Raw genomic sequence first — 51,807 nt, forward strand, 5'->3', positions numbered from 1 at the left:
TAAATCTTCAATTACTTCATTTGAAAGATGGTCTTTACGAAATCTACTAATTGTAGCATGATCAGGTGCTTTATAGCCTTGAAGTAACCACCTGAAATTTATATCTCTTTTGCATGCTTTTTCTATTTTTCTGCTTGAATAAATATTTTGAGAATAAGCATATGATATTATTTTGAACATGATTTTAGGTTCCACTGCCGGTTTTCTTCCAACGGAAGAGTACGCCTTATACAACTTTCTGTAATCTAATCCCTCCAATACATGGCTTAGCAAGCGGACAGAATCATCTTCTGGTATTAAGTTTTCTAAATTTAATGGTAATATAAGTTGAAAATTATCATTAAACTCATTATAATTTTTAATGTATGATTTAGTTAGTCGCATAATTTAATTATACAATCAATGTGAGTTCTTCGGAATTCACATTTTTTTATATCAAAAAAATGAGCCGCTACAAAACTAACTTTGTTAGTTTTGCAACAGCCTCTTTTAAGAGTGAACTTTATCAATAAAGGCTTCTCCTTCACCAAGTACTACAAGTTTGTAAGTAGGTTTGAGAGGTACCATATTGTATTTTTGTGATTTAGTAGTTAATCGTATATATTGTAATCCAATTTTATTCTCATCAAAAATGAGTATATAAAGATCATTTTTATCAGAAACATTTTGAACAGTATAAAGATTATCTGATGAAAGATTAAAATCACTTATGTTATAAATACCTTCCTTAAAGACATTGGATGAATTAGCAGACGTTACTTGAAGTATATTAAATGATAAACATATTAAAATTAATAATGACATAGTGAATTTTTTCATTATATAACCACCTTTCTGTTGTATTTTACGTAATAACCATAATAATATTCATTATGTTACTTAGAAAATAATGATTTGTTGACAGAAAATTTTTCTTACCTTAATAAACCACGGAATTATCCTCCCTATGTAATTGCATATAATTTCATTTTATTTTATTCACATAAATATGTAAATGAACATAATATATAGTATCTTAATATAACTAAGGAGGAAATTTCAATGGGATGTAATAATAACAAATGTAAGGAACGTTATTATAAAGAAAATACAGATGATAAAGAGTATAAAGAAAATTGCTATAAAGTAAAAAATCATAATCATGAATTTCTATCAAGTACAGATTATGCAAAGGATGATGAGTGTGTAGAACACAATCATCGTATTGCTGGTGTGACTGGTCCTCCAATTAGATATGGTAAATCTCATGTTCACAAAGTAGAGGAGTATACAGATACTTTTGGTGATCATTTTCATAAAATTTGTGATACTACAGGTCCAGCTCTTTATCTTCCAGATGGAAAACACATTCATTTACTAAAAGGTACAACAGGTCCTGCAGAAGAGAATAATCATACTCATGATTATTATTTCGCTACTCTAATTGAAGATCCTACTAATGTACCTGAAGATAAAAAATGTTAAATTTAAAGGTTTTGTTTAGTTTACCATGTGACTAGTTAAATAAAATTTTAAAATTAAAATAAATTTATCACACTCTGTATTAGAATAGAGTGTGATTTATATATATTACGATGATGTTTATGAATATATTGGAGAAAAAATAGAAATCAAAAATAGTGATAAGAGTGATGAAAACAAACTATATTGGATAGAAATTAATTATAATATTAAGAAACTTTTGATTTGTGATAGAAACATTTTAAAAGGAGTATCTTGGGATGAGTTAAATAATCAAAATTTAGTATTTGGTAAAGTGGTTATCATAGACGGACAAAAGTATATTCTAAGACTTCTAAAAGTTGGAGATAAAAAGAAGGATGAAGTAGATAATGAGTGGAATAGATATATAGTAAATGAAAATCAAATTCTAGGAATTCCTTTATCAACTGAAATTTTTATTTTTGTAAGATACATTAATTACAGATTTAATAGTTAAAATAATATTATTTATAAGAGAGGTGGGATAAGATATGACATTGCATCATTATAAAAAAAAGAGATATGAAGAAGGTTTTGACGACCTTTATACTAATTCAATATTCAAGACTCAGCTTCCGAAAAATGAATTACCTGAAAAAGTTTCAAATCCTCAAGTTATTCGACAATTGGTGTGTGACGAGCTCTTTATGGATGGAAATGCACGTCAAAACCTAGCAACATTTTGTACTACATACATTGAAGACGAAGTACGTGATCTCATGGATTTGGCAATAGATAAAAATATGATAGACAAGGATGAGTACCCGCAAACTGCTGAAATTGAGCAACGATGTGTGAATATATTGGCGAATCTTTGGCATTCACCTGAGAAAAAAGACACAATTGGATGTTCAACAACTGGATCTAGCGAGGCAGCAATGCTTGGAGGCTTAGCACTTAAATGGCAGTGGCGTAAGCGTCGTGAAGCTCAAGGAAAATCTACAAATAATCCTAACTTTGTATGTGGACCTGTACAGATATGCTGGCATAAATTTGCACGTTACTTTGATGTTGAAATTAGAGAAATTCCGCTAATGTGTGATGAGTTAGGTATGAATCCAGATCAACTAAAAGATTATTGCGATGAGAACACAATTGGAGTAGTGGCAACTTTGGGTAGCACATTTACTGGTATATATGAACCTGTGCAGGATATAGCTAAAGCTCTAGATGTGATTCAAAATGAAACTGGATTCGATATACCGATTCACGTAGATGGAGCTAGTGGAGCATTCATTGCTCCATTTATACAGAAAAACCTCAAGTGGGATTTTTGTATTCCCAGGGTTAAATCTATTAATGCATCAGGTCATAAATTTGGTATGGCTCCACTTGGTGTTGGTTGGATCATCTGGAGGACCGTGGCAGACTTGCCTAAGGAATTAATATTTAATGTTGATTATTTAGGAGGACAAATGCCAACCTTTGCCCTAAATTTTTCACGGCCAGCTGGTCAAGTTATTGCTCAGTATTACAATTTTTTGAGATTGGGTCATGAGGGATACACAGCAATTCAGAATGAATTAGTGATAGGTAACTCTTTGAAGTAATCTCCGAGTTTTCCCCCACTCCATACGGAACGTGAGACTTTCACCTCATTCCGCAGTCCAACAAATTTATATTACTTAACTATATAGCTAAATTTTCTACTTGCTTTCTTAAAGAATTAACCTTTTTGAAACCTTTATCGTCTAAATTTAAGATTTTCATGTACTTTTCAATGGTTTCTTGTTTGGCACTATGAATTAGTTTATGTGCTTCTTCACATATCCAAACTAGGTTTTTATAGTCATCAGTTCCACCTAAAACTTTTGGTTTTTTATGGTGACATTCCATATTTCCTATTTCTAATTGACTTCCAGTAACATAGCATTTGCCTTGTTGCCCTGCTATCAACGAGATTCTATTATCATTATATTCAATAGATTGTGAGTCATTGTTACTCCTTAACAAATATTCCATTAGGTGTTTGAATCCTCCTAATTTCTTGTGTATGAGTTGTCTACCTTCTACTGTATAATTATTGATGTTTTGACTAAAGCACATTGGTGGTTTAGTTTTACATCCGTAAATAGGAAAAAGAGTTACATTCTGAATGGTTCTGATTTTACCATTGTAGTCACCGTATAATTTATTATAAGTTTCAGATTTTTTAGGTTTATCTGTAACATAATTCTTTAATCTTATATCCAAAGTTTTTGTTACTAAGAAATTGATTTCGCCAAAGTCCAAACTTACATTGGTGGCACTATTATAATAATTGTGACTACCCAGTATAATAGAGTTGAGTTTTGATACCTCTTTACTATTACAGTTCTTTTGTATTATTCTTATTTGGTCTTTTATTTTGTTAATTGTGTTTTTCTTGGCTTTATCACTCATATTACTTTGACAGACGTATTTATTTGATTTGGGTTTTACTTTGAAGGCAAAACCTAGAAATTCAGTTCTATTCTTCCTTACATTGGTTATTTTAGATTTTTCAGGACTTATATCTAAATCCAATCTTTCTTTTAACCATTGTTTAGTTGCTTTATATATCCTTTGGGCGGTGTCGTAATCTCTACAGAAAATCTTGAAGTCATCTGCGTATCGTACTAGCATTATTTCTTTCAGTTCAGATTTTCTTATGGCTCTATATTTATTTGAATGGTCAATGTATGTTTTTCTATCAAATAGATAATTGTGTTTAGTTTCAAATGTTTCCCATTGTGAGCTAATCCACCAATCCAATTCGTTGAGTACAACATTAGATAACAAAGGACTTATTATACCACCTTGTGGCGTTCCTTTTGTTGGTATTCCTTCTCCTTGTATTTCTGATTTAAGTATTTTGCCAATTATGCTTATTAAGTTTTTATCTTGAATACCCATACTCCAGAGTTGTTTCTTTAACTTTGCATGATTTACATTGTCAAAGAACCCTTTAATATCAATATCCACTACATAATGCAAGCTATTTCTATTCATTAAGAATATACTTCTTGCTATAGCATGGTCTGTTGACCTGTTAGGTCTGAAACCATAATTATGATTATGGAATTTGGCTTCACATATTGGCTCTAATACTTGTTTTATACATTGCTGTATAATCCTATCATCCATACATGGTATCCCTAAAGGTCTAGTTTTACCATTTGATTTGGGTATTTCAACTCTACGAACACTTTTAGGATGATAATTAGCTAATTTATTTTGAAAGTAGCTAACGAATTTATCTTTATCCCATTCTTTATAGTGAGTAATATCAAGATTATCTGTTCCCACAGTTGTTGAACCCTTATTCTTCTTGATATTTCTATAAGCTAGAAGTATATTCTCCTCCTTTGATATATATTGCATTAAGTTTCTGAATTTATAATCATTACATGACTGTTCATGTAACTTATCAAAAGTATTCTGCATTGAGTAATATTCGTTATTTCTTAGCATTTGTCGTTTCTTTAAGTCTAAGCTTTCCTTCAAGTCTGTTAATCCCCCTTTATGGAGTTTGGCATCTCTTAGTCATACTCGAACCTTGAATATTATTTAGTATTTAATATTTCATATAAATTTGCCTTGTGGCTATTGCTCCATTTCCATTACAGAAACTTCTATGCTCATGCCACTACACTCCTTTGGATTAAGATAAGTTATATGTTATACATTTTCCTTACCAATGCTTCACCGATAGTAAAGTCTCCACATTCCAAACTTTCCTTGTTCCATTATTATTATCTTTACATATATCCGTAGGTCGTTAGTTTGAGCCTATAAGCTTGATAGTGCCTGTAACACTATATGGATTTTCATAGGCATAAAGTTTACTAATCCACACTTATTACACTTTATGTGTTATGTGCATTTCTACACATTGTATTTTTAGACCCGTACATTCCTAACTTTGTCAGTCTTTTATAAGACATACTAACCATAGATATTTTATAGACCTTAGCCCTATATCACTCGGTTACCTCTAACTCGGTTTTCCTCAACATGATTACTCATTTGTTAGGGTGATTTCTAAGGCGTTTTAACGAGCTTCTTACCTAAAACTATTTACTTAATTAAAGGCAAGTCGTATCCTTTGGGAAGGCATTTCAAGGCGTTACCCTATCATTCTACCTATCATAATAATAGTTCTAATTTCTGAATTTAATCAGCTAATTAGGCTAGTTTTGTAATAAACCTTCGCTTATCTTTGTCTAGCAACAAGTCACACTGTGCCAATACTGCCCAGTATTTAGGAGAACAGATTAGAAAAATAGATTTATTGGAAATATTATATGATGGTCACGGTGGTATCCCCGCAGTTTGTTATACCCTAAAGGATGAAAATGCAACTGGATTTTCACTTTACGATCTTTCTGATCGTTTGAGAATGCATGGCTGGCAAATTGCCTCCTACCCACTCCCAAGCAATCGTCAGAATATAACCGTACAACGTATTTTAATTCGTCACGGTGTTAGTCGTGATATGGTATTTTTACTCCTTCGTGATTTACGTAAGGAATTGGAGCATTTAAAGAATAACCCAGTATTAAATTCTTTAAGCAAAGTTAGTTTCCATCATTAATTAAGATGCATATTCGGACTGTTATTTTCTTTGAAATGATTTATAATATTCTTAATTTGATAAGGAGCTGTATTAGAATTAGTTGGCTTAAATTAAATTTTTAAAATTTTAATTTCATAACATAGACTTTTGAGACAGCTCCTCTATTTATCTAATTTAACTACACTAATATACAATTCATCACGTTAACAATAACGAGAATATAATATAGATTAAAATGAATAAACTTATATATATTTAAATTTCTACAGTTCTTCTAGGAATTTTAAATCCAATGGTGTCTTCAATTTGTTCTAAATCTCTCATATTTTTAGGATCTATGAACATGCATGTATAACCACTTTCTCCAGCTCTACCAGTTCTACCTATACGATGAATATAGCTTTCAACGGTTTCTGGTATATCATAGTTATAAATATGAGTTATTCCATTTATATCTAAGCCTCTTGCTGCAACATCTGTTGCAATTAAATATTGAATGTCAGCATTTCTAAAAGACTTCATTATTCGCTCTCTTTTATTTTGTGGAATATCGCTGTGTAATTTTACACAATTATAGTTGCGGGTATGTAAAATTACTTCAAGTTCATCAACTCTTCTTTTAGTTCTACAAAATATAATAGCCATAAATGGATTATCTTCATCCAATACTTTGCATAAAGCCTCTCTTTTATTTCTATCAGTAGTTTCAACTACATCTTGCTTTATGGCACTTAAAGTAACTTCTTCTTTTTTTATAGAAACAATACTTGGATCATTCATATATCTATATGCTAATTTTTTTACAGATGAATCCATAGTTGCAGAAAAACAAAGCATTTGGCGGTTTTTAGGCATTAGCTTCATAATTGCTTCAACTTCATTTTTAAAGCCCATTAACAGCATTTGATCTGCTTCATCTAAAATAAAAGTCTTTAATTTACTTAAATCAATTGTTTTTCTTTCTAGATGATCTAAAAGCCTACCTGGAGTTGCAATTATTAAATGAATATTATTATTTAACTTTTTTAACTGGGATGCAATGTCTTTTCCACCATAAGTGGCTAAGATATTTACGCTTTTAGCTTCTTTAAGCTTATTAGCTTCGTTAGTTATTTGAATAGCAAGTTCTCTTGTTGGAGTTAATATGAGATCTTGAATTTCATTTGATTCTGAATTTATATTCTCAAAAAGAGGAAGCAAAAAAGCAAGAGTTTTACCAGTTCCAGTAGCTGCTTCTGCAATTATATCTTTTCCTTCTTTTATAAGAGATATACTTTGTTCCTGAATCGGGGTAGGAGTATCAATTCCTGTACTTTTTAATATATTTATTAAATCATCACTAAGACCTAATTGTTTAAAATTCATATTCTTCATACCTTTCATATGCCTAAGATTTATAGATAACCAAGTACTAAGCAGATTTTTAGCTTTGGTATATATTAATCTAGTATTTTAATTTTAACTAAGCACTATTCTATATAATATAGGTACTTATTTATAAAAGTCAATTAATAAAAATATTTATTTTAAAAAATAGCGTTACAAAACAATAAAATATGTTAAATTTAAATAGAAAAGCAATATATATGTTAGTATTTGATTTTTTAAACATAACTTAATATAATTAGAGTAAAGAGAAAGGCTAAAGTATGGTGGTTTTATGAAAATTTCAACAAAAGGTAGATATGGATTAAGAGCATTAATAGATATCTGTTTATATTCGTCAGCTGAAATGGTGACAGTAAAAAGTATTTCAGAAAGACAAGGAATATCAGAAAGATATTTAGAGCAAATATTTTCTTTACTTAGAAAAGGTGGAATAATAAATGCTAAAAAAGGAGCTCAAGGGGGATATTTTTTGGCTAAAAGCGCTAGAGAATTCACAATTGGGGATATTTTAAGTGTTTTAGAAGGAGATTTGCTTTTAATTGATGTAGAAAAAGATGAAAATGCAATAGAAAATTTTATAAGTGAAAACTTATGGAATGTTATAAATAATAAGATAAGTTCATTTTTTAATTCTATAACTTTAGAAGATTTACTTAATGATTATAAAAATAACAATAAAGAAGATATGTATTATATATAATATATTTAGGTGTATGCCATAAAGTGAGACTTTTTATGTGGAATTATATATTTTTCTATACTATGTATATGTAAAGTTATGAAGAGGCCTACTGTTATTGTAGACTTATGTTGTTTATGTTATTTTAATACTTTTTAATATATTTTGAGATGTTTAGTAATATGTAGATCTAGTAAGCATTCTAAAGAAAAAATATTATAATGCTTGAAATTTGATGTATTATCGGAGTGGAAATATTTATAAAATATGCATATAATAAATATAAAGTTAAAGCCTGTGATAAGAATAGTAGATAATAATGCTTAGTGTAAAGAGAGTTCGAAGTTGGTGAGATTCGAATACTGTAGATATTATTGAATGGGTCTTTGAGGTGACATTTTGAAATTTTTAAGAGTAGAAATGTACGGGAAGTCAGCCGTTAAAATGACAGGATATAAATTGTGAGAAGTATAAACATAACTTTATTTGTATTTTAATGCAAGAAGCATGTTGTAAAGTTTCTTTAAGTTGATAATCTCATTATTGGTATCTGATAAAGTATATACATTAGGTGGTATAACGGAATTGTAGCATTTCGTCCTGGTTAGGATGAGATGTTTTTTGTTTATATTTTTTGATTAAGAAAATGTGTATTTGGGCAAATTATTTTTAGAATATATAAAAAGTTTTTCTAAGAAAAAATTTATAATTTAAAATTGCCAAAATAAATATTAATCAAAATATAAAATTATAATTGCAATGTATCACATATCTTGTATTTAAATTTGGGTGGCATAACGAGTCACTTCGTCCCAAAATTTTGGGATGAAGTGGCTCTTTTTTATATAAAAAGGATGCTGATTCCTAATGTCATCAGCTAAGTTCGAGTAACCAAATCATAGATTTGGACTCTCACTTATCACTTAAGGGGGAAGTTTTATGATTAACATATCAAAAGAGAGTTTTAATGAAAAGAAAAAATCAGAAAATGTATTTTCTTTAATAAGCGAATTTAGGGGAGATGAAATTACTCCTATAAAAATTTTTAACGGTTTTAAAGGAAGTAGAAGGTTTATCTTTGAAAGTGGAACTAAGGAAGATTATTTTGGAAGATATTCATTTATGGGAGAAAATCCATATAAAGAAATTTCCGGTAATGGCCAAGCAGAGATAGATGGACTTAAAAAAGAAAGTAGAATAAATTTTGATAAAAGCACTAACTCCTTTTCATTTAAAGGTGGAGCAATTGGATATATGGGATATGACTCTATACAGCTATATGAGAAAAAGCTTAATTTTAAAAATGAAGATGAATTAAAAGTTCCAGTAATAAGATTTAATTTTTATAATCGATATATTTGCTATGATCACTTTATGCATAAGGTTTATGTTATAGATAATATTTTTAAAGATGATACTAGAGAATATGATGAAATAATTTCTTCACAAAATGAATATATAAATAGTTTACTTTATAAGCCAACAATAACAGAACCTTCAGAACCTAAAAAGAATATAACTTTTAAGTTCCATACTTCTGAAAAAGACTATGTTGAAAAAGTAAGGAAGGCAAAGGAACATATTTTAGCCGGAGATATTTTCCAAGTTGTATTATCTCAAAGAATGACTTGTGAAACAGAAAAAACTCCTTTAGAAATCTATAGAAAACTTAGAGAAGAAAATCCATCTCCTTATATGTTTTTAATAGATTATGATAATTATCAAGTTGTAGGTTCGTCACCAGAAAGTCTTGTATCAGTCATGGAGGGTAAGGCTATTACAAATCCAATAGCTGGTACAAGAAAAAGAGGAGAAACACCTGAAATAGATAGTGCTCTTGAAAAAGAACTTATGGAAGATAAAAAAGAACTTGCAGAACATGTTATGCTTGTTGACCTTGGAAGAAATGATATAGGAAAAGTAAGTAAAATAGGGACAGTTAATGTAAGTGAATTTATGAAAGTAGAAAGATTTTCTCATGTAATGCATATAACAACTAAGGTTATTGGTGAAATAAGAGACGAGTTAGATGGATTTGATGCTTTGGCAGCTTGTCTTCCAGCTGGAACAGTATCTGGTGCACCTAAAATAAGAGCTATGGAAATTATAGAAGATCTTGAAGACTTTAAAAGAGGAATTTATTCTGGGGCAGTTGGATTTTTTTCATATGGCGGTAATATGGAGATGGCAATTGCTATAAGAACTCTTATATTACAGGGTAAAACTGCTTATCTTCAAGCAGGAGCTGGAATTGTTTATGATTCAGTACCAGAAAAAGAATTTGAAGAAGTTCAAAATAAATTAATGGCTTTAAAGGAGGCTTTAAGATGATAGCTTTAATAGATAATTATGATTCATTTACATTTAATTTATATCAATATCTAAGTGAATTTACAGAAATAAAAGTTTTTAGAAATGATGAAATAACTATAGAAGAATTAAAAGAATTAAATCCAACAGGAATAGTAATTTCGCCTGGTCCTGGGGTTCCAGAAGATGCAGGGATATCAATAGAAGTAATAAAAAAACTAGGGGATAAAATTCCAATACTAGGAATATGTCTTGGACATCAAAGTATTGCTGCAGCTTACGGGGGAAAGGTAATTAGAGCACCTGAAATTTTTCATGGTAAAACTTCAAGGATTCAAGTAAAAGGAAAAGATATTTTCGAAGGAATCCCAAGAAAGCTAGATGTAATGAGATATCACTCACTAATAGTTGAAAATAGTTCGCTTCCAAATTGTCTTGAAGTTATAGCTTCAACTGTTGAAAATAATGATATTATGGCATTTAAGCATAAAGAATATAATGTATTTGGACTTCAATTTCATCCTGAATCAATATACACACCAAATGGGAAGCGCATGATTGGAAATTTTGTAATTAGTATTTGTAATGACAGTTTAGAAAAGTAGTATTGTATGTACAATTAAGGAGATTTATTTTAATGGTAATTATAATGAAGATAACTGCTAGTGATGCAGAAATTAAAAAAGTAAAATTAATTATTGAAGGAAAAGGATTAAAAACTAATATATCTAAAGGCAAAGATTATTGTATTATTGGTGCTATTGGAGATACTTTTATAATAGATAAAGATAAATTGCAGTCTTTAAATGGAGTGGAACGAATTATGAAAGTACAAGAACCATTTAAGAAAGTAAATAGAATGTTTAATCCTGAAGATACAGTAATAAATATAAACAATTCAGTTGTTGGTGGAAATAGACTTGGAATAATTGCAGGTCCATGTTCAGTTGAAAGTGAAGAGCAGATTGTAGAAATTGCCAAAAGAGTGAAAAAAGCAGGCGCTAATTTTTTAAGAGGTGGAGCTTTTAAACCTAGAACTTCACCATATAGTTTTCAAGGTTTAGAACTTGAAGGATTAAAACTTTTAAAAATTGCAAAAAAGGAAACTGGACTTCCAATAGTAACAGAACTCATGTCAACAGATTATTTAGATGAATTCATAGAAAATGTTGATGTTATTCAAATTGGTGCTAGAAATATGCAAAATTTTGATTTATTAAAACAAATTGGTAAAAGTGATAAAACAATATTATTAAAAAGGGGTATAGCTGCCACAATTGAAGAATGGCTTATGTCAGCTGAATATATAATGGCAGGTGGTAATAGAAATATAATTTTATGTGAAAGAGGAATAAGAACATTTGAAACAATAACAAGAAATACATTGGACTTGCAAGCTATTTCTGTAATTAAGAAGTTATCACATCTACCAATAATAATTGATCCAAGTCATGCAGGAGGATTTGCTTATTTAGTAGAACCTATGGCAAAGGCTGCAATAAGTGCAGGTGCACATGGACTTATGATAGAAGTTCATAATGATCCAGAAAATGCATTAAGTGATGGTCCACAGTCACTTACACCAGATCAATTTGATTCATTAATGGATAAAGTAAAAAGAATTGCAGAATTTGAAGATAAACAAATATAAGATAATACATAACTTATGTAAGTTATGAAAGTAAAAAAAAGATAAATAAAATAAACCAATAAGCAAATAATAAAGTTTTAAGGGGGATTAAAAAATGACAATAGATAGTGCAATTAAAAAATTAGCCTTAAAGGAAGTATTAACTGAAGAAGATGTAAGGGCTGTAATAAATCAAATCATGAGGGGCGAAGCAACATCAGCTCAAATTGGGGGATTTTTAATAGGTCTTAGAGTAAATGGGGAAACTCCAAGTCAAATTCTAGGTGCAGTTAAAGCACTTCGTGACAATCTAATTCCTGTTAAAATAGAAGATACAGCACATTTAATAGACACGTGTGGAACTGGCGGAGATGAAGCGAAGACTTTTAATATTTCTACAGCTGTAGCAATAATTGCAGCAAGTGGAGGTGCAAAGGTTGCAAAGCATGGTAATCGTGCAGTATCAAGTAAAAGCGGAAGTGCTGATGTGCTTACAGAGCTTGGTATAAAGATTGACTTTGATGAAATCCAAAGTAAAAAGATAATTGAAGAAAATGGAATGGCATTTTTATTTGCACCAAAGTATAATGGAGCAATGAAAAATGTAGCTAAGGAAAGAAAGGAACTTGGAACAAGAACTATATTTAATTTAATAGGACCTCTTTCAAATCCAGCACCACTTACTGGACAGCTTATGGGAGTATATGATGGGGCTTTAATCGAAACTGCTGCAGAAGTATTATTAAACCTTGGATTAGAAAGAGCAATGGTTGTCTATGGTGATGACGGCTTAGATGAAATAACAACAACAACTACTACAAATGTATGTGAAGTTAAAGATGGAAAAATTATAACTTATAAATTAGATCCAGAAAAGCTTGGATTTAAGAAAGCAACATTAGAGGATATAAAAGGTGGAGATGCTAAGGAAAACTCAAAAATTATCTTAAGTGTCTTAAAAGGGGAAAAGGGAGCATCAAGAGATATAGTAGTTTTAAACAGTGGAGCTGCACTTTATGTTGCAAAACTTGCTGATTCTTTAGAAGAAGGAATAAAAAAAGCTATTGAGCTTGTTGATTCAGGCGGTGCTTTCAAAAAGTATGAAGAACTTGTAAATTTAAAATAAGCTACAAATTAACTAGGGGGCGATATATTTTGATTTTAGATGATATTATAGCAAAGAAAAAAATTAGAGTAGACAAAAGAAAAGAAGAAATTCCTATAAAGGAATTAGAAAAACAAGCATTAGCAAAAGTTAAAGTCGAAAGAGAATCAAATTATAAGAATCCTTTTAAAAGTGCATTAAAAAAGGAAGGCTTATCTGTAATTGGAGAATTTAAGAAGGCTTCTCCTTCAAAAGGAGTAATTGTAGAAAATTTTGATATAAAAGAAATATTAAATTATTACACTTATCTTGGAGTAGATGCATTTTCAATTTTAACTGAAGAAGATTTCTTTTTAGGATGTGATGAATATCTTAAAGAAATAAGAAGGATTTCACATACTCCAATTCTTAGAAAAGACTTTATAATAGATTTTTATCAAATTTATGAGGCTAAGGTTTTAGGGGCTGATGCAATATTACTTATTGTAAGTGTTTTAGGAAACAGTTTAGAAAAATTTTATAAAGAAGCAAAAAGATTTGATTTAGAACCTTTAGTTGAAGTTCATAATAAAAAAGAGCTTGATTTAGCACTGAAATATGATTGTAAGATTATAGGAATAAATAATAGAAATTTAAAAACTTTCGATGTAGGGTTAAATACTACTAAAGAACTTATTAACATCATACCAAAAGATAAGATAGTAGTAGCTGAAAGTGGTATCATGAGCATTGAAGATTTAAAAATGATGCAAGGGTTTGGGGTTGATGGAGTTTTAATTGGAGAATTATTCATGAGAAACATAGATGATCCAGAGTTTAAAACTAAGTATAAAGAATTTAGGAACCATAACTAATATTTGCATATGTGAGGAATTAATATGATTCAAGTAAAAATATGTGGAATAACTAATAAACAAGAAATTGAATATTTAAATATTTTAAAGCCAGAATATGTAGGATTTGTTTTTACAAAGAGCAAAAGACAAGTAACTGGAGAAAAGGCAAATGAATTATGTAGCAGTCTAGATAAAAGAATCAAAACTGTTGGAGTGTTTAAAGATAATTCAATAAATGAAATTATAGATATTATTAAAGTGATACCTTTAGATATTATCCAACTCCATGGAAAAGAAGATGAAGAATTTATAAATTTATTAAAGAAAAGCATAAATAAATCCATAGAAATATGGAAAGCAATATCTATAAGGGATATTGAAAATATAAAAAAACATATAAGAAGCAATAAACAATTAGCATATAATGAAAACAGTAGGGATAATTTGATCGATAATTTTCTTATAGATGGAGACAATCCAGGTAGTGGTGAAACATTTTCTTTAGAGAATATAAGTGAGTACTTTAGTGAAGAACATAGGCTAGAATATGTAGATGATTGTATTTTAAAAAAATATAACTTCTTTTTAGCAGGAGGAATAACAGATGAAAATGTTATAGAAAGAATATCTAAAGCAAATCCTATTGGAGTTGATGTTTCATCAGGCGTTGAAATCATAGATGAAAATGGAGATAGAACAAAGTCTTTTGAGAAAATGAAGAGTTTAATAGACAAAGTTAGGACAGTTAACAATTAACTGTTAATTGTTAACTTAATAAGAAAGGTTGGAGAAAAGAATGAATGGTAAATTTAATGACTTTGGGGGACAATATGTTCCAGAAACTGTAATGAATGCTTTAATAGAGCTTGAAGCAGCATATGAAAAGGTAATAGATGATAAGGAATTTATAGAGGAGTATATGTATTATTTAAAATACTATACAGGAAGACCAAGTCCACTTTATTATGCTGAAAACATGACTAAAGATTTAGGTGGAGCAAAAATTTATTTAAAAAGAGAAGATTTAAATCATACAGGAGCTCATAAGATTAATAATGCATTAGGTCAAGTGCTTTTAGCTAAAAGAATGGGAAAAACTAAGGTTATAGCTGAAACTGGGGCAGGACAACATGGAGTTGCTACAGCTACAGTTGCAGCAAAGTTTGGAATGGAATGCAAGGTATTCATGGGTGAAGAAGATATAAGAAGACAGGCGATGAATGTTAAGAAAATGGAGCTTTTAGGTACAGAAGTAGTGCCTGTTACTAATGGTGCAGGAACTTTAAATGATGCAGTTACTGAAGCAATTAGATATTGGGGAGCAAATGTAGAAGATACATTTTACATTATAGGATCAGCACTTGGACCTCATCCATACCCAACTATGGTTAGAAATTTCCAAAGAGTTATAGGTGATGAAGCAAGAAAGCAAATTTTAGAACTTGAAGGAAGATTACCAGACTATATTTTAGCTCCAGTAGGTGGTGGAAGTAATGCAATAGGAATATTCTATCCATTTATTAACGATAAAGAAGTTACTTTAATGGGAGTTGAAGGTGCAGGGAAGGGGCTTGAAACTGGAGAGCATGCAGCTACTATGGCGAAAAAAGAAAAGGGAATTCTTCATGGAATGTTAAGTTATGTTCTTCAAGATAATGATGGTGGGATACTTGAAGCCTATTCAATATCAGCAGGTCTTGATTATCCAGGTGTTGGACCTGAACATGCATATTTATGTGAAACTAATCAAGCTACTTATGTAAGTGTAACAGATGAGGAAGCAGTAAAAGATGGATTTATGTATTTAACAAAAATTGAAGGTATAATACCAGCACTTGAATCATCACATGCTATAGCATATGCTAAGAAATTAGCACCAACACTAAGTAATGATAAAATTATAATTGTAAATCTTTCAGGGAGAGGAGATAAAGATATGGATGCAGTGCTTGCATATCTAGGTGAATAATAATGAATAGAATAGATGTATCATTTAACAAAGTAAAAGAAAATAAGGGGAAAGCTCTTATACCGTTTGTAACATGTGGAGCAGATTTTACTATTGAAGAAACTGCTGGTTTAGTGGTTGCATTAGATAAAGAAGGAGCAACTGTAGTTGAAATTGGAGTACCATTTAGTGATCCACTTGCAGATGGCCCTGTAATACAAAATGCATATACTAAAGCTCTTAACAATGGAACAAAACTTAAAGATGTATTTAGATGTGTGAAGTTAATAAGAGAATCTTCTGAAGTACCAATTGTACTTATGGTTTATTTTAACGTTGTATATTTCAAAGGAATAGAAGAATTTTTAAAAGAAGCAGCAAAAAATGGAGTTGATGGTATTATAGTTCCAGATGTTCCACTTGAAGAAAGAGGAGAACTTAATAAGATTTGTGAAGAAAATGGAATTTACTTAATTCCACTTGTAGCTAGAACATCAAAAGATAGAATAGCAGCTATAACAAAAAACGCAAAAGGTTTTGTATATTGTGTTTCTACAAATGGAACCACAGGAGAAAGAACATCTTTAGATAGTGGAACTCATGAATACTTAGAAGAAGTTAAAAAGATTGTAGATATTCCAATGTGTATTGGTTTTGGAATTTCTTCAAAGGAAGTAGTAAAAGAAGTTAAAGATTATTGTGATGGGGTAATAGTAGGAAGTGCAATAGTTAAGAGAATGGCAGAAGGAAAACAATCAGTAATTGATTTTGTAAAAGACTTAAAAGCGGGATTTAATTAATAATCTAAGAATTTTAATTATTAATTACTGAAGACTAAAAAATATTAAATGTATTGATATTCAAGATGATTGTCCATATTTCCAATTAATACTTTTTAAATTAAGGATATGCAAACATATTGCTATTAGGTTGTGTATATATGGACAAGTATCTAATTATTGAGAGCATTAAAAAGTAGCAATAAGTATTAATGCTAGAAAATTTTAGATTTCAATGATATAATTTTTGTTGAAATGAGGTGTTTAAAACTTATGGCAAAGAAAACTAGCAGAAATACAGATATACTACAAGAAACTAGAAACACAACTTCTCCTAAAATATATTCTTTATTAGTTAAGTTAGTAAATGACAATAGAGAAGATTTAGCAGAAGATGTTTTAAAAATAGATTATTTATTGGCTTATACCAATACCTGTATCAAAGATAAGGATTTTAGGCAGGCAAAAGATACAATGGAAATGGTAAAGAGCAGAATATATAAATTAATAGATAATGGCGTTAATGTTGAATATTTAATGTATCTTTATGATGGAATTAAATCTAAGATTAAATAAAAAAACAAAGGCAAATCAAAAACATAAAATTTACACGATTTTTATATATTTATAGATGTATAGCAACAATAGTGTTATAATAAACTAATCTTCATTAATTTATTAATGGCTAAATAAATATGTAAAGTGAGAAACATGAATGAGATTTGAAGGCTTAGAAAAAACAATAAATAAATTAGATAATGATATTGAGGCTTTAAGAAGAGTTAAACAATACTTATCAAATAAAGATGAAATCAACGAAGTTAGTGACTTATTAAATAAGGAAAGACAAGTATATGCAGATGAGTTATATTTAGGTGATGCAGTGGTTTATACAGAATGCATAGAATTTATAACGGGATTAGTAAATAAGGAATTGGGCAAGGAAGAGCAATTAGAATTATTAGAAAAAATAAAAGAAATACATGGAAGAAAATCACCAAATGTATCTAAGAAAAGTCATGGGCTTAATGCATGGCTTAAATTTCTTGATGTTCAATGTGAGTGGATTGAACATTCAAATAGTGATTGGTCAATCTTGATTATAAAAGGATACACACCAAGAATTAATAAGTCAAATAACTAAATACATATTAGGCATATGAAAGATAAGTTTTTGTGTTATACAAAGACTTATTTTTTCTATGGAAAATTATAAACAAGAAATGCATTTCAATTTAATAATACCTACCCCCACGTTTTATAAGCATCTATCAAAGTTTTCAGTAACATTAACAAATGGTATGACCCCTTATTTCGGGGGCATACGCATAAGTATAGTTTTTAACTTGAGTATTTAGATTAAGGTAATTACTCTTTTACCAATACTTTTAATATTTCACCAATATAAATTGTATGATAATCTTTGTCAGGATATATGGTTTCATCAAACTCTAGATTATCAAAGTTTTCTAATTTAATGTCAGTATGGCACATTTTTTTGCATACAACAACCATTTTTGCTTCATCAAAATAAGTATTTTCTTCATCAAAAATAGGAGTTAAGTTTGCCTTTTCCACTTTGTTTACATCTCTTCCAGAAACACTTCCACAAATACTTAAAGATTTTTTATAATCTTCTTTAAAAAATGACAATGTAAATGTGTCGTTTGAATCTATAAATTGTTTTGTATAGCGACCTGGTCTAATGTAGATTGTAGCTGAATTTTTGCCCCAGAATACACCTAAGCCACCCCAGCTTGCAGTCATGGTATTAAATTTACCTTCAGTACCTGCAGTAACTAATAGCCATTCATCACCAATAAGTGTGAAAGGATTCATGTTTAACTTTTTAATTTCAATCTCTTTAAATGACATGTATATACCTCCTTCTAATAGTTTATATTTATTTTAAGCCTATTATAATAAAAACGCAATTATATAGTTTCCTATGGAATTATGAATATACATCAAACTACAGAATGACATCATTTTTTCATTAACATAAAATTACTCGGTGAAATATAGGAAGATTTTTAGTTGAATTCCTTGTAAAATATGTTAGTATTATAATAATTGTTGGAGGTATTACAATGAAACAAGTTTACGCACCTGGTCGCGCATTTTATATAGTGAATAATATTATGTATTTTGATTTTTTTGTATATATAAGATGTTTTTATGTCTAAAAATAAAACATGATACAGACAAGATATAATTAATTTTAATAGTTTTACATATTCATGATTAAGGAAGTGAATAAACTTCAAATATTAAACATAGTATAATGTAGAGTAACTAAAGGAGGAATAAGAGATGAATTATTTACTTACTAGACTACATGATACTTTTAGGGATAAAAAAGCCTATTTTTTCATTGTGCTCATAATGTTTTGTTTGGGAATATCCTTTGGACTTTATACTGTTAAATACATGAGGGTATCAGATAAGAATGATTTAACGAACTACTTTTTTAGTTTCACTAATTCTATAGAAAATGAACCCATTAATTATGGAAATTTATTATTTGAGGTTATTAAGAAGAATATATTGATAATTGTACCTATATTTATATTAGGTTTAACTTTTTTTGGAGCTCCCATAATATTACTTTTAGACTTATTAAAAGGGTTTACATTAGGGTATACTTTTTCTTTTATGGTAACTACTTTTGAAGGCAAGGGGATTGGACTAGCCTTAGTATCTATTATTCCTCAAAATTTAATATATATTCCATGTTTTATAGCGTTAAGTGTGATTAGTTTATCTATGTCTACAGAAAAATTCAAAGGAAAGTTTTTTAAACGTGGAATAAATAAAGATACTTTCTTTGATGGTGTATTAAATAAGTTAATTATAATTATAATATTATTTGTAATGGGAATCTTGGTTGAAACTTATGTATCACCGTCTCTAATAAAATTTGTGACTAAAAAATTCTATTTGTAGTATAAAACATATGATAATTGAAAAAGAAGGAAAGTTGACAATTTTGTCAAATATTAATTATAATTAATGGTATAGGAGATAATAATGATAAATAGTATAAGTAATTATAAGAATTATTTGTTAGAGAGCGGTAAAAGTGAAAATACTATATACGCATACGTAACCGATGTCAGTATATATCTTAAATTTTTAAATAAAAAAGAAATAGATTTGTATAAAAGCGATAAATTAACAATTATGTCGTATATACAAAATCTTATAACTCAAGGGAAATCTGAAAGATCTATAAATAGAATAGTCATAAGTCTTAGAAATTTCTACTCATACTTAAAAAATGAAACTTTAATTAAGGAAGTGCCCAAAATTGAATACAAGAGCTCTAAAAATAATAGAAAATTACCACAAATTTTAACCATTGAAGAAGTAGATAAAATAATTAGAATAATTGAAAAAGATTGCTCAAAGGGAGTCCGTGATAATGCGTTATTAGAGTTAATGTATGCTACTGGAATGAAGGTTTCAGAACTCATTTCACTAAATGTAGAGGATGTTAATCTTGATTTGAGTTTTGTAAGGTGCACAGATAATAGGCATTTTGAAAGAATAATACCTATAGGAAGAAGTGCTTGCAGGGCTATAGCAGAGTATTTAAGCATAAGGTATAAAATTGCACAATGTGGAGTATCTAATCTTTTTGTAAACTTAAATGGTAATAAACTTACAAGGCAAGGAATTTGGAGAATTGTTAAAGAATATGCTAGACAAGCAGGTATTGATAAGGACGTTAATTTAAATACCTTTAGACATTCGTTTGCAGTTCATTTACTTCAAAATGGAGCAAATGTTAGAGCTGTTCAAAAATTACTAGGAAATCAAGTTCTAACATATATGGACACATATTACGAAATAATAAACAATGATAAAATTAATTATATATATATGCATACACATCCAAGGGCTTAGGCAATGGCATTTCTTAAATCGTTTTTATGTATGCTTTAAGTGAAAATAGGTTTAGATGAGTTTATATTATTCGAAAATAATTGTAGTAAGTAATATATTAGGCACATGAAAGAAAATAACAGACAAGTATATTGGCCTGTTATTTCTTTATGTGCCTTATTTAATGAAAGGATAAAAGCAGTAATGTGTGCTATCTTTTTTGTATATAAATAATCATATATTCAATTTACACAGTGGTTATATATTGTAAAATAATGATTTAAAAATAGAATAGGCTATTTGAAGAAAATTTAAGATTAACTATATCTTTTAAATAAAAATTTATATTATTTTTTTCAATTTTAAATTCTATAAGATTAGCTAGAGGGTTAGTGTTATTTTTCAAATAAATAGTAAATTCAAACGGATTTTCTATAATATTATCAATTTCATAAGGGAAAGTATTAGGATTTTCACTATCTGCACATATTTCTATATTATGTGCTCTTATACAAATATATTGAATATTTTCAGGAACTTCATCATCAACAATATATTCATGGCCCCAATTTTCAGCATAAATAGTATATTTACCAGTTTTTTTAGCCTTTGATATGTTTTTGCAACCTGTTAAAGTTGCTTCAGCAAGAGTTTTAGGAAAATTAAATAAATCTTTCTTTTCTCGTTTTTTTAAAGATATGCCATTTTCATAAACAATTATATCATCACAAACTCTATAAGCTTCAGCTATATCATGAGTAACAAAAATAACATTTCCACTATAATCTTTTACTATAGACATTAATTCTTTCTCTAAATTATTTCTTAAATGTTGATCTAATGCAGAGAAGGGCTCATCTAAAAGTAAAATATCTGGAGACGTTATAAGTGCTCTAGCTAAAGCTACTCTTTGCTGCTCACCACCAGACAATTGCCAAGGATAATGTTTTTCAAGACCTCCAAGACCCAATCTTTCTACATAATCTTTGCTTAAGGATTTTTTTTGTTCTTTTTTCATTTCAGAAATACCTATTTCAATATTATCAATTATATTCATATTAGGAAATAAAGCATAATTTTGAAAAAGATAACCTATCTTTCTTTTTTGAGGACTTAAACTAATTGCTTTATCTGAATCAAAGAAAATTTTATCATTTACAATTATTTTTCCTTTAGAAGGAGTAACTAAACCAGATATGCATTTTAGACTCATACTTTTACCAGAGCCAGATGCTCCTAAAAAGCCTAGAACACCACTTTTATGTTCAAAATTAACCTTTAAATCAAGAGACGGAAGATGTTTTTCTATATTTACATATAACGACATTATTTAGCCCTCCTTCCCATAAGTTTAAGCTGAATTTCTGACCAATAGTTTAATATTAAAATTAATACTAATGATAAAGTTACAATTATAATAACCCAAAGCATAGCTTTTTGCATATCGCCGCCTTCAGCAGCAAAGAAGATAGCAAGGGGCATGGTTTGGGTTCTTTCAGGAATATTTCCAGCTACCATTAATGTTGCACCAAACTCACCTATAGCTCTTGCAAAAGAGAGAACTAATCCACCAATAATACCTGGCATTGCTAAAGGAATAGCAATTTTATAAAAGATTTTAAATTCACTAAGACCAAGAGTTCTAGCAGCAGAAAGGATATTAATGTCTATTTGCTCAAAAGCAGAACGTGTAGTTTTATACATCATTGGGAAAGAAACCACTATAGCTGCAAGCACCGTAGCAGTCCAACTGAAAATTATAGACGTATTAAAGAATTCTAAAAGTTTACCTACAGGACCATTTTTCCCACAAATTAGTAATAAAAAGAAACCTACAACAGTTGGTGGAAGAATTAAAGGTAAAATAAATAATCCATCTATTATTCCTTTAGATTTTCCTTTGAAATTTGACATCCAATAAGATATTAAAATACCGAAAAAGAATGTTATTATTGTTGCAACAGTGGCAGTTTTTATGGAAATCCATAAAGGTGTAAAATCCATATTAATTCCTCCTTCGAAGTTATTTTAAGAAAAAATTTTTAATTTTCTAATAAATATATAACATAAGGCACATTCAAAAAATAAACAGAGCATCTTTGATCTGTTATTTTTGAATGTGCCTAAATTGACAATTCTTTATTGACACTGAAAGGAAGCTCGCTCCGCATTTGTTCGTTGAGTAAGTTCAAGTAGCCAAATATAAAAGCTCACAGAGAAAGTTCGAAGAACGAAATGTAAAATTTCGATTCTCACTTTTTGGACTTTCACTTATCTCACTTAAGCTATGCCATAACCATATTTTTCAAAAATCTTTTTACATGTATCAGTAAATAAGAAATCTTCAAATGCTTTTGCAACATCTGGATTTTTACTAGCTTTAATTACACCTACAGGATATGTTATAGGTGAGTGCTTGTCCTCAGCAATTATCTCAATTATCTTAACATCTTTACTACTTAGAGCATCACTTTTATAAACCAATCCAACATCAGCATTTCCAGAAGTGGACCAAGCAAGTACTTCTTTTACATCTTTTCCAAAGACAAGTTTTGATGTTATAGAATCTTTAATAGCAAGCTTTGTGAAAACTTCATCAGCATATTTCCCAGCTGGAACACTTGTAGGTTCTCCAACTGCAATCTTTTTAACTTTGTCGCTTGTTAAATCAGAAAGACCAGTTAAGGTAGTGTCTTTAGGTCCAACTAAAACTAAATCATTTTTAACTAAATCTTTTTTAGTATTTTCAAGAAGCAAAGACTTTTCATCTAAGGCTTTCATTTGACTTTGACCAGCTGAGATGAATATATCACAAGGTGCTCCTTGTTCTATTTGTTGTTGGAGAGAACCTGATGCACCAAAATTAACAGTTAATGTTACATTTGGTTTAACTTTTTTAAATTCAGTTTGTATATCTGCCATTGCTTCTGTTAAACTAGCAGCTGCAGAAATATTTAGCTCTACTGGAGGTTCAGTAGTGGTAGTATCTTTTTGTGCAGAAGATGAATCCTTTTGAGCACCACAACCAATAATTAATACAGATAACATTAACGTTACTAAAGTGGAAAATACAATCTTGTTTTTCATAAATAAAACCTCACATTCATAATTTTAAATTAATAGTTATGTTTAGTTATATTAGCTACTTTTTATCATGTTTTTTATTATACTAACATTATATTAAAAAGAATGCAATATACTCATATAAATATAAACGTATTGTGAAAATTATTGATAAATTTATTTGAATATGATTATATATTAATATAGGAATGTGATGTTTAGTTATGTTTTATTTAAAGATCTCAAAGAGGAGAATACAGAAATGTATGAACCTTTTTGAGATTTTTTTTGTTTGTGTTGAAACACTATTATAAGGAGGAGTGAGTAAATTCAAATTTGTTACATTTTCAGGACGCTATCTTTAGGTAAAAATTCAGTGATCTTAAAGGTTATTACTTGTTTAATAAAGAATAAAATAGATTTGGTGCAATAATTATGGAAAAATATTTTTCATATTACTTCCAATATAAATTAATAATTGGTAAAATATAAAAAATATGGTTAAAAATAATATTCTAATAATATATAATCAATATTGATTATATTTAATTTTAAGGAGGAAATAATAATGAAATTAAGTGCTAGGAATCAATTAGTTGGAAAAGTTGTTAAACTTAAAGAAGGTGCAGTAAATGCATTAGTAAAGATAGAAATTGCTAAAGATATTGTAATTTCTATGGATTCTGTAAAAGAATTAGAATTAACAGTAGAATTAGATGCTACAACAGTAATTAAAGCTTCATCAGTTATCATTATGGCTTAATTTACTACAATAATACATAAGAGAAAGGGAATATTTCAATTTGAGACATTCTCTTTTTGAATATGCTTAAAAATAAAATAAATGATCTTGTGAAAAGTTAGGTAAACTGTATCATTATTGATAATTATTAAACTATTCCATAAACATACTTCTCAACTTAAATATAGTTATGTTTTGTTAAAAAGATTTAATATAAGATCTCAATAATGAAAATGGTGCTTGGGATGGAAAAGGCCCATATTCAAAAGTAGAAGTAGATAAATTCGAAGGAAAAGTTGAATGATATTGGAGCACCTGATGAGTTGAATGTTAGTGAATATTTAGGTGAATATAAAGTAGATATTTGTGGTATGAAAAAAGTTAATGACAATCAATAAAAGATTGAATATACTATAAATTTATTTGATTTAGCTAAGGCAATACTAATGTCAAAGATGAATAATTAAAAATTAATAATTGATAAATCTATGAGTCTGGTATCTGTAGATTAGGAGGGGAAATTTGAATGAAAGAATCCTATAAGGAGAGATTAGAACTTTTAAAAAGTAGTGAGAGCTTTGTATTAGCTTCTATTTTTGATAGCCAAGGTTCAGCACCAAGAACAATTGGTGCAAGAATGATAATTAGAAAAGATGGGTCTATTCTAGGAACAGTTGGGGGAGGAAAAGTCGAAGCATTAGTAATTCAGCATGGAATAGAAATATTTGATACAAAAACTACAATTCTAAAGGAATATAAATTGCAGGAAACTGAAAATAAAGGAATTGGAATGGTATGTGGTGGTGATGTCAGTATTTTAATGGAATATGTAGATAAAGAAAAAGAAGAAAATATTAAATTGTATGAAGAAGTAATAAAATGTTTTGAAAATGGAGAAAAAGCATTTATAATTAGAAAATTTTTTTATGATGGAAATAGTATAAATTATTTATATAAAAATAAGCAAATTATTTATAGCTCAAAGGATATAGAAAAGGAAGTTATTGAAAAATACTCAGATGCTGTACGATATAGAGATCTTATTCTTCTTAAGGAGGAAAATGCAAATGTTCTTATTGAGCCAATATGCAATTTAGGGAGATTATATATCTTTGGCGCAGGTCATGTTTCTCAAAAGCTTGCAGAACTTGCTAAGAAGATAGATTTTCTAGTTACAGTAGTAGACAGCAGGGCTGAATTTGCCAACAGAGATAGATTTTCAACGGTTGATGATGTAGTTGTCCCTGATTCTTTTGAAGGATGTTTTGAACAACTTCCAATAGACAAAGATAGTTATATTGTAATTGTAACAAGTGGACATATATTTGATTTGACTTGTCTAAAACAGGCATTAAGAACAGATGCATATTATATTGGAATGATAGGAAGCAGAAGGAAACGTAATATTGTTTATGAAGCACTTAAAGAAGAGGGATTTACAGTTGATGATTGTAATAAAGTTTATAATCCAATAGGCCTTGAAATTGGTTCTGAAACACCTGAAGAGATTGCAGTAAGTATTGCAGCTGAACTTATAAAGATTCGACGCGAGAGGATGATATGAAAAACTATTCTGCCATAATTCTTGCGGCAGGCTATTCTTCAAGGATGGGAGAAAGAATACATGTACTAAAAGAGCCTTTTCCTCATTATGAAGAATGTATGGAAATATTAAGATTAAGTGATGTTAAGCAAGAGACATTGAACATATGAAAGAGAGGGGAATGAAGATGATAAAAATCGCAATATTAACTATAAGTGATAAGGGAGCTAGAGGAGAAAGAATAGATGAGACAGGGCCAGCAATTAGGAAGGAATTAGAAGAAAATGAGTATACTATAAGCTTTTATAAAATTGTTCCTGATGAAATAGAACAAATAGAAAAAGAATTAATTTATTTGTGTGATAAGTTAAAAGTTGATTTAATTTTGACCAATGGAGGTACAGGTTTTTCGAAAAGGGATGTTACACCTGAAGCAACTAAAAATGTAATAGAGAAATATGCGCCAGGTATTGGCGAGGCCATGAGGATGAAATCTCTAGCTATTACACCAAAGGCCATGCTTTCTAGGGGGATTTCAGGAATTCGTGGGAAGACATTAATAATTAATCTTCCAGGTAGTCCTAAAGGTGCTGTAGAAAATCTTCAATTTGTATTACCAGCAATTCCACATGGTATTGCAATACTTACAGGAGAAGCTAGTGAGTGTGCGGGAAGTTAAAACAAAAGAATAATGAAAAATAATTAATGATTAAGAAGGAAATTCCAAAGGAATTATAAAGTAATTTCAATCTTAATCACTAATTAAATAGTAGGAGACGGTGTTATGAGAGACAAGCAAGGAAGAAATATCAATTATTTAAGAGTATCAGTGACTGACAGATGTAATTTAAGGTGCATATATTGCATGCCAGAAGAAGACATAGAAACTTTAAGACATGATGATATTCTTCGCCTTGAGGATATTTTAAAAATTGTAAAGGCAGCTGCCTCACTTGGTATTAATAAGATAAGGTACACTGGTGGAGAACCCTTAGTAATGAAGGATATAGATAAATTAATATATGAAACTTCTAAATTGCAGGGAATAGAAGATATTGCAATAACCACAAATGGCATTTTGCTATCTGATATGGCAGAGGATTTAAAAAAATCTGGACTTAAAAGAGTTAACATAAGCTTAGATACATTAGATAAAGATAAATTTAAAGATATTACGAGAATAGGGAATTTAGATAAAGTACTAGAAGGTATAAATAAGTGTTTATCAATTGGAATAAAACCACTAAAAATTAATACAGTTTTAATGAAAGGTATTAATGATACAGAATTTACAGATTTTTTAAATTTAGCTAAGGAAATGCCAGTAGAAATAAGATTTATTGAACTTATGCCAATCGGCGAAAGTATTAAGTTATACGAAGAAAGCAAGGTAAATTTTAAAAATATTTTGATAAGGCATCCGGAGTTAGTCCCAATCGAAAGTAAAAAGGGGACAACAGCGCAATTATACAAGATTCAAGGTTCAAAAGGAAAAATAGGTTTTATTAATTCTATAAGCTGCAATTTTTGTGCAGATTGTAATAAAATAAGGCTTACATCGACAGGAACAATTAAGCCATGTCTTCATTCAAAGGAGGAAATAAATCTTAAAGAATATTTAAATAATGAAGAACTGCTTACAACAAAACTAAAATCAGCAATATTTAATAAACCACTAGAGCATCACCTTCAAGAGGAAAGCGTTAGTAGAAGTGATAAGATGATGTATCAGATAGGAGGCTAAAAATAATGGAACTTACGCATATAAATGAAGAAGGAAGAGCTAAAATGGTTGATGTATCTGAAAAGGTTGATACTGTACGAGAAGCAGTAGCAATTGGATATGTTTCTATGAAAAAAGAAACCCTTGAAAGAATAAAAGAAGGTACTATTTCAAAAGGCGATGTATTAGCTGTTGCTCAAGTAGGAGGAATAATGGGAGCTAAAAATACTCCACAAATAATACCAATGTGCCATCCTATAATGATATCTGGCTGTGATATAAGCTTTAGAATTGATTTTGAAAATAATAGAATTGAAATAACTGCAACCACAAAGATTGTAGGAAAAACTGGAATTGAGATGGAGGCACTCACTGCAGTATCTACTGCAGCATTAACTATTTATGATATGTGCAAATCTATTGATAGAGAAATGATTATAAATAATATTATGCTTGTAAGAAAAAGTGGAGGAAAATCAGGTACATTTGAAAGGAAGGGATTATGATGAGTAAAGTTATTGCAGTTAATATAAGCGATAAAAAAGGTGAAGTAAAACATCATATAGAAAAAGGTTTTTTTAGAGTTAATCATGGTCTTGAGGGGGATGCTCATGCAGGAGATTGGCATAGACAAGTAAGCTTACTTGGAATAGAGAGTATTAAAAAAATGAAAGCAGTTGGAATTGATGTTATAGCCACAGGGCAATTTGCTGAAAATATTACAACAGAAGGATTAACCTTATATGAACTTTCAGTTGGGACAAAACTTAAAATTGGAGAGGTTCTTTTGGAAGTGACACAGATTGGGAAAAAGTGTCACAAGGGGTGCAAAATTAAGGATTTAGTAGGCGAGTGTGTAATGCCAAAGGAAGGAATATTTGCTAAGGTATTAGAAGAAGGATATATTAAATCTGGAGATAATATTGAAGTATGAAATTTGTGACATTTTCGGGACCACCATCGTCAGGTAAAACTTCTGTGATTTTAAAAGTTATTATATCTTTTAGATTGTAGATTTAACTAAATTAAATGGTAGAGGTATACCTAACTCGTGGGGAGAACTTTTAAATGGTTAATTTCAAAATGAAGTTGCTATACGAGGTAAAAAAGGAAAGTGTTGCGAAACAACATTGCTTGCAATATATAAAGACTATGGCATAGATGGAATTGAATTTCTATTTCTTCAGCACATTTATGGGATGGGGATACTAATGAATATAATACTGCTTTTGTTAGAAAAATGCTTCTAGGAATATCATGTTTACTTATAAATTTAGCTTATAGAAATGTTGGTTTTTATGTAGCTAAAGGAAATCCACATAAAATAAATACATGGAAAGATCTAACTAAACAAAATATATCTATGATAAATAGGGAAAAGGGTTCTGGAATAAGAATTTTACTTGATGAAAAGTTAAGATTAAACAATATAAATAGAGAGCACCTAAATGGATATAATATAGAAAAACAATCTCATTTTGCAGTAGCAAGAGGTATTGCTAGAGGCGAAGGTGATGTTGGAATAGGAAATGAGAAGGTAGCTTGTCATTTAAGCGAAATTGATTTTATACCACTTCAAGAAGAAAGATATGATTTAGTAATTAAAGAATCAGATTTAAAATATCCAATATACAAATTAATCATAAACACCATACAAAGTGAAGAGTTTAAAAAAGAAATTGAAGGTTTAGGTGGGTATGATTTAAAAGATATTGGTAAAATACTTGCTAAAACTTAAATAATAATATAGTATAAAATTAATAAAAGATTTTAGGTGCAAAGATGCAGTGATTTTACTGTGTCTTTTTTGTTATCTAAAAGTACAAATTTAAAGGAGTGATATTATGAATGAAATAGCAGTATTTCTTGATGAAAAAAATGAGATAAGTTCTTTTACAGAAGCAAAGTGTGTAAATATTTTTGCTCGGGAGGAAGATTCATGGAAGGTAAAAAAAGAAATATTAGTAGAACGGACAAGTAGTGGAAAAGGAATAAAAGAAGTAAGAGAAGAGTACATCAATTTAGTAAAACAAATGGATGATTGCAAAATTGTTATAGTAACTAAAGCCTTTGGCATTCCATATAGTGTATTTTATGCAGAAGATTTTAGTGTTTGGGAATTAGAAGGAAATCCTATGAATTTTTTGAATGAAATTATAAGAAAAGAGAAAGAACAAGAGGAAGCAGAAGAAAATAAAGAAGAAATTGCAAAAAATCTTGGAGAAGGTCATTACTTTATAGATCTAATGGAATTAGAAATATCAAATCCAGAGATGTCTTCAAAAAAAGCAATAATTCCTTATTTGAAAGAATATGATGTTAAAAAAATAGAAATTCATTGTTGCCATGTACCACCTTGGTTAGTTAAAGAAAAAGATAGAGGAGCTATTGAACTGGATATTAAAGAGGTGAAAAAAAATGATTTCATGGTCACTATTGAAAAAAAGAATTAATGTAAATAATACGTATACTAAATAAAAACTAGGTTTATGCGTATAAACTACTGAAGTTACAACTGTGTATCTTAATTTAGAATGGAGGAAAATAATATGAAAACAATCGAAACTAAATTTGGAACTTTAAATGATGCCATTGTTGCTGGTTATTATTCCACTGGAGAAGCTGAAGAATACAGATTAGAAGAAAAAAGTGAGCTTAATATTTGGGGGTACAAGCTAATACCTTCATATGAATTTCCCGATGTAAGAAGAAAAGAATTTCCATCAGTGAAAGTTTATAAAAGTGGAAATATAAGAAGCATTTTATTAAATGACTCAACTTCTATTACAACTAAAATAGGAGTATTTGAAGTTGAAAAAATCACATTTTATGAAGATGGTCCAATTAATAGACTATTTTTGTTAGATGGTAAATTATCTGGATATTGGTCAGAGGAAGATGAATATGATTTAGCAAAACCATATAAATTTGATTTTGAATTTGCATCTTTTGAAGCTAAGGCTATATCCCTTCATTTTTATAAAACTGAGGAGCTAAAGAGTATTACTTTGTGGCCTAAGGAAAGAGTTAATCTAAACTTAGAAGATTATAATATTATAGGTAGAATAGGATTTTCCTTATATGAAAGTGGTAAACTCAAATCTTGTGAGCCTTTTAGACCAATTACTATAAATACGCTTATTGGAGATATAGAAGCCTATGATATTAATGCTATAGGAATTCATGGAGATGAAAATTCTCTTAATTTTTATGAAGATGGTAGGATCAAGTCACTTATTACTTCTAGAAATACAATAACAATTCATACTTTAGGTGGAGATAAAATTATTCATTCACCTAGAAAAGTCAGAATATATTCTAATAGCGAAGTGATGGATACAATAACTTTATCTATAGAATTTATAGATGATAAAGTTATTATAGATGGTAATTATGAATATAATATTCAAGGAAATAAGTTTGAAATAAAGAACTTTGGAGAAAAGCAATTTACACTTAGTGGTGATTTGAATAAATGATTTTTTTATTGATTTAGCTAAATGGGATATTTTTTTACTAAATTAATAAAAGTGTATCGTTATCATTGGAAATATCATAGAAATATGAAAAAGAGTTTGCAAAATCAATTTTCTATGATATGATAACTTTAATAACTAAAACAAATCAACAAAAAATAGCAATATATTACAAGTATTATAAAATTTGAAAAAATAGTTTACAAAATCAAAATTTTATGATATAATAATTAAAATGACTAAATAAAATTTAAATACCTATAATTAAGACAACGAAGTCTAAGTGTTTAACTCAAAGAAGAAGTTAAATCTTAGATTTTTTTTATTAAATGAAGGATAAAGGAGTCTAATTTATTATTACTTTAGAAATTATATAAAATAGATTTCTTGATATAATAATTTTAATAACTAAATAAAATTTAAATATATATATTGCAACAAATATATTCTTCATAAAAATTAATTTACTATTAACTGTTTTCATGAAGGTTATTTTTTACAATATATGTACCTATAATTAAGGCAACGAAGTCTAAGTTTTTAATTCGAAGAAGAAGTTAAACTTAGATTTTTTTTATTAATTAAATGAAGGACAAAGGAGTCTAATTTCATATAACTTTAAAAGTTATATGAAATAGATTCTTTTTTTAAAACTAAATTTTAGTTATATTAATACATTTAAGTTATAATGTCCCAAATGGGCTTATATAAAATTTATTTAATTAAAAGGAGGAAATTTATATGAGACAAGTAGCTATTTATGGAAAAGGTGGTATAGGAAAATCAACTACTACACAAAATTTAACATCAGCTTTAGCTGAAATGGGTAAGAAAATAATGATAGTAGGATGTGATCCTAAAGCAGATTCAACAAGATTAGTTCTTGGAGGATTAGCACAAAAAACAGTTCTAGATACTTTAAGAGAAGAAGGAGACGACATCGAATTAGATGCAATCTTGAAACCAGGATATGGGGGAATCAAATGTGTTGAATCAGGCGGTCCAGAACCAGGAGTTGGATGTGCTGGTAGAGGTATCATTACTTCAATAGGAATGCTTGAACAATTAGGAGCTTATACACCGGATTTAGATTATGTATTCTATGATGTATTAGGAGACGTTGTATGTGGTGGATTCGCAATGCCAATCAGAGAAGGTAAAGCACAAGAAATATACATCGTTGCATCTGGAGAAATGATGGCATTATATGCAGCTAACAACATTTCAAAAGGTATTCAAAAATATGCTAAAACAGGTGGAGTTAGATTAGGTGGTATCATCTGTAACAGTAGAAAAGTTGATAAGGAATTAGACTTATTAGAAGCTTTTGCAAAAGAACTTGGAAGCCAATTAATTCACTTTGTACCAAGAGATAATATGGTTCAAAGAGCTGAAATACACAAGCAAACAGTTATCGAATTTGATCCAAAAGCTGATCAAGCAGATGAATACAGAACTTTAGCTAGAAACATTGAAAATAACAAATTATTTGTTGTTCCAACTCCAATGAAACAAGAAAGATTAGAAGAAATCTTAATGGAATATGGTTTAATGGATATCTAAGATAAAAGATAACATATTATATAAAAGTACTTAATGCTTTTATATAAGTTTAGATTTATATCTAATAACAAAATATATAATAAAAGGAGATAGAGATATATGTATATGATTCGTGCGATAATAAGACCAGAAAAGGTTAGTACTGTACTTTCAGAATTATTAGATGCTGGGTTTCCAGAAGTAACAAAGATGGCTGTTTATGGTAGAGGAAAGCAAAAAGGAATTAAAGTTGGAGATATTCATTATGATGAACTTCCAAAAGAAATGCTTTTAATTGCAGTTAAAAATGAAGATAAAGATGATGTAATAAAAGTTATAATGAGAAGTTCAAGAACAGGTGAAAAAGGTGCTTTTGGTGATGGTAAAATATTTGTTGCATCTGTTGAAGAAGTTTACACTGTAAGTAGTGGTAAAGCAGGATTATAAAATTAAATTAGGAGGAATAGCTTTATGAAAGAAGTTATGTGTATTATTCGTTTGAATAAAGTAAATAAAACTAAAGAAGCACTCACAGAAGCTGGTTTCCCATCTATTACTTGCAGAAAAGTACTTGGAAGAGGTAAAAAATCTATAGATATGGCTTTAATTGAATCATATATTGAAGCAGGTGAAATACCACAATCAGCATATGGTGAAAACTTATCTGAAAGAGGTAGACTAATTCCAAAAAGACTTATTACTTTAGTAGTAAAAGATGAAGAAGTAAAAACTGTTGTAGATGCAGTAATAAATATAAATTCAACTGGTACACCAGGAGATGGAAAGATATTTATATTACCAGTAGAAGAAGTGTATAGAGTTAGAGATGGACAAGCAGGAGAAGATGCAATTTAAAGCGTGGAGGTGAAGTTAATGAGTAAAGTAGATAGTGTTTTAGACAAATATAGTGCTAAAGTTTACAAAAATAGAAAAAAACATATGTTAGAACTTGAGCAAGAAACTCAAGAAATAGATGCAAATAGAAGAACTATTCCAGGTATTATGACACATAGAGGATGTTGTTATGCTGGCTGTAAAGGAGTTGTTCTTGGACCTTTAAAGGATATAGTATTAATAACTCATGGACCAATAGGATGTGGATATTATTCATGGGGAACTAGAAGAAATAAAGCAATACCACAAAACGGTGATGGAAACTTTATTCAATATTGTTTTAGTACAAATTTAAGTGATAGTGATATCGTATTTGGTGGAGAAAAGAAATTAAAACAAGCGATTAAAGAAGTTGTTGATATATTTAATCCAAAAGCTATATTCATATGTGCAACATGTCCAGTTGGATTAATTGGTGATGACCTTCCAGCTGTTGCAACTGAAACTAAAGAATTATATGGAATTGAATGTATATCATTCCCTTGTGAAGGATATAAGGGTGTATCTCAATCAGCAGGTCACCATATTGCAAATAATAAATTAATAAAATCTGTAATCGGAACTATGGATTATACACCTAAGACTCATTCAGTTAACATTCTTGGAGAATATAACATAGGTGGTGACGCTTGGGAAATAGAAAGAATCCTTAAGAAAATAGGCTATGAAGTAGTATCTATCATGACTGGTGATTGTAGTATTGATGATATACGTAAAGCCCACACTGCAGATTTAAATCTAGTCCAATGTCACCGTTCAATTAATTATATAGCAGAAATGATGAAAATTCAATATGGAACTGCTTGGATAAAAGTTGATTTTATTGGTGTTGATTGTACAGCTAGAACTTTAAGAGACATTGCGAAATTCTTTAATGATCCTGAGTTCACAGAAAGAACAGAAGCTGTTATAGCTGAAGAACTTGAAGATTTGAAAGATGATATGGAATATTTCAGAAGTAAATTAACTGGTAAGAGAGCAGGATTATATGTTGGAGGCTCAAGATCTCACCATTATCAAATGTTATTAAATGATTTAGGTGTAGAAACATTAGTTGCAGGATTTGAATTTGCACATAGAGACGATTATGAAGGTAGAGAAGTAATACCAACTATAGTTGAAGATGCAGATTTAAAAAATATTGAAGTATTAGAAGTAGAAAAAATTGCAGATAAATATAGACCAGTAAAAACAGATGAAGAATTAGAAGAATTAAAGAAAGAAATTGTTAATTTAGAATATTATCCAGGTATGATGCGTGATATGAAAAAAGGTGCAATTGTAGTTGATGATTTAAATCACTTTGAAACTGAAGAATTCATCAAGCAATTAAAACTTGATATGTTCTTCTCAGGTATCAAGGATAAATTTTCAATACAAAAAGGTGGAGTATTATCAAGACAATTACATTCTTATGATTATAGTGGACCTTATGCAGGATTTAAAGGTGCTGTAAACTTTGGTAGAGATGTAACTATGAGTTTATATACTCCAGCATGGGGATATGTTGTAGCTCCATGGAAGAAAGAATCTATATTAGAAGGAACATTTGGAGGTGAGGTATAATGTTAGATTTAACTCCTAAGGAAATTAAGGAAAGAACGGCCATTACTATTAATCCTAGTAAAACATGTCAACCTGTTGGTGCTATGTATGCAGCTCTTGGAGTTCATGGATGTATGCCACACAGTCATGGTTCACAAGGGTGTTGCTCATATCACAGAACAGTTTTATCAAGACACTTTAAGGAACCAGCTATAGCAACTAGTTCATCATTTAGTGAAGGTGCTTGCGTATTTGGTGGAGGTAGTAATATAAAAACTGCTGTAAAAAATATTTTTGATATGTATGATCCAGAAATAATTGCAGTTCATACTACATGTTTATCAGAAACTATAGGTGATGACTTAAATGCATTTATTGAAGATATAAATATTCCAGATGGAAAAAGAGTAATATATGCAAATACTCCAAGTTATGTTGGATCACATATTACTGGATTCTCTAATATGGTTGTAGGTTTTGTTAATAAGCTAGCAAAAACAACTGGAGTAAAGAACGGAAAAATGTGCGTAATTCCTGGATTCATTAATCCTGGTGATATGCGTGAAGTAAAGAAATTATTAAAACTTATGGGTGTAGATTATACAATGTTACCAGATACAACTGGAGTTTTTGATGCTCCAATGACTGGCAAATATGATATGTATCCAAAGGGTGGTACAAAGATTCAAGATATAATTGAATTAGGTGACTGCGAAAAAACTTTAGCTTTAGGAAGCTTTGCTTCAGAAGCAGGAGCATCTGCTCTTGAAAAATTATACAAAGTTTCATACACTACATTGAACATGCCAATAGGTATTGGTTCTACAGATGATTTAATTATGGAATTAAGTAAATTTAGCAAGCAACAAGTTCCTTATGAGCTTGAAGAAGAAAGAGGACAATTAGTTGATATAATGGTAGATTCTCATCAATATTATGATGGTAAGAAAGTAGCATTATATGGAGATCCAGATATACTTATTGCATTATCTAAGTTCTTATTAGAGCTAGGAATGATTCCTAAATATGTAATTACAGGTACTCCATCAAATGTATTTGAAAAACAAATGAAAGCTTTATATGAAGAATTTGGTGTTGAAGGATGTATTGCTAAACAAAATGCAGATTTATTTGAATTACATCAATTAATTAAAAATGAACCAGTAGATTTATTAATGGGTGGAACTCATGGTAAATACATAGCGAGAGCTGAAGATATTCCATTAGTTAGAGTTGGATTCCCAGTATTAGATAGATATATACATGCATATATGCCAACAGTTGGGTATAAAGGTGCAATGAGATTGTTAGAATTAATGCTTGGTGCATTAATGGATAGACAAGATAGAGATGCTAAGGAAGAAGATTTTGAATTAGTAATGTAAGTTTTAAATAGTGTCAAATAGTATAAACCTTATAAGACATGTATAAGTAATTAAAAAATAAATAAATTCAATGGTTGAGCAATTGAACATGAACTAAGACATGCCAATTGCTCAATTCATTAATAAATTAAGAATTTAGAATTGAGAATGTAGAATGGATTAAGAAATGCATTTATATAAGAGTTTGAAAAAATATATTTAAGAAATTATGTAAGGATTTCATCCTATATTCTGAATTCCAAATTTCTAAATTATAAATTGAAAGGGTGGTGTGTGACATTATGGATAAGAAAATATCAAATTCACTTCTTGAAGAAAGAGAAGATTTCGTATGTTTTAAGGAAGACCATAATAAAAAGTCTATGAAGTGTGATGGTGATAGTGTATCTGGATCAGTTAGTCAAAGAGCATGTGTTTATTGTGGTGCAAGAGTAGTATTAAATCCAATAACAGATGCATACCACATAGTTCATGGACCTATAGGATGTGCGAGTTACACTTGGGATATACGAGGAAGTCTTTCAAGTGGTGATGATTTATATAGAAATAGTTTTTCAACAGATTTGCAAGAAAAAGATGTAATTTTTGGTGGAGAAAAGAAGTTAATAGCAGCAATAGAAGGGATTATGGAAAAACATAACCCTAAGTTAATTTTCGTCTATGCAACTTGCATTGTTGGAGTTATTGGTGATGATGTTAAAGCTGTTTGTAAGATGGAAGAAGAAAAATATAAAGTACCAGTTATACCAGTTATGGCACCAGGATTTTCAGGAAATAAATCTAAAGGTTATAAATTAGCATGTAATGCACTTATGAATCTTTTTTCTAGAAATATTTTACCTAAGACAAAAGGAATTAATATGCTTGGTGATTTTAATTTAGCAGGAGAAATATGGATTGTAAAAGAGTATTTAAAGAGAATAGGAATAGAAGTAATATCGACAATCACAGGTGATTCTAGTCATGATAAATTAATAAAAGCTAGTAGTGCAAGTTTTAATGTTGTTCAATGTGCAGGCTCTATGACATATTTAGCAAAAAGGATGGAAATGGAAATGGGAATTCCTTTTGTTAAAATAAGTTTTGTTGGAGTTGAGGATAGTAAAAATTCATTACTTAGAATTGCAAGTTTATTTGGAGATGAAGAAACTTTAGCAAAAGCTAAAGCCTTTGTAAAAGAAGAAGAAGAAAAAATAATGCCTATACTGAATGCTTATAAAGAAAATCTTAAAGGTAAAAAAGCAGCTATATATGTAGGTGGAGGCTTCAAAGCAATTTCTTTAATAAAGCAATTTAATGAACTTGGAATAGATACAGTGATGGTTGGAACACAAACTGGAAAAAAAGAAGACTATGAAGTTATAAATAGCTTAGTTAACGATGGAACAGTTATTTTAGATGATGCAAATCCATATGAATTAGAAAAATTTATGTTAGAGCAAGATGTAGATATTTTAGTAGGTGGAGTAAAAGAAAGACCACTTGCTTACAAATTAGGAGTTGCTTTTTGTGACCATAACCATGAAAGAAAGCATCCTCTTGGAGGATTTATTGGAGCAGTTAATTTTGCAAAGGAAATAAATCTTTCAATAAATAGTCCTGTATGGAAATATGTAAGGGAGAGTGAAGAAAATGAAGAATAGTTATGTAAATCTGACTGTTAACCCATGCAAAATGTGTATGCCTATGGGAGTTTGCAATGCTTTATATGGAATCAAAGGTTGCATGACAATTTTGCATGGTTCACAAGGTTGCAGTACATATATTAGAAGACATATGGCAACACATTATAATGAACCAATAGACATAGCATCTTCTTCACTTACAGAAGAAGGAACTGTTTATGGTGGAGAAAACAATTTGATTAAAGGTTTAGAAAATTTAATTAAATTATATAATCCAGAGGTTATAGGTATTGCAACAACTTGCCTTGCTGAGACTATTGGAGAAGATGTAGATAGACTTTCAAAAATATTTTATGAAAAACATCCAAAAAGTAAGGTTAAATTAATACCAATAAAATCTCCAGGTTATGGTGGAACTCAATATGGTGGATATTTCACAGCCTTGAGAGCAGTAGTAGAAAAGGTAGAAATGGAATCTGGATATAATGAAAAAATAAATATTGTTACTGGACCAATAAGTAGTGCTGATACGAGAGAACTTAAAGATATATTAAATGATTTTGGAGTTGATTATATATTACTTCCAGATATATCTGAAAATCTAGATGGAGTTCACAGCAAAAAATATAGTAGATTGCCAGACAATGGAACAACTATAGAAGAAATTAAATATATGGGTGGTGCAAAAGCTACAATTGAACTTTCTACCTTTATTAAAGATGAACATTCTGTTGGAAGCTACTTAGAAGAAGCTTTTGGCGTTAAAAATTATAGAATTAACATCCCAAGAGGGCTTAGAGATACAGATAAATTTTTAAAAGTATTATCTGAAGTCTCAGGAAATTCTATTCCTGAAAAATATAAAAAACAAAGAGGTAGATATTTAGATGCTATGATTGATTCTCACAAGTATAATGCAGAAGCAAGAATAGCAATCTTTGGAGAACCTGATTTTGTATATTCAGCAGCAAGATTAGCTATAGAAAATGGAGTAGTACCAGTACTTATTGCAAGTGGAGATGTATGCAAAAAACTTGAACCAAGTTTAAGAGATGAAGTAGATGAGCTTTCAAAGCAATTGTTTGCAGGAGAATGCAAAATTATAGATGAAGCAGATTTTAAAGAAATAGAAAAATATGCATTGGAGCTAAAGGTAAATGTAATGCTTGGAAGTTCTGATGGTAGAAGAATAGAGGAAAAACATAAAATACCATTAATTAGAATGGCATTCCCAATTCATGATAGGATTGGTGGACAAAGAATTTTATCTATTGGATATGAAGGTTCATTAAATTTGAGTGATCAAATTACAAATGTAATGCTTGCAAAAACAGAAATGACTTTTAGAGAAAATTTATATAATGAATATTATAAGGAGGAGAGCGAAATGCGTGAAAACACAATTGAAGAAAAGGTGATTGAAGAAAGAAACGTAGAAATAAAATCTAGTATTAGAGAAGAAGTAGAGGAAAAAACAAAAACCCATCCATGTTTTAGTTGTGATTCTGCACATAAATATGCAAGAATGCATCTTCCTATAGCACCAAAGTGTAATGTTAGCTGTAATTATTGTTTAAGAAAATTTGATTGTGTTAATGAAAGTAGACCAGGGGTTACAACAGATGTATTATCTGCAGAAGAAGCATTTGCAAAATACAAACTTGTAAAATCTAAAATGGATAACTTAAAGGTTGTTGGTATAGCAGGACCTGGAGATGCACTTGCTAACTTTGATGAAGTAAGAAAAACTCTTAAGTTAATAAAAGAATATAATAATGAGGTAACATTCTGTTTATCAACCAATGGTTTAATGCTTCCATTTTATGCACAAGAGTTAATTGATTTAGGCGTAACACATGTAACTGTAACAATGAATGCTATAGACCCTAAAATAACAGCAAAAGTATATAAATTCATAGATTATTTAGGAGTTACTTATACTGGAGAAGAAGGAACTCAAATTCTTTTAAATAATCAATTATCAGGTATTAAGTATTTAGCTGATAGAGGAATTATGTGTAAGGTTAACATCGTAATGCTTAAGGGAATTAATGATCACCATATAGAAGAAATAACTAAAAAAGTTAAAGAACTTGGGGCTGGAATAACAAATATAATGCAAATGATACCAGTTAAGGGAAGTGTATTTGAAAATATGCCACTTACAAGTAATAAAGAAATAATGGATTTAAGAAAAAAATGTGAAGTAAATATAAAACAAATGTATCATTGCAAACAATGTAGAGCTGACGCAATTGGATTACTTGGAGATGATCAGTCTCAAAAATTTAATAAACCTATGAATGAAAATAATTCATCAGATGAAAAGCCACTAAAATTTGCAATTGCTTCAAAAAGCGGTATTGGAGTTGATATGCACTTTGGACATGCATCAGAATTTTATATTTATGAATATAAAAATGGAGATGCAAAATATATAGAAAAAAGAGATGTAGATAAATACTGTAACGGAAAAGAAGTTTGTGATGAAGAAGAAGACAAATTTGCTAAACTATCTAAAGTTGTTTCTGATTGTGATGGAGTGCTATCACTTAGAATGGGTGATGAGCCTAAAAAGAAATTCAAGGATATGGGCATAGAAGTATTTATGACTTGCGAAACAATTGAAACAGCAGTTGTAAAAGCTGCAGAAGCTATATTAAAAGGGACAGAAGTTAAAGAAATGCTAAGAGCTTAAAATATTTAAGGATTTTGATATTCGCCTCAATTTTGTTTTTAGTTACTTATATTTCAACAAAATTGAGGAAAATATAAATATTTAATAAAAAAGGGGGCACGTAAAATGATTAATTTAAAGCATCATATTTTTGTTTGTGCAAGCTGTAGAGTTAATGGAATGCAAAAGGGAATGTGTTATTCTAAAGATTCAGTAAAGGTTGTGCAAAAGTTTATGGAGGAAGTTGAAGACAGAGACCTAATAAACGAAGTAATGGTTACTAATACTGGTTGTTTGGGGGTATGTAATAAAGGTCCTATTGTGGTTGTTTATCCAGAAGGAACTTGGTATGGAAATGTAAAAGTTGAAGATGTAGAAAGGATTGTGGAAGAACACATCGAAGGCGGAAAAGTAGTAGAAGAATTAGTTATATAAGAAATAATAGTATTTTACATATAGATAAGAAATTAGGGTATTATTATTACACAGTTTTTAGGCACTATTAAAAAAATATACTAGCATACTGACTTGTTATTTTTTTAATAGTGCCTTAAATATATAATTAAATTTCAACTATAAATTTGAGATGTGCTTTTGTACATCTCTTTTTTTAGGATGTTATCATGGACGCGTGCATATTAATAACTGTAACAATGAATGCTATAAGATCTGAAATAACTGCATAAGTTTATAAATTATACAAGGGGTTACTTATACTGGAGAAGAAGGAACATAAATAAAAAAAGAGATATAGACAAATTCTGTAATGGACAAAAAGATTGTGATGAAGATGACAAATTTACTAAACTATTTAGATATGTGGATACAATAGGCTTACTATATAAAATAGTAGTAAGATTTATATAAAAAGAGGTGCTGAAATATGGTAATTAGAAGAGCTAAAATAGATGATATTGATATTCTAGTAGAACTATTAACAACTTTGTTTACTATTGAAACAGATTTTATAATAGATAGAGAAAAACAACAAAATGGACTTTTGCTTATGTTAGAACAAAATGTGCAAGGTTGCATTATGGTAGCAGAGCGTGATAAAAAAGTTATAGGTATGTGTAGTGGACAGTTATTAGTGTCTACAGCAGAAGGGGCCTTGAAAGTAATAGTAGAGGACTTAGTGGTAGCAAGAAATGAGCGTAATTGTGGAATAGGATTAGCGCTATTGTCAGGAATTCAAAAATGGGCTATTAGCTGTGGTGCAAGTAGAATGGATCTTTTAGCTGATAAACGCAACAAGTCAGCGTTAAATTTCTATCGTCAGCATAATTGGAAGTGTACAGAAATGATTGCTTTACACAAAAAATTGTAACAGTCATAATATTTAGTAATTGAAGAATATGTTTGTTTTAGAATTCCTTTTATCACTAAATCAATTTGGAATCAAGTAATTGATAAATATAAAACTATAGGTGTACTTAGTGTAAAGGATCAAATTAAGGGACATGAAAGAAAATAGCAAGTCAAATATACTAGCATACTGACTTGTTATTTTCTTTCATGTCCATTATCCATTAAGTTATGGAATTAAAAAAATATGGATTTTATGATTGCATGTAGGCAGCAAAATAGTAATTACTTCTTTCTATACTAGTCAAGATCACATTTCTGTAATTCATCTATAAGTTCATCTTCCACCAATTCCATATTTGTTTTTCCGATATATCCAAATTTAATCGAATTTGAACGTATAAAATTAACAGCTCTATAATAAGTAGCATGATCCATAAAACCAGTATAGAAAAAAACATAATCGTAATTGGATAAAATATTGGTATCAAAGGTCCCATTAAATCCTGATAAGGTTCTAAGTTCAGGATACTTTTCTCTGAATTTTCTTCTCCATTCTTTAGCTCCTCCAATAATTATTATATTTTTTCTAGCTATATAATAATCTAAGGTTTTCTTAGAATTAGAAGGAACATAGTTATTCTTGATTTTAAATAAATATTCTCTTAATTCATTTAGTTCATTTCTATATTTTTTCTCTGATAATAATTGATTTTCAAGTTCACTAATCCGACTTTGAAAAGCTAATATTTCATATTTATATTTTTTATTTAAATCATTTTTTTGACGGGTAAGAACCTTATCAAATGACTCGTTCTCTTTCTCAAGTGCATCAATTTTGGTTAAAAGAGCTATTTTTTCTTTTTCAATATTAGAAAGTTCCCCTTCTAAAGAGTCTATTTTAAAAAATAAAGTTTCTTGGCTATTTTGAAAGTATAAAGTTCTAGATTTGTTATATTCGTTAATTAGAGATTTTATAAAGATACCATTAATTACAGTTTGTAGTATTACTTTTAAATCTAAATCGCCATCATTACTCTTTATATAAGATAAAAGTATTTCATCAATATTCAAAAAATTTGAATTATTAAAAAGATGATTTATATCAAATTTATTAATAATAAACATATTTTCTAGTATAGATCCAAATTCCTCAATGACTCCAACTTCACTGTTTAAAACATCTTTATAATTGTTTAGTTTACCATATTCTCTTTTTAATAATGATTTAATTTTCTTTAATTCAGATTTATGGAGTTCTACCTCTTTATCTATTACTCTAGTTATTGGATCACAGAACTCAAAAAAATTCATATCGTCTATAATAGAGATGATAAAACCCTGATCGACAGCTTCTTCAGAACGATATATAGAAAAATAAAAATAGATTGACGAATCCAATCGGGCCTCGACTTTTCTTGTGATTTTATCCATTTGAAGATATCTTTTAGTTAACTGACTTTTGTCATGTTTTTTAACTGCATTAAAGACCATTGGATAAGTTTTTCTTAATAAAGTAATTATGCTATTTCTTAAATTATGATCTTTTTCAGCAATTAAGAGTATACCTAATGCTTTTCTACTCTCAATTTCTTGATCAAGCGTACCTTCAGTCATTATAACGTGGTTGATGCAGGAAGAATTTATAGCAGCATCATAATACTTTATTTGATCAAGAAGATATAATTTATCAATATTTTTTTTAAGTTCAACGTTTCTAATCATGGCAATACTTATATTTGCTAAAATATAATTTTTAAAAATAGATGAATCAATATGCCAGTTTTCTCCAATCATTTTTGAAAAGTTTTCTATATTTAAATTCATTAAAAATGAATTATCTTTAATCAATTCCATTTGGAAAACACCTCCTTAGGACAGTTGAAATTTAACATGAAATTTTGTTTGATAGGTTACAAATTATGTTATTATTAATGAAGGTGAATATAAATTTGTGTTTAAATATATTATAATGTTAATACTATTATATTGCAATAATTTCATGGATGCTTTGTAAATAATTAATCGGATTATATAATAGATTAACAAAGGAGAAAATATTGAAGATATTTTAAGAATCTAAGATAAAGAGAAGATATAAAATTAAATTTATATAACAAAAATGAAAAAACTCTATACAAATCTTATTTTGTATGATAATATATTAGTAATAGAATAAATATTTACAATAAAGGCAATGAAGTCTAAGAATAAACTCATAAATTAGTTAATTCTTAGATTATTTTTTTTATCGGCAAAGGAGCCTATTTAATATAATATTAATAGTATTATATTAAATAAGGCTCTTTTTATATTTAAAAGTACTTCAATAGAATTGAAAGTTATATTAATAATATATCTGAAGAGGAGTGGAATTATGGGTGAAAGAAAAATTGAAATCATAGATAAGACAATAGTTGTTTTAAAAGAAATATATGGTGATAAATTAAAGGCAAAGATTTCTAAAATAAAAGAGTTAATAAAATTACTATATATAATAGGAAGCGATTATATAGAAATTACTCAAGAACTTTATGAAGAATTATCACCATTACCACAAAATGTAAAATTTATAATAGCTAATAATAATAGCATTGAAACTAAAAATGTTAATAAATTTTATAATAGCCTAAATAGTAAATCTAATGTATGTAACTTAAAAAATGTTAGAGTAATTGGATTAGATGATATTATTTTTTACGACTATGAAAAAATATTTTCTGAAATTATAAATATTTTAGGCGAAAACATACAAATATGCATTAAGAACAAGTATGGAGCATCTACAGCAATGAGTTTAGAGTGGATCAAACTTGGTGGAAAAAAGGTGATCACAACTTTTGCAGGAATTGGGGGGTATGCTCCCCTTGAAGAAATATTAGGTTCTATTTCTCTTTTAGAGAAAATTAAACTTCAAGGAAATCATAAACTTTTCCCAGAAGTACTTAATATCTTTGAAGATATTACAGAAAGTAAACTTCAGACCAATATGCCTTTTATAGGTAAGGATATTTTTAATGTAGAATCGGGAATTCATGTAAATGGAATTGCTAAAAATCCATGTACCTATGAACCGTATGATCCAAGTACAATAGGAAGAAAAAGAAATATTGTTATTGGTAAGCATTCAGGCGTCAATGCACTAGAGATAAAATTGAAAGAATTGAATATAACATATAATTCAAATAATTTGAAATGTATGTTAGAACATGTAAGAAATCTTAGTACACAAAAACGAAGAGGATTAAATAATGATGAAATTCAAGAGATTTATAGAAAATGTAGTATATAAATACCTGAGATATGAGTATATACTCCGAAATGAAGGTCATGCATTTGTTCCAGTTAGTTGTACAAATATCTTAAATTATAAGTAAGAAAGTCTATATTTGGGGAGGAAGTAAACAATGAATTTACAAGAACGATTTAATGATGAAATATATATTGTAGATACAACATTACGAGATGGAGAACAAAGTGCTGGGAGAGCTTTTTCTATAGATGAAAAGTTAGAGATTGCAAAATATATGGATGAAAATAATATATATCAAATAGAAGCGGGAATACCCGTAATGGGTGATTTAGAAAAGGAATGTATCAAAAGAATCTTAGCTAGTAGAAAGAATTCTTTGATTTCTACCTGGAATAGAATGAATAAAAAAGATATACTTCATTCAATAGATTGTAAGCCAGATATAATCCATATAAGTGTTCCTACTTCTGATATACAGATATATTCAAATTTGGGAAAAGATAAACTATGGGTTGAAGAAAATCTTAGAGAATGCGTATATCTTGCAAAAGATAAAGGTTATGAAGTAACCATTGGCTTTGAAGATGCTTCAAGAGCAGATATAAATTATCTTATTGATTTGTGTAAAATAGTTGGAAGTATGGATGTTAAAAGAGTTAGATATGCAGATACAGTAGGAATATTAATGCCATCTATAATTAAAGAAGCAATTAAAACCATAATAAATAATACAGGCATAGAAATCGAAATACATGCTCACAATGATTTTGGTATGGCAATTCCCATTTCACTTGAAGCTGTAAAAAGTGGAGCTAAATATGTGGACTGCACATTAGATGGAATTGGAGAGAGAGCAGGAAATTGCAATTTACAAGAATTTATTAAAATTTCAGATATGTTTTTAGAAAAAATAAACAATTAAATAGAGCTGATATAAAATAATTTTAAAAATTATTTTGTGTCAGCTTCTTTTATTTAAATTATGATATAATTGATTAGATAAGTTATCTTTAGAAAGGTATATTTTTTAGATTTCTAAGATATATGAAAGAAAATAAGTATTAATTAGGTAGGTGAGCAAAATGAAATTGGAAGATGAAAAGAAGTTAATTATGGATAAACTAAAAAGTGAAGAAGTGGTGAATTTTCTTAATAAATATGATATTTCAAGTATGCTCACTTTTGGAAGTTTTAATAATGAAGATTTTACACAAGATTCAGATATAGATATTGCTATAATAGGGAAACATAAAATAGACTTAGAGGAAATATTAGAAATTGAATTATTTTTAGCAAAGTTACTTAATAAGGAAATTGATGTTATAGATTTAAAAAGCGAAAGTTTATATATTTTTTTAAAAATAAATGTATTAAACGAAGGGGAAGTTATTTATTCTAATGATGATAATTATAATTTAGAAATATTCAAAGATGAAACAGACAGGATTTATAAGGAAAATGAGAATTTTTTCTGGTTTAGAAGGAAGGATGTGTTGTCATGAATCAAGAAAGACTTGTAAAAATTATAGAAGACCTTCAAGAGTGTACTTCCGATATAGAAGAATGCATTGAAATACTACAAGGTGAGTGTGATAATAAAATTATGGTAAAGCTTTCAAAATCCAGCTTGAGGCAACTGTTCGTAAGCTTTCATACAATACTTGAAGAATTTGCATCTATAATGCTTAAGGAAATTAAAAAGTATAAAATAGGTATGACATTAAATGATAGTTTAATTGTATTGAAATCGGCACATATATTAGATGAAGAACTTTTTAATTTTCTAGAAAAATCAAGGCTACTTAGAAACAGAATTTCACATAGATATAAGGAACCAGATCATGAAGAACTAATGAACCATATATTAAAGTATAAAAGTAATTTTAAGAGAATAATACGAATAGCAAAGAAACATTTGAAAGTATAAAATTTAGGAGAAGATATGCTGGAAGAATTAAGTAGCATTTTAGATAATGTAATATATTTAGATATTGAAACAACTGGACTTGATGAAAATAGTTCAGAGATTATAGAAATTGGTGCGGTTAAGGTAAAAGGGGGTATTATAACTACTTATAATACCTTAATAAGACCAAGGGGACGAGTGCCCATAGGTATTTATAATCTTTGCACTGGCTTAAATGAAATGGACTTATTAAGTGCTAGAAGTTTAAATAGTATAAAACAAGAGGTTCTAGAATTTTTAGAGAATCTCCCTTTAGTGTGTCATAATTCTAACTTTGAAAGAAAATTTTTATATGTCCACATTCCAGAAATTAAAAATAAAATAATGGACTCTATGGAACTTGCGGCAATACTCGAACCATGGAGAAAGGAATTTAATTTAGATGCTTTAGTAAAAAAAACTACTAATTTAAAAAAGAATGAATTACATAGAGGCTTAGAAGATTCAATTGATACTTTAAAAGTAGTAAATTCCCTTATATTAAGACAATGGGCTAGGGAAGAGAAAAGCAAAAAGAAAAATAACTCTTTATATATGAGTATAATTAAGGATTATCAGTATTTAAAGAATTGGTCATGGACTAAATATTTATTAAAACCACCTTTTTTTACAGATGAAAAATATCCTTATGTGAGTTATGAAGAAAATAAAAAAGATGAAGTTGAATTAAAGAAAATTCCTATAGATTATTCACTATATGAAGGTTTACTTGAAAATGAAGAGATTTGGAATAATGGTGGAGATTTTGGATATCAATATAGAAAAGATCAAAGAGAATTTTCAAAGAAAATCAGAGAAAATTTTGAAAAATCAGAGAGAATATTTATTGAAGCACCAACAGGTAGTGGTAAAACTTTTGCATATGTCATAATAGCAGCCATAGTAACTTATTTAAATAAGGAAAAAAAGAGAAAAGATGATGCTAGTTTTATTATATCAACTAATACAAAGGAATTGCAAAATCAACTTATTGAAAGAGATATTCCAATCATCCTTAAAAAGTTACGATTAAATGATAAATTAAATTATGGTGCTATGAAGGGCAAAGGAAATTATCTTTGTATAGAAAGGCTAAATAAATGTGAAAACTTAGAATTTGATGAAAAAGGTAATTTAACACTACTTTTTCTTAGAAGACTTTGTGAAAAGGGTAATTATGGAGATATAGAAAACATAAATTATTCGGCACAAAAACATTTTGAATTAGATAAATATATAAATGAAATTAATTGTGATAGTGAACAATGTAAATTAGAAAAATGCACAAGACCATGTTATTTAAGAAATAGATATAATGAGCTTCCAGAGGAGAACATAACAGTAATAAATCATTCACTACTCGCATGTTGGCCATATGCTGAAAAAAAGAAAATAAATCATATTATAATTGATGAGGGTCATAACTTAATGGAGAAATGTTATGATTTCTTTGCAGAAGAGTTTTCTTCTTTTGAATTTCTACAGTTATTAGATATGATAGAAAAAGGTCATCCAAGTATTATAGCTATGCTTTTAAGTCTAAATGCTAGCTATGGGTGTAGAGAAACTATAGAAAAAGATAAACTTACATATTTGGTAAATGATATTATAGTAAATATAAATATACTTATAAATGATTTTAGAAGCATGAGACTTGTTAGTGGAGAGTATAACTTTAATACTGAATTTTTTATTCCAAGAGAAGATTTAAAAGGCATCACAAAAGCCATAGGTTCTGAAATATCAGTTTTAAAGGAAAGCATATATTCCTTATATAAAATTTTAAATGATTATGTTTCTAATATTACCTTAGATGATGAAATTAATGGTGATAATGATCATAAGGGTTTATCTGATTATATTTCAAAGATTAAATCTACTTTTGATATATTAGATAAGTTCTTAGAAAATTCAGTGTTTTATGCAAAGATATTAGAAGTAGATTCAGAATATAAAGGTTTTAAACTTAAAAATGTGCCTCTAAATGTTGGTGAATTAGTTAATGAACATATGCTTAAGGATGTTAAAAGTACAACATTTTTATCAGCAACTCTTAGAATAGAAAATTCATTTAATAAAATAAAGAAACATTTAGGACAGGAAAAGGCAAAAGAATTTGTCATTCCATCAACCTTTGATTTAAAGAAAAGAACAAAGATTTTTGCATTAAATGATGTGGGAAGATATGATGAGCCATCTTATATTAAAAATGTTGCTAAATTCATATTTAATACAGCACAAAAAATAAATGGACATCTTCTCGTACTATTTAATAATAATGCAAGGAGATCAGCTGTCAATGAAGAATTAGAATTACTTGCTAAAGGAACTAAAATAGAAGTTCATACTAACAAAAAATCTGCAGGAGCCTTAAATGATAAAAACAGGCAGGTTGTAATACTTGGGAGTAAAGGCTTTTTTGAAGGAATAGATGTGCCAGGAGATGCATTAAGCTGTGTTATGCTAGATAAAGTTCCTAATTATAGCCCAGAATATCCTATTTTAAGAGCAATTACAACATATCAAAAAAAAGGATATCAAGATGTAAATTATCCTCAAGTTTGTATAAAAACTAAACAGATATATGGAAGGCTTATTAGAAGTACCTTTGATTATGGATATTTTATAATTTTAGATCCAGGTCAAAATTCATATACAATAAGAAATCTTGAAAGAGATCTTGGTGGACCTAGTATTGAAATTTCATCAACTGCAAAAATACTTTCCGAAATTCAATTTAATTATAATAATTGGAAAAGAAACAATATTAATATAATCATAAATAATATAAAGAAAAATAATAAAAATCTTCAAGAGCAATTTAATAATGAAGCAAAGAAGCATAAGATGTTTTGGGAATTATTAAAAGTTGAAAATGAAGAATATTATTTTGAAAACATTGATTTTCAATTAAATGGAAAAATATAATTTATATATTAATATCAAGGGAAAGTATTTAGGTTATGGTAGAAAATTTAAAACAATTGTTAAACAAATACAGAAACACAAAGGAATATTTAGAAAGTGGATTAAAATGGTTGTCTAAGAACGAATATGCTAAATCTAAGATTAAAGTTATAAATATGATCATAAGAGATTTAGAAAAATTAGAAAAACAATTTAGTTAGTATTAAGTATAATAAACATAAGAATATTAAGTATAATAGGTTGGAAAAATTTAGATTGAATATAATTAAAGAGAATTTTTAATATAAGAACCGCCTCAAAATAATGTAATTTTCAGGCGGTCTTCTATTTAGTACAATAAGGCATATTGACTTATTATTTTTTTTAATTATACCTAATATTATACTAAATAATTAAGATTTATTTCTTCATACATATAGCATCTTGAACATGGTCTAAACATTCACCAAATCTTTGGTAATGAACAACTTCTCTTTCTCTTAAGAATTTCAATATTTCTTTAATATCTTGTTCATCAGTTAAGTGTATTAAATTTTCATAAGTTGATCTTGCTTTTTGTTCAGCTGCCATATCTTCATGTAAATCGGCAATTACATCTCCTTTTGCTTGTATATAAGTTGAGGTCCATGGATTTGCTTGTCCCACAATATGACGATAAATTAATGAGTTATTATATAACTCACCTTTCGACCTTGAATTAAGTACCTTAGTCAATTTCTATTAAGCTTGGGATATCTGAGTAATGCGAAGCATTCTCAAGCTTTTCAACTACATAGTTAGATTTATACATTAAGTTAGAATTTGGTATAATTATTTATCTTCATTTTCACAATTAATAATATTTGGAGTTTTATAAACTAGTAATCTTAAAGCTTGCCTTTTATAGGAATCTGGATTATTTAATACAGCAGTTCTTCTAGATTACATGTTTACTTTAAATGTTAATAATATCACAAATATTTAAGTGATTTTAAAAAAATATATGAAAGATATCTGTAAACTATCTTGGAAATGTAGTATTAACGTTTTATTAAAAAAAAAAGATGTTAAAAAATTAACTATTGTAGAAATTATGAAAACGATGTGATATTATGTTATTAAGAAATTGGTCATATCAAATTATCGTATTACCAAGACTTATATTATTTTATTTATGGAGGGGAATTTTATATGAATTTATTACTTCTAGTTCTTGCATTAATTCCAATACTATTTTTAATTATTACTTTAGGGGTTCTAAAAATACCAGGATATAAGGCGTGCCCTATAGCTTTAGTATTGACGTTTATACTAGCCTTAGTTGGATTTAACATGCCGATAGTTTCTGCATTAACAGCTGCGCTTCAAGGTGTAGCAACTGCAATTTGGCCTATAATTGTTGTTATTATAGCTGCAGTATTTACTTATAACCTATCTGTTCATACAAAAAGTATGGACAAGATCAAAACCATGCTATCAGGTGTGACTACAGATAAGAGAATTTTAGTACTTATTTTAGCATGGGGATTTGGAGGATTTCTTGAGGGAATAGCTGGTTTCGGTACCGCAGTAGCCATTCCTGCAAGTATAATGGCTGGT

The 51,807-nt window shown here is 28.8% G+C and carries 51 protein-coding genes and 2 pseudogenes; 43 read left to right on the plus strand and 10 right to left on the minus strand.

The features are described 5' to 3' along the window. Positions 1 to 384: transposase (locus LLF98_RS08760; protein WP_291702751.1), on the minus strand; the 384-nt coding region annotated here is incomplete at its 3' end. Positions 385 to 489: 105 nt separating this feature from the next. Further along, positions 490 to 819, minus strand: a complete 330-nt coding sequence (locus LLF98_RS08765; RefSeq protein ID WP_291702752.1) for a hypothetical protein — start codon at positions 817 to 819, stop codon at positions 490 to 492. 222 nt (positions 820 to 1,041) lie between these two features. Between LLF98_RS08765 and LLF98_RS08770 the strand changes: the two genes are divergently transcribed. From LLF98_RS08770 to LLF98_RS08780, 3 genes are all read left to right on the plus strand, one after another. Beyond that, positions 1,042 to 1,464 (plus strand): YmaF family protein, encoded by a 423-nt coding sequence (locus LLF98_RS08770; protein ID WP_291702754.1) that lies wholly within the window; start codon positions 1,042 to 1,044, stop codon positions 1,462 to 1,464. A gap of 91 nt (positions 1,465 to 1,555) precedes the next feature. Next, the gene (locus LLF98_RS08775) at positions 1,556 to 1,939 is read left to right on the plus strand and encodes a hypothetical protein (protein ID WP_291702755.1); all 384 of its coding nucleotides are present in this window, start codon (positions 1,556 to 1,558) and stop codon (positions 1,937 to 1,939) included. Positions 1,940 to 1,973: 34 nt separating this feature from the next. Beyond that, the gene (locus tag LLF98_RS08780; RefSeq protein ID WP_291702756.1) at positions 1,974 to 3,032 is read left to right on the plus strand and encodes a glutamate decarboxylase; all 1,059 of its coding nucleotides are present in this window, start codon (positions 1,974 to 1,976) and stop codon (positions 3,030 to 3,032) included. Positions 3,033 to 3,111: 79 nt separating this feature from the next. Here the strand turns inward: LLF98_RS08780 and ltrA are convergent, their stop codons facing one another. Next, positions 3,112 to 4,914 (minus strand): group II intron reverse transcriptase/maturase, encoded by a 1,803-nt coding sequence (gene ltrA / locus LLF98_RS08785; protein WP_291702820.1) that lies wholly within the window; start codon positions 4,912 to 4,914, stop codon positions 3,112 to 3,114. Positions 4,915 to 5,734: 820 nt separating this feature from the next. Between ltrA and LLF98_RS08790 the strand changes: the two genes are divergently transcribed. Further along, a complete protein-coding gene (locus LLF98_RS08790) occupies positions 5,735 to 6,037 on the plus strand; it encodes a hypothetical protein (RefSeq protein WP_291702758.1) in 303 nt (100 codons plus the stop codon). A gap of 237 nt (positions 6,038 to 6,274) precedes the next feature. Here the strand turns inward: LLF98_RS08790 and LLF98_RS08795 are convergent, their stop codons facing one another. Then, positions 6,275 to 7,384: a DEAD/DEAH box helicase gene (locus LLF98_RS08795; protein WP_291702760.1), complete on the minus strand. Its 1,110-nt coding sequence runs from the start codon at positions 7,382 to 7,384 to the stop codon at positions 6,275 to 6,277. Positions 7,385 to 7,679: 295 nt separating this feature from the next. On the opposite strand from LLF98_RS08795, the gene LLF98_RS08800 reads away from it, so the two are divergent. The 11 genes from LLF98_RS08800 to LLF98_RS08850 all read left to right on the plus strand — a co-directional run bounded on the left by LLF98_RS08800 (position 7,680) and on the right by LLF98_RS08850 (position 17,839). Then, the gene (locus LLF98_RS08800) at positions 7,680 to 8,108 is read left to right on the plus strand and encodes an Rrf2 family transcriptional regulator (protein WP_291702762.1); all 429 of its coding nucleotides are present in this window, start codon (positions 7,680 to 7,682) and stop codon (positions 8,106 to 8,108) included. Between the two features lie 918 nt (positions 8,109 to 9,026). Next, complete coding sequence (gene trpE, locus LLF98_RS08805) at positions 9,027 to 10,418, plus strand: anthranilate synthase component I (RefSeq protein ID WP_291702764.1); 1,392 nt, start codon at positions 9,027 to 9,029, stop codon at positions 10,416 to 10,418. After that, on the plus strand, positions 10,415 to 11,002 hold the full coding sequence (locus LLF98_RS08810) for an aminodeoxychorismate/anthranilate synthase component II (RefSeq protein ID WP_291702766.1): 588 nt from the start codon (positions 10,415 to 10,417) through the stop codon (positions 11,000 to 11,002). Before trpE ends, LLF98_RS08810 begins: the two co-directional genes overlap by 4 nt. A 32-nt stretch (positions 11,003 to 11,034) precedes the next feature. Further along, a complete protein-coding gene (gene aroF / locus LLF98_RS08815; protein ID WP_291702768.1) occupies positions 11,035 to 12,048 on the plus strand; it encodes a 3-deoxy-7-phosphoheptulonate synthase in 1,014 nt (337 codons plus the stop codon). Between the two features lie 94 nt (positions 12,049 to 12,142). Beyond that, on the plus strand, positions 12,143 to 13,153 hold the full coding sequence (gene trpD, locus LLF98_RS08820; RefSeq protein WP_291702769.1) for an anthranilate phosphoribosyltransferase: 1,011 nt from the start codon (positions 12,143 to 12,145) through the stop codon (positions 13,151 to 13,153). Between the two features lie 29 nt (positions 13,154 to 13,182). Beyond that, positions 13,183 to 13,986: an indole-3-glycerol phosphate synthase TrpC gene (gene trpC / locus LLF98_RS08825; protein WP_291702770.1), complete on the plus strand. Its 804-nt coding sequence runs from the start codon at positions 13,183 to 13,185 to the stop codon at positions 13,984 to 13,986. 24 nt (positions 13,987 to 14,010) lie between these two features. Then, positions 14,011 to 14,724, plus strand: coding sequence for a phosphoribosylanthranilate isomerase (locus tag LLF98_RS08830; protein WP_291702771.1), 714 nt, complete (start codon positions 14,011 to 14,013; stop codon positions 14,722 to 14,724). Positions 14,725 to 14,764: 40 nt separating this feature from the next. Further along, entirely contained in the window at positions 14,765 to 15,937 is a 1,173-nt protein-coding gene (trpB, locus tag LLF98_RS08835) for a tryptophan synthase subunit beta (RefSeq protein WP_291702773.1), read from the plus strand. Between the two features lie 2 nt (positions 15,938 to 15,939). Next, positions 15,940 to 16,716 (plus strand): tryptophan synthase subunit alpha, encoded by a 777-nt coding sequence (gene trpA / locus LLF98_RS08840; protein WP_291702775.1) that lies wholly within the window; start codon positions 15,940 to 15,942, stop codon positions 16,714 to 16,716. A gap of 252 nt (positions 16,717 to 16,968) precedes the next feature. After that, a complete protein-coding gene (locus tag LLF98_RS08845; RefSeq protein ID WP_291702777.1) occupies positions 16,969 to 17,271 on the plus strand; it encodes a hypothetical protein in 303 nt (100 codons plus the stop codon). A 139-nt stretch (positions 17,272 to 17,410) separates the two neighbouring features. Then, positions 17,411 to 17,839 carry a hypothetical protein gene (locus LLF98_RS08850; RefSeq protein ID WP_291702779.1) on the plus strand — a complete coding sequence of 143 codons (429 nt, stop codon included), beginning with the start codon at positions 17,411 to 17,413 and terminating at the stop codon, positions 17,837 to 17,839. 224 nt (positions 17,840 to 18,063) lie between these two features. Here LLF98_RS08850 and LLF98_RS08855 read toward each other — a convergent pair whose 3' ends face one another. Further along, positions 18,064 to 18,570, minus strand: a complete 507-nt coding sequence (locus LLF98_RS08855) for a flavin reductase (protein WP_291702780.1) — start codon at positions 18,568 to 18,570, stop codon at positions 18,064 to 18,066. Positions 18,571 to 19,008: 438 nt separating this feature from the next. On the opposite strand from LLF98_RS08855, the gene spoIIM reads away from it, so the two are divergent. Then, a complete protein-coding gene (gene spoIIM / locus LLF98_RS08860; RefSeq protein WP_291702781.1) occupies positions 19,009 to 19,641 on the plus strand; it encodes a stage II sporulation protein M in 633 nt (210 codons plus the stop codon). Between the two features lie 84 nt (positions 19,642 to 19,725). After that, complete coding sequence (locus LLF98_RS08865; protein WP_291702782.1) at positions 19,726 to 20,604, plus strand: tyrosine-type recombinase/integrase; 879 nt, start codon at positions 19,726 to 19,728, stop codon at positions 20,602 to 20,604. A gap of 259 nt (positions 20,605 to 20,863) precedes the next feature. Here the strand turns inward: LLF98_RS08865 and LLF98_RS08870 are convergent, their stop codons facing one another. The 3 genes from LLF98_RS08870 to modA form a co-directional block, all read right to left on the minus strand. Next, positions 20,864 to 21,910 (minus strand): ATP-binding cassette domain-containing protein, encoded by a 1,047-nt coding sequence (locus LLF98_RS08870; protein WP_291702783.1) that lies wholly within the window; start codon positions 21,908 to 21,910, stop codon positions 20,864 to 20,866. Then, positions 21,910 to 22,593, minus strand: a complete 684-nt coding sequence (gene modB, locus LLF98_RS08875; protein WP_291702822.1) for a molybdate ABC transporter permease subunit — start codon at positions 22,591 to 22,593, stop codon at positions 21,910 to 21,912. Before modB ends, LLF98_RS08870 begins: the two co-directional genes overlap by 1 nt. A 270-nt stretch (positions 22,594 to 22,863) precedes the next feature. Continuing rightward, complete coding sequence (gene modA, locus LLF98_RS08880) at positions 22,864 to 23,670, minus strand: molybdate ABC transporter substrate-binding protein (RefSeq protein WP_291702784.1); 807 nt, start codon at positions 23,668 to 23,670, stop codon at positions 22,864 to 22,866. A 544-nt stretch (positions 23,671 to 24,214) separates the two neighbouring features. Here modA and LLF98_RS08885 point away from each other — a divergent pair. The 19 genes and pseudogenes from LLF98_RS08885 to LLF98_RS08975 all read left to right on the plus strand — a co-directional run bounded on the left by LLF98_RS08885 (position 24,215) and on the right by LLF98_RS08975 (position 42,125). After that, entirely contained in the window at positions 24,215 to 24,409 is a 195-nt protein-coding gene (locus LLF98_RS08885; protein ID WP_291702786.1) for a TOBE domain-containing protein, read from the plus strand. A gap of 505 nt (positions 24,410 to 24,914) precedes the next feature. Beyond that, entirely contained in the window at positions 24,915 to 25,952 is a 1,038-nt protein-coding gene (locus LLF98_RS08890) for an XdhC family aldehyde oxidoreductase maturation factor (protein WP_291702788.1), read from the plus strand. Then, positions 25,949 to 26,101, plus strand: coding sequence for a hypothetical protein (locus LLF98_RS08895; protein WP_291702790.1), 153 nt, complete (start codon positions 25,949 to 25,951; stop codon positions 26,099 to 26,101). Before LLF98_RS08890 ends, LLF98_RS08895 begins: the two co-directional genes overlap by 4 nt. Before the next feature lie 17 nt (positions 26,102 to 26,118). After that, entirely contained in the window at positions 26,119 to 26,610 is a 492-nt protein-coding gene (locus tag LLF98_RS08900) for a MogA/MoaB family molybdenum cofactor biosynthesis protein (RefSeq protein ID WP_291702792.1), read from the plus strand. A 105-nt stretch (positions 26,611 to 26,715) separates the two neighbouring features. Next, positions 26,716 to 27,675, plus strand: a complete 960-nt coding sequence (moaA, locus tag LLF98_RS08905) for a GTP 3',8-cyclase MoaA (protein ID WP_291702793.1) — start codon at positions 26,716 to 26,718, stop codon at positions 27,673 to 27,675. A 2-nt stretch (positions 27,676 to 27,677) separates the two neighbouring features. Then, entirely contained in the window at positions 27,678 to 28,160 is a 483-nt protein-coding gene (gene moaC, locus LLF98_RS08910; RefSeq protein ID WP_291702823.1) for a cyclic pyranopterin monophosphate synthase MoaC, read from the plus strand. Next, entirely contained in the window at positions 28,160 to 28,588 is a 429-nt protein-coding gene (locus LLF98_RS08915) for an MOSC domain-containing protein (protein WP_291702794.1), read from the plus strand. Before moaC ends, LLF98_RS08915 begins: the two co-directional genes overlap by 1 nt. A 177-nt stretch (positions 28,589 to 28,765) precedes the next feature. Next, positions 28,766 to 29,392, plus strand: a pseudogene (locus LLF98_RS08920) (substrate-binding domain-containing protein); the annotation flags it as partial. A 106-nt stretch (positions 29,393 to 29,498) separates the two neighbouring features. Further along, the gene (locus LLF98_RS08925; RefSeq protein WP_291702795.1) at positions 29,499 to 30,107 is read left to right on the plus strand and encodes a Fe-only nitrogenase accessory AnfO family protein; all 609 of its coding nucleotides are present in this window, start codon (positions 29,499 to 29,501) and stop codon (positions 30,105 to 30,107) included. Positions 30,108 to 30,203: 96 nt separating this feature from the next. Further along, positions 30,204 to 31,133, plus strand: a complete 930-nt coding sequence (locus LLF98_RS08930) for a hypothetical protein (RefSeq protein ID WP_291702796.1) — start codon at positions 30,204 to 30,206, stop codon at positions 31,131 to 31,133. Positions 31,134 to 31,871: 738 nt separating this feature from the next. Further along, positions 31,872 to 32,693, plus strand: coding sequence for a nitrogenase iron protein (nifH, locus tag LLF98_RS08935; protein WP_291702797.1), 822 nt, complete (start codon positions 31,872 to 31,874; stop codon positions 32,691 to 32,693). Positions 32,694 to 32,792: 99 nt separating this feature from the next. Beyond that, positions 32,793 to 33,119, plus strand: a complete 327-nt coding sequence (locus tag LLF98_RS08940) for a P-II family nitrogen regulator (protein ID WP_291702798.1) — start codon at positions 32,793 to 32,795, stop codon at positions 33,117 to 33,119. A 24-nt stretch (positions 33,120 to 33,143) separates the two neighbouring features. Further along, positions 33,144 to 33,527 (plus strand): P-II family nitrogen regulator, encoded by a 384-nt coding sequence (locus tag LLF98_RS08945; RefSeq protein ID WP_291702800.1) that lies wholly within the window; start codon positions 33,144 to 33,146, stop codon positions 33,525 to 33,527. Positions 33,528 to 33,545: 18 nt separating this feature from the next. Beyond that, a complete protein-coding gene (locus tag LLF98_RS08950) occupies positions 33,546 to 35,132 on the plus strand; it encodes a nitrogenase component I subunit alpha (protein ID WP_291702802.1) in 1,587 nt (528 codons plus the stop codon). After that, complete coding sequence (gene nifK / locus LLF98_RS08955; protein ID WP_291702804.1) at positions 35,132 to 36,496, plus strand: nitrogenase molybdenum-iron protein subunit beta; 1,365 nt, start codon at positions 35,132 to 35,134, stop codon at positions 36,494 to 36,496. Before LLF98_RS08950 ends, nifK begins: the two co-directional genes overlap by 1 nt. A gap of 281 nt (positions 36,497 to 36,777) precedes the next feature. Next, the gene (gene nifE / locus LLF98_RS08960) at positions 36,778 to 38,139 is read left to right on the plus strand and encodes a nitrogenase iron-molybdenum cofactor biosynthesis protein NifE (protein ID WP_291702806.1); all 1,362 of its coding nucleotides are present in this window, start codon (positions 36,778 to 36,780) and stop codon (positions 38,137 to 38,139) included. Continuing rightward, positions 38,129 to 40,819 carry a nitrogenase cofactor biosynthesis protein NifB gene (gene nifB / locus LLF98_RS08965; RefSeq protein ID WP_291702807.1) on the plus strand — a complete coding sequence of 897 codons (2,691 nt, stop codon included), beginning with the start codon at positions 38,129 to 38,131 and terminating at the stop codon, positions 40,817 to 40,819. The genes nifE and nifB overlap by 11 nt, the downstream gene beginning before the upstream one ends. 105 nt (positions 40,820 to 40,924) lie before the next feature. Next, positions 40,925 to 41,233 (plus strand): 2Fe-2S ferredoxin, encoded by a 309-nt coding sequence (locus LLF98_RS08970; RefSeq protein ID WP_291702808.1) that lies wholly within the window; start codon positions 40,925 to 40,927, stop codon positions 41,231 to 41,233. Between the two features lie 448 nt (positions 41,234 to 41,681). Next, entirely contained in the window at positions 41,682 to 42,125 is a 444-nt protein-coding gene (locus tag LLF98_RS08975) for a GNAT family N-acetyltransferase (protein WP_291702809.1), read from the plus strand. Between the two features lie 278 nt (positions 42,126 to 42,403). Here LLF98_RS08975 and LLF98_RS08980 read toward each other — a convergent pair whose 3' ends face one another. Beyond that, the gene (locus LLF98_RS08980; RefSeq protein ID WP_291702810.1) at positions 42,404 to 43,960 is read right to left on the minus strand and encodes a hypothetical protein; all 1,557 of its coding nucleotides are present in this window, start codon (positions 43,958 to 43,960) and stop codon (positions 42,404 to 42,406) included. A gap of 520 nt (positions 43,961 to 44,480) precedes the next feature. Between LLF98_RS08980 and LLF98_RS08985 the strand changes: the two genes are divergently transcribed. The 6 genes from LLF98_RS08985 to LLF98_RS09010 all read left to right on the plus strand — a co-directional run bounded on the left by LLF98_RS08985 (position 44,481) and on the right by LLF98_RS09010 (position 50,429). Continuing rightward, the gene (locus tag LLF98_RS08985) at positions 44,481 to 45,395 is read left to right on the plus strand and encodes an isopropylmalate synthase (RefSeq protein WP_291702812.1); all 915 of its coding nucleotides are present in this window, start codon (positions 44,481 to 44,483) and stop codon (positions 45,393 to 45,395) included. Between the two features lie 115 nt (positions 45,396 to 45,510). Next, positions 45,511 to 46,278, plus strand: a complete 768-nt coding sequence (locus LLF98_RS08990) for a homocitrate synthase (protein ID WP_291702813.1) — start codon at positions 45,511 to 45,513, stop codon at positions 46,276 to 46,278. Positions 46,279 to 46,438: 160 nt separating this feature from the next. Next, entirely contained in the window at positions 46,439 to 46,858 is a 420-nt protein-coding gene (locus LLF98_RS08995; RefSeq protein ID WP_291702815.1) for a nucleotidyltransferase domain-containing protein, read from the plus strand. Beyond that, the gene (locus LLF98_RS09000) at positions 46,855 to 47,283 is read left to right on the plus strand and encodes a HepT-like ribonuclease domain-containing protein (protein WP_291702817.1); all 429 of its coding nucleotides are present in this window, start codon (positions 46,855 to 46,857) and stop codon (positions 47,281 to 47,283) included. The genes LLF98_RS08995 and LLF98_RS09000 overlap by 4 nt, the downstream gene beginning before the upstream one ends. 15 nt (positions 47,284 to 47,298) lie before the next feature. Continuing rightward, on the plus strand, positions 47,299 to 50,229 hold the full coding sequence (locus LLF98_RS09005) for a helicase C-terminal domain-containing protein (RefSeq protein WP_291702818.1): 2,931 nt from the start codon (positions 47,299 to 47,301) through the stop codon (positions 50,227 to 50,229). Positions 50,230 to 50,264: 35 nt separating this feature from the next. Next, on the plus strand, positions 50,265 to 50,429 hold the full coding sequence (locus tag LLF98_RS09010) for a hypothetical protein (protein WP_291702819.1): 165 nt from the start codon (positions 50,265 to 50,267) through the stop codon (positions 50,427 to 50,429). Between the two features lie 199 nt (positions 50,430 to 50,628). On the opposite strand, the pseudogene LLF98_RS09015 reads toward LLF98_RS09010, so the two are convergent. Then, positions 50,629 to 50,862 (minus strand): annotated as a pseudogene (locus LLF98_RS09015) (manganese catalase family protein); the annotation flags it as partial. A 537-nt stretch (positions 50,863 to 51,399) separates the two neighbouring features. Between LLF98_RS09015 and LLF98_RS09020 the strand changes: the two are divergent. Further along, on the plus strand, positions 51,400 to 51,807 hold a 408-nt coding region (locus tag LLF98_RS09020; RefSeq protein WP_291702535.1), incomplete at its 3' end, for an L-lactate permease.

Source organism: Clostridium sp. (assembly GCF_021372645.1).
In the GTDB taxonomy this organism is placed as follows: Bacteria; Bacillota; Clostridia; order Clostridiales; family Clostridiaceae; genus Clostridium.

Bases quoted from the DNA above. Each gene is read 5' to 3' on its own strand.
- LLF98_RS08765 (WP_291702752.1), bottom strand. From the start codon at position 819: ATGAAAAAATTCACTATGTCATTATTAATTTTAATATGTTTATCATTT.
- LLF98_RS08770 (WP_291702754.1), top strand. From the start codon at position 1,042: ATGGGATGTAATAATAACAAATGTAAGGAACGTTATTATAAAGAAAAT.
- LLF98_RS08780 (WP_291702756.1), top strand. From the start codon at position 1,974: ATGACATTGCATCATTATAAAAAAAAGAGATATGAAGAAGGTTTTGAC.
- ltrA (WP_291702820.1), bottom strand. From the start codon at position 4,914: ATGCTAAGAAATAACGAATATTACTCAATGCAGAATACTTTTGATAAG.
- LLF98_RS08795 (WP_291702760.1), bottom strand. From the start codon at position 7,384: ATGAATTTTAAACAATTAGGTCTTAGTGATGATTTAATAAATATATTA.
- LLF98_RS08800 (WP_291702762.1), top strand. From the start codon at position 7,680: ATGAAAATTTCAACAAAAGGTAGATATGGATTAAGAGCATTAATAGAT.
- trpE (WP_291702764.1), top strand. From the start codon at position 9,027: ATGATTAACATATCAAAAGAGAGTTTTAATGAAAAGAAAAAATCAGAA.
- LLF98_RS08810 (WP_291702766.1), top strand. From the start codon at position 10,415: ATGATAGCTTTAATAGATAATTATGATTCATTTACATTTAATTTATAT.
- aroF (WP_291702768.1), top strand. From the start codon at position 11,035: ATGGTAATTATAATGAAGATAACTGCTAGTGATGCAGAAATTAAAAAA.
- trpD (WP_291702769.1), top strand. From the start codon at position 12,143: ATGACAATAGATAGTGCAATTAAAAAATTAGCCTTAAAGGAAGTATTA.
- LLF98_RS08830 (WP_291702771.1), top strand. From the start codon at position 14,011: ATGATTCAAGTAAAAATATGTGGAATAACTAATAAACAAGAAATTGAA.
- trpB (WP_291702773.1), top strand. From the start codon at position 14,765: ATGAATGGTAAATTTAATGACTTTGGGGGACAATATGTTCCAGAAACT.
- trpA (WP_291702775.1), top strand. From the start codon at position 15,940: ATGAATAGAATAGATGTATCATTTAACAAAGTAAAAGAAAATAAGGGG.
- LLF98_RS08845 (WP_291702777.1), top strand. From the start codon at position 16,969: ATGGCAAAGAAAACTAGCAGAAATACAGATATACTACAAGAAACTAGA.
- LLF98_RS08850 (WP_291702779.1), top strand. From the start codon at position 17,411: ATGAGATTTGAAGGCTTAGAAAAAACAATAAATAAATTAGATAATGAT.
- LLF98_RS08855 (WP_291702780.1), bottom strand. From the start codon at position 18,570: ATGTCATTTAAAGAGATTGAAATTAAAAAGTTAAACATGAATCCTTTC.
- spoIIM (WP_291702781.1), top strand. From the start codon at position 19,009: ATGAATTATTTACTTACTAGACTACATGATACTTTTAGGGATAAAAAA.
- LLF98_RS08865 (WP_291702782.1), top strand. From the start codon at position 19,726: ATGATAAATAGTATAAGTAATTATAAGAATTATTTGTTAGAGAGCGGT.
- LLF98_RS08870 (WP_291702783.1), bottom strand. From the start codon at position 21,910: ATGTCGTTATATGTAAATATAGAAAAACATCTTCCGTCTCTTGATTTA.
- modA (WP_291702784.1), bottom strand. From the start codon at position 23,670: ATGAAAAACAAGATTGTATTTTCCACTTTAGTAACGTTAATGTTATCT.
- LLF98_RS08885 (WP_291702786.1), top strand. From the start codon at position 24,215: ATGAAATTAAGTGCTAGGAATCAATTAGTTGGAAAAGTTGTTAAACTT.
- LLF98_RS08890 (WP_291702788.1), top strand. From the start codon at position 24,915: ATGAAAGAATCCTATAAGGAGAGATTAGAACTTTTAAAAAGTAGTGAG.
- LLF98_RS08895 (WP_291702790.1), top strand. From the start codon at position 25,949: ATGAAAAACTATTCTGCCATAATTCTTGCGGCAGGCTATTCTTCAAGG.
- LLF98_RS08900 (WP_291702792.1), top strand. From the start codon at position 26,119: ATGATAAAAATCGCAATATTAACTATAAGTGATAAGGGAGCTAGAGGA.
- moaA (WP_291702793.1), top strand. From the start codon at position 26,716: ATGAGAGACAAGCAAGGAAGAAATATCAATTATTTAAGAGTATCAGTG.
- LLF98_RS08915 (WP_291702794.1), top strand. From the start codon at position 28,160: ATGAGTAAAGTTATTGCAGTTAATATAAGCGATAAAAAAGGTGAAGTA.
- LLF98_RS08925 (WP_291702795.1), top strand. From the start codon at position 29,499: ATGAATGAAATAGCAGTATTTCTTGATGAAAAAAATGAGATAAGTTCT.
- LLF98_RS08930 (WP_291702796.1), top strand. From the start codon at position 30,204: ATGAAAACAATCGAAACTAAATTTGGAACTTTAAATGATGCCATTGTT.
- nifH (WP_291702797.1), top strand. From the start codon at position 31,872: ATGAGACAAGTAGCTATTTATGGAAAAGGTGGTATAGGAAAATCAACT.
- LLF98_RS08940 (WP_291702798.1), top strand. From the start codon at position 32,793: ATGTATATGATTCGTGCGATAATAAGACCAGAAAAGGTTAGTACTGTA.
- LLF98_RS08945 (WP_291702800.1), top strand. From the start codon at position 33,144: ATGAAAGAAGTTATGTGTATTATTCGTTTGAATAAAGTAAATAAAACT.
- LLF98_RS08950 (WP_291702802.1), top strand. From the start codon at position 33,546: ATGAGTAAAGTAGATAGTGTTTTAGACAAATATAGTGCTAAAGTTTAC.
- nifK (WP_291702804.1), top strand. From the start codon at position 35,132: ATGTTAGATTTAACTCCTAAGGAAATTAAGGAAAGAACGGCCATTACT.
- nifE (WP_291702806.1), top strand. From the start codon at position 36,778: ATGGATAAGAAAATATCAAATTCACTTCTTGAAGAAAGAGAAGATTTC.
- nifB (WP_291702807.1), top strand. From the start codon at position 38,129: ATGAAGAATAGTTATGTAAATCTGACTGTTAACCCATGCAAAATGTGT.
- LLF98_RS08970 (WP_291702808.1), top strand. From the start codon at position 40,925: ATGATTAATTTAAAGCATCATATTTTTGTTTGTGCAAGCTGTAGAGTT.
- LLF98_RS08975 (WP_291702809.1), top strand. From the start codon at position 41,682: ATGGTAATTAGAAGAGCTAAAATAGATGATATTGATATTCTAGTAGAA.
- LLF98_RS08980 (WP_291702810.1), bottom strand. From the start codon at position 43,960: ATGGAATTGATTAAAGATAATTCATTTTTAATGAATTTAAATATAGAA.
- LLF98_RS08985 (WP_291702812.1), top strand. From the start codon at position 44,481: ATGGGTGAAAGAAAAATTGAAATCATAGATAAGACAATAGTTGTTTTA.
- LLF98_RS08990 (WP_291702813.1), top strand. From the start codon at position 45,511: ATGAATTTACAAGAACGATTTAATGATGAAATATATATTGTAGATACA.
- LLF98_RS08995 (WP_291702815.1), top strand. From the start codon at position 46,439: ATGAAATTGGAAGATGAAAAGAAGTTAATTATGGATAAACTAAAAAGT.
- LLF98_RS09000 (WP_291702817.1), top strand. From the start codon at position 46,855: ATGAATCAAGAAAGACTTGTAAAAATTATAGAAGACCTTCAAGAGTGT.
- LLF98_RS09005 (WP_291702818.1), top strand. From the start codon at position 47,299: ATGCTGGAAGAATTAAGTAGCATTTTAGATAATGTAATATATTTAGAT.
- LLF98_RS09010 (WP_291702819.1), top strand. From the start codon at position 50,265: ATGGTAGAAAATTTAAAACAATTGTTAAACAAATACAGAAACACAAAG.